Origin of the sequence: Pedobacter sp. ASV28, assembly GCF_016428855.1 — a bacterium.
Taxonomy (GTDB): domain Bacteria; phylum Bacteroidota; class Bacteroidia; order Sphingobacteriales; family Sphingobacteriaceae; genus Pedobacter.
Genome location: NZ_JAELTN010000028.1, coordinates 1 through 57671, shown reverse-complemented (window position 1 = coordinate 57671; position 57671 = coordinate 1). Strand labels below are relative to the sequence as shown.

Genomic DNA, 57671 nt, shown 5'->3' with positions numbered 1-57671 from the left:
ATTAATCAGCTTGGCCAACAAACAATAGATCTGATTTCTTCTATACAGGCCGATGCCCAAAAACGTAAGGAAGCAAAAATAATTGAAGCTCAAAATGCAGCTATAGAATCAAAGAAAAAAGCAGAAAGACAGATAAACACGCTCAAAGATCCAAAGTTTTTTGAAACCTACTGCGATTTCATTGTGGCAAATTTAGAGGCTATTGGCTTTTCATTTTCCAAAATATCAACATACAAAGAAGATGAGAATGGTAAAGCGGCTACCATTGATTTCTCTAATAATGTTCAGACAGAAATCAGGCACACCAAGCTAAGTGATGGGGATATGTTATATACATTATATTTTGGCGCGAAAAATCTGGTTCATGGTAATCATTTGGCAAATTCTCAATTAGTTGAGTTTTTGAAACAATTTCATTTTTATAACTATACTGGCTACAGTAACTATAACACCAGCAATACCAAAATAGGCGATACTACTTATTATTGGTATAGGTTTACAGACCTGTTCGGATTGGATAAGAGCCAGCTGTTTACTAACCTATACCTTCAAGGCTACAAAACCAATAACTATAAAGGTGGCGCAGGCGAAATTGAGCGCTACAAGAGAAGTACATTAGATGAGATTGCGAAACTCAACAATTCTCAAGATGCAGTAGCCAAAGCCTATCTCATTGCCAGTAAATATGAGGATTTGAAAGATTATGTTAATGCAGTTAAGTATCACATTATCAGTTACAACAGTATGCCTGAAGAAAAAAGAAGCTTTTGGCAAACTGAAAAAATAGCCGACTTGTACTACAATTCAGAAAAGTTGAACAAAAAAGATAGCGCAGCTGTTTGGCTTGCGCTCACGCTTAAGCTCATGGAAAATGATCCGAAAAACAAGCTCGATATTGGTAAGGGAGAAAGCAATTGGTTTGACAGCAAGTATACCAAGCTCTTATATAATTATGGCAATTCGATTAGAAAAACCGATGGCAAACTGGCTGTCGAGATTTATTTGAAAGCCGTTAGAAACGGCTATACTGGTGCCTACACCGCAGCAGGCGTTATGTATGAGCTGGGGGAGGGTGGCGTAGAAAAAGACTGGAAACAAGCACAAGCTTATTACGAAAAAGATGCTGAAAAGAAAGGCGCAAAAGCGATGTACTACTTAGGACAACTTTATGAAAAAGGTGGGCCTAACTTGGAAAAGGACGAAAGAAAATCACAAAAATGGTTTAAAAATGCCTGTAAGGCCGATAAAAAATATTGCAAAAATAATTGATTATTCAAATAGAAATTCTAATGTGTGTACCTTTTCTGGCCTGGTGTTTCATAAAGGCTAAGCCTAAATATAATCCTCTTCTATCAAAAGAATTTGCAATTTTGTTTAAACAAATTTTCTGTATTAAGGTTTATTAAGACGTTGAACAAAATTTTGAATACTATGGCTAAATATTCAGAAAAAGCAGGTGAAAAAGTAGAAAGGGCCATACACGAAATGAAAGAAGGTAAACTAAAGACTGGCACGGGAAAAAAAGTAACTTCTAAAAAACAAGCGATAGCTATTGGTCTGTCGGAAGCCAAGAAAGCTGGGGCGAAAGTGCCAAAAGATCAATCTTAGTTGAATAGTTTCTAAAAAATACATAAAGTGAATTAATTTCTATTGATCATAAAATATTGCTTTATGTAAAGTTTTTGACGAAAATAGCTAAATAAAGATATTGACTTATAAAGTTGGGCTACTTTCTTGATCCTGTGTATCTATTTTACGAAAAGGGACTGATCCGAAAAATCTCATTGTTGTTTATAAGTATAAACAGTTAAATTTGCTCGGAAAAGCCCACTTAACATGCTAAAACTTTTAACCTATCATACACCAATACCGTATAGAGATGACTTTAGGCATAGTAATGCTAGAGACAATTTCAGGTTGGTTAAGATGATGAGCCTATGTGGTTTTATTTTGGCATTGGTTTCCCGTATAACCGCATTTTTGTATTACAAGGATTTAAGAGCTTTTCCAAATTACGAAGAGTACTCTTTAAGCAATATGATTATTCTGGTTGGTCATTTGTGTTTTTATTTAGGTAGCCTCTTGATATCTAAATACCAATCATTGAAACATTTCTTTTCCCTATGTTTTGTGGTTTTCCTATTGTTGAGTAGCCTATATGTAAGTTATGTCAACTCTATGCACAATACCAAGAATACACTTACTATGTTATTGATTGGTATTGTACTTGCAGGTCTGTTCTTTTTGTTGGAGCTTAAGCATATTCTGGTTATTACGGTGCTGCTTATGCTATGCTATTGGTTTAGTATAGTAAGTAGCAAGATCAGTTTCTTCGATAAAGTGCTCAATATATGTGCTGGCCTTACCTTGGGGCTTATCTTGTTCTTTATTTCAAGGTATAGCTATTACCTAAAGTCAAAAAGCTTTATAAGGATAAAGCAGTTGGAAGAAAAGAATAAGGAAATAGCTATGCTCAATCGTCAAAAAAGTGAAGTGTTGGCTTATGTGGCACATGACCTGAGAAGTCCGCTCAGCTCTATTCAGATGCTGAACAGGGTCCAACCAGACGAATATCCAGAATTTGATGTGCCCAAATTAATTGAAGAAGCTACACAACAGGCCGATAACATTATTGGCGATTTGTTGGAAGCCTTAAAAGAGAATACCGATATCTTGACTACCCAGCGCCTGGAATTGGGCAGTTTTATAAAAGCTATGGTTGAAAAATGGCGAAATAACACGGGTAGGAGCATTCATTTTGTAAAAAGTACCCATTTGGTTTATGCATTTATCAATTCGTCTAAAATGGAAAGGGTCTTAGATAACCTTATCCAAAATGCCATTAAATTTTCGCCTGTAGATCAACCGATCGAAGTGGTTTTAACAAAAAGGGAGAAGCTGGAAATTGAAATAAAAGATAGGGGCATTGGTATACCATCTAATATGATCAATGAAATCTTCAAACAGTTTACTCCTGTGGGCAGAATGGGCTTAGGGGGAGAGAAGTCTATCGGAATTGGCCTTCATTTATCCAAAAAAATAATAGAACAGCATAAGGGCACCATAACGGTACACAGTACAGAAGGTCTGGGTACAACTTTTACGGTACAGTTAGAGCCAGCATATTAGAATTTGATAAATAGGGTACCTATTAAGCTATCTTTTGAAAATACCTTTCGAAAACATCGGCATTCCAACCATATTGCGCATTGCCATGTTTATCTGTAATGGTATAATCTATCTCGCTGCTATATGTTTTGCCTTTTTCAAATAAGATTTCATGATCCCTGATGAAATCTTGGATACAGATCATTTTATCGCCTTTTTTTACACCTTCGTTCATAGCAGGTTCCTTCGTTGTCAATTAATGTGGAAATAGGCCGCTTGGCCTTTACAAATATAAAATAGATTTTGAAAACCATTCCATTTATAAGGTTGTTACTGTTAAAAGAGACATAGAAAAATTAAAATGTTTGATCTTTAAAATAGATAGAAAAAAAAGATGATCTTCGGGTACTCCTGGCCTATCATCTATTCCTGAATTTTATTTTATAATAAATCACCAAACAATGAGGATAACTGTTAATAGACAACCCGTAAAAATATACCCAGATCCTAAAAGGGTAATAGCCCGTTTTTTTTATACTGGTGATGATCGGGCAAGAGAAGTTATTAGAAAAGTATTGGAATTATCCGAACAACAGGTATTTGGTATAATTTCTCCTTTGTTACAGGAATTTTCTAAGCGGCACCGTAATATAACCAAGGTATTTTCTCGAAACTGTAAACAGGTAAAACACCTCATAGAAGAAGTAGGGCACGATTATAAAAATGTAAGTGAATACAGAAAATACCTGATCGGATCTTATTTTACGCATGAATACTCTATAGAATCTGCCGCATTTTTTAACCCTTCCATAGTAGAAGACCCCGATCAGACCAATTTGGTGGAAGGAGAAAAAAGGGTGATCATTAGCTTTAGGGCAGTAGGAGAAGGACATATCTCTTCTGTAGTATTCAGAAGAGCCCTTATAGATTGCAATAATAATATTCATGTAATGCCGTCCGGTAATTACATTGATGAAGCAGACGTAGTAAAAAATGCCATTTATAATAAACGTCTATTTTTAAAAAAAGCATCTGATGCAAATATAGCTTTAAAGATAATTGCCGAGATGAATGATAAGCTCGGAGAAAAATTTGATTATGCCCAGTTGAGAAGAATTGTATTGGATTCAAAGAACTTGGAAGAAGATAATCTCGATAAATTGGAATATGATAAGATCCTTTGGCTTTCCGATACCTACCATGAAATCTGCTTTTCTAAAGATACCGATATATCTGACCGTGTTATTTTTCCCATTTCAGAATTTGAACGTAAGGGAATAGAAGATGCCAGGTTTGTACGTTTCATCAAAGAAGATGGTTCGGTAATGTATTATGCCACTTATACTGCTTTTGATGGAGCTTTCATTATTCCTAAGCTTATGCAGACTGTAGATTTCTATGACTTCAAGGTAAGCCCATTACATGGTACAGGGGCACAGAATAAAAATTTGGCCCTTTTCCCCAAAAAAATAAATGGAAAATATGCCATGATGTCCAGAATTGACGGATGGAACAACTACCTCATGTATTCAGATCGAATTACAGTTTGGGACCAGCCTATTAAATTGCAGTCGCCTTTGTACCAATGGGAATTTATACAGATTGGCAATTGTGGTTCGCCAATAGAGACCGAGGCAGGCTGGCTTATTATTACCCATGGAGTAGGGCCTATGCGCAGGTATTGCTTGGGCGCTAGCCTTCTTGACCTGAACGACCCTGCCATAGAATTAGGAAGGCTACATGAACCCTTGTTGGTTCCAAATCCAGATGAAAGAGAGGGATACGTACCCAATGTGCTGTATTCCTGTGGGTCGATCATTCACAATGGAGAACTGATCATTCCCTATGGTCTATCAGATTACTGTTCCTCTTTTGCCACCGTAAACCTGGAAAGGCTGCTTCAAAGAATTCTCGACAAGGGCGAACATACAGGTTAGGTTTTCCCATTTTAGAAGATAAACAAAGGATAACAAAAATTGAATGCCAACAACATGCACTAAATGGTATTTTCCCCATCAAAAAGGCTGAGCAAAAGGCTAAACCCTATCCCCTAAAAATAGAAAGGATATAACAGTTTAATATTGCTTTAAGTAAGGCATACAAGCCTTTTGCACAGCTCCTATAGCTTTAGTTCTCTAGAATATCCTCTTTTATTTTATTGTCATCGGCCAGATATTTATATTCTATCTCCAAAGCTTTGAACACCACCAAATGTGAAATAAGATAGGCTAATGTGCTTTCAGCCCCTTGGTTTCTGTTTACACCAAGAGCTTGTAGACCATCAGCGCAACCTTTGGTTTCATGGTCATATAAAGGTAGGTTAAGGCTGTTTTCACCTAAGAACCATTGATAACTTTGGTATAAATGATGCATGTATTTGAGTTCTTTGGTAATTTCATAGGCCTTAAAATATACCAGTACCATGGCCATGGTTTCTATAGCCTGCTGATCGTATAGTGCCATGGGCTCATTTTTCTTTAGCCAACCATTGTTCCCAACCGGATTTAGATAGCCCTTGCCCAAAGTTTTTTCCGTCAAGAAATCTAAGGTCTTCTTGGCAATCGTAAATGATTTTTCCTCTTTTGTAATCTGGTAATGACATAGCAATGCAAGAGGTAGTAGGGCATTGTCATAGGTAAGCTGCTGTTCAAACCACTGCCATTGCTTGTTACTGTTGTTTTCATATGCCTTTACTAATGGATCTACCAATTGTTGCATTTCGGTCATCATTTCAACGTGGTGGGGGTTTATGACCAGATAATGGTAAAGACCAATAATGGTATTGGTTACGCCCCTAAGATGTTGCAACTGGCTAAAATGTGGAACCGATTTAAGAAATAGCTCTGTGGCAAATTCCTTGTATGAGTTGTTGGGAGCGTGGTTAATAAGATAGCCTAATGACCAGATCGTTCTTCCGAAGGAATCTTCAGAACCAACTTCGTCCAAATAGTTGCGGTCAAAACTTAAAAAGTTTCTAAAATTACCATCTTCCCTTTGCATATATTGGATATAGCTAAGGTACACGGGCAGTAATTCCAGCGCCTCCCTGCTCTTATACTGTTTAAAGGCCATAAGAGCCATAATCAATGCCCTTGCATTATCATCTAAACAATAACCTTCCTTTAAGTTCGGAATACCATATTTGGCATGTTGAACAATACCTGTATCATCTGTCAAGCGCTTTACATGGCTAAGGTTAAAGGTAGGCATGCTATCGGCGTCAATAATGGGTTTGCCTTGAAGACTGGCCCGCTCCGTTTCCTGTATGGCCTCTTGAAGCACCGCGATGTAGTTTTTTCCAATATTGGGCCATCTTAAAGATAACCCATATCGGTAAGCATTGTATTTCAGTTGGTTCAATTTAGAGGGGTGGGCAAAAAGATCATTAACCAATGTTGCCAACTGTTGCGAATCCTGAAAATCAAACAGGAGGCCACGGTTATTGCTTAACAATTCCTGGGCATGCCAATAGGGGGTAGAAATTACGGCTGCACCAGCGCCAACGGCATAAGATAAGGTACCGCTAGTAATTTGGGCTTCATTTAGGTAGGGGGTAATATAGATATCTGCCGCCGAAAGATAATGGTGCAGTTCCTTCTCGTCAACAAATTTATTCACAAAAACCAAATGTTTCTCTACATCCAACTTTCTGGCCAAACGTTTTAAGCTGTCCCTATATTCCTCTCCAACATTTTTTACTACCCCTGGGTGGGTATTGCCCAGCACTACATAAATCGAATCCGGGTGTTGTTTGATAATTTCTGGTAAGGCACTAATGGCAGTCTCTAATCCCTTATTTCGGCTAATCAGCCCAAAAGTGAACAACACCTTTTTATCTTTGAAAGGATAGGCATTTTTAATGGGATTGGTGGTAGGAGGTTCAAGATCGGCAACACCGTGTTCAATATATTTGATTTTTGACTTGGGAATGTTGTAGATGGAGGTTAAAAATCCTATTGCTTTCTGGCTCATCACCACAATCTTGGCCGATCGTTTGGCGATTTGCTGGATAATGGTCTGTTGTACGTAACTGGGCTGCTTGAGTACGGTATGTAAAATGGTAATAATAGGCTTGTTTATCCTGGCCATTAGAGAAAGCACATATAAACCGCTCTCCCCACCATATATGCCAAACTCGTGTTCTATAATGCAGGCATCTACCTGACTGGTATTCACATAGTCAGCAGCCCTTAAGTAGTCTTTCTGATTGTTCTGCCGAATGATGTATTTAACTTCTGGCGGATAATTATAGGCCTTAAGTTCTTCCGAATCGCTTAAGGCCACTACAAAACTGTCATTGGAAACAGTTTTGTGCTGGTTTATGGCAAGAAAAAGATTGGCGTTAAAGGTGGCTATACCACATTCTGTAGGTAAGGATGTGCTAATATAGGCTATTTTCATTTTCGAATATTTTTTAATAAGTACCAGAACAGGGATATTAATTGAACAATTGATGTTCGGAAAAGGTTTTGGGTAAAGTGGCACGGCTAAAACAATACGTAGTTGCCCGCCATTGAATGACATTTTTCTGTATTTATACAGGTATGCCCAGAAAATTGGAATATTAAAGCACAATTGTAAATAACGTAGCCAATTTTTAAAAACAAGCTACCGCCATTAGTTTTTCTTGGGCAAGAAAAGCACCAACTCATCCAGCAGGAACAAATCTTCGACAGATGACTATTTTTGAGACGGAAGAGGTGGTAACTCAAATTAAGGTTGCTGTTGTTTGGCACGCAATCTTTCTTCTGCTTGTTTTACTTCATCCTTTTCGGCTAAAGGCCTATCGGTCTCCAATGTGCTTTTTTTTACCTTTTTGAGAGGTGCACTTTTATCTTTTACGGCTTTTTGGATAGTTTTCATGATTAGAATTTTCACTGATAGCTTAACAACCAATTGTAGCTTTTGTTATAAAAAAAATGGCTTTTAATATCAAGAGACGTTAATACTAGAATTAAAGGGGGAAATCCCTAAAATTCATTTTTTATGAACAATAAAAGCGTATTGACGTAAAAAATGGATAACATACATAAAATATTGTTTTGTAAGCGTATAACTTACCAATAGTAGAATTATGAAAACTGAAAATTAAAATCCAACAAATAGGTTTGCTTCACCACCTTTTTCTACGCCAGACAAAATCCTCGTGGAACAGAAGATGAGATGAGGCCAAAAGCCGACCACCGCGAAGATAGTTGCATAGGGTACAACCGTTTCGTAAATAAAAAAATAATCATAGCTGGTGGAGATTCTGGAATTGGACATGCGGTAGCTATTGTGTTTGCCAGAGAGGCGCCGATGTGCTCATTAGCTGTGGACACCGTTAATCTCGTCTACAAAACTCGATTTTGAATTTTTTTTAGATAATGCCGCTATGGGAAAACCTGGACAGCCAATTGAAGTCGCATCGGCCTTTTTATTTTTGGCCTCTAAAGCAGCCAGCTACATATCTGGGGCAACCTTACCGATAATAGGATGGCGCATTACCAAGTAATGCTCTTTATATAGTGATAAAGCGTGGGCAAGTGAATAGAGAAGAATACAATCGTTGTCATTTTGCACAAAACAGGTATTTATATGAGTATTTTAGGTATAAATCACCTTTGTAGGATAAATCTATCATTGGAAATTAGATCATGACAATAAAGTTGCACAACATTAGCAGCACATAAAGGTCAAAACTTAAATTAATTCTATAATGAAACTAAGCAATCCTCCAATAAACAGGGTTAACCAGAAAAAAGCGAATAATCAGGCACTAATTAATGCTGATTACAGTGATTATACTTTCATAGAGCACTTACAGACCATTTATAGTGCCGAAAAAAACTGGTTGGAGGCATTGCCGGTATTATTGTTGGGGGCAAATAGTGCAGAACTGCTTCAGGTAATCAACAAGCTACAGCGCAGTACCAAGGAAAATCTAAACCGTTTGGAAAAGATATTTGAAATGCTGGGCCTTGACAGCTTAGACAAGGATGATGCAGATGTTAATATCCTCATAGAAGAATGCTATGACATTATCGATATTACTCATCGTGATGGTTTTTTACGAAATGCAGGCCTCACCGTATGTATACAACAGGTAGAAGAATATCAAATGGCTATCTATCAGGCACTGTTAAAAAAAGCCAGGATGGTACAAAAAGAAGAAATGATTAACCTGCTAAAGATCATTATACATAATAAGCTCAGAATGGAAGAACGACTTTCTTTAATTGATGCCAATTACAAAACAAAGGAAACTGTTTTCGAGCACAAATAAGTAATTTTTATTGAATTTTATAAGTTGGCACTCTCTCTCTAAATAATACGCTCGCCAAATTAACGCTCTCTTTTTAACTTGAAAAATTCAATAAAAATTAGTATATTTATAGTTCGACTGAATTCTTTATCGGCATAAAATTGTTATGAAGAGCTTAAAAGATTCTATAAATTTCGAGGTCATAGCACAAACAGCAGAAAATTTTGAGATCGAATCATCAATGATTTTTAAGATCGCTGATGCAGTTCCAGACATGTTGTACCTAACCGATGTCAGGTGTATGAGAATTATCTATTCAAATACCAGGATACAGAGCTTGTTTAACATGACCCAAAAGAAAATAGCCGATATGGGCGCCTATTTTTTTGAGAAGATAGTCCATCCAGAAGATAAGGATAAATACTTTGAAAGTATTGCCAACCTAAAATATGCGGCAGATGAAGATATAGAAGAAGTGAAATACCGTATTATCGATTATCAGGGCAAGGTGCACTGGCTGGTATCCAAGCAAAAGGTATTTAAGCGTGATGAAGAGGGAATACCCGTTCAAATTATAGGAATTTCCCAAAATATAACAGATCAGGTCATCTTAGAGGAGGAAAAAAATAATCTCTTGGAAGAAAAGCTGAAGCTGAAGGCCAACCAGCAAAGGGAAATTCTAAAGGCAATTATGCACGCACAGGAAAATGAACGTAGCCATATTGCCGAAGCTCTGCATAACGAAGTAGGGCAGTTGTTATTTGCCGCACAGCTAAATTTGGGTAGTGCAGAAAAAGAAAGCAGCGAACTGCTCAATAGGGCAATCCAAAAGGTCAGGCAGATCTCTTTCGAACTCACACCAATCTTGTTGAATGACATGGGGTTGGAAATAGCACTGGCAGACATGCTGAAGAAAAAATTGAAACCCTTAAACATCGCCTTTAAGTTCAGTTTCGATTTGAAGGTAGAAAGGTTGAACCGAAACCTGGAAATCATTATTTACAGAATGATACAGGAACTGCTCAACAATTCCATTAAATATGCGGACGCAACGCTTATAAATGTGCTTGTACTGCAAAAAAATGACCAGCTTTATATTAGCCAGACCGATAATGGAAAAGGCATGGAAAGTAAAGCATGGTCAGAGGCCTTAAATGGCTTCGGGCTTAAGAACATAGCCAATAGAATAGATATTTTAAATGGTGTATTTGATGTTTTTACTGCACCAAATAAAGGAACAAAAGTTTTAATTAATATACCGCTCCATGACTTCTCCGATTAAAAAAACAAATATCATAAAGGTTTTATTGGCAGATGACCATCATTTGGTTAGAAATGGTATAAAATTATTATTGGACAAATATGAAGATATAGAGGTAGTGGGAGAAGGTGCCAACGGGCAGGATATTTTAGATGAGCTGGAAAAGTATGGAGATGGTATCGACTTGGTAATTGCAGACATTAACATGCCAGAAATAGATGGGCTGGAACTAACGGCTAGGTTAAAGAAAGATTATCCTGGTATTAAGATAATCATATTATCAATGTTGGATCACGAAAAATACCTCACTCTGGCATTTAAGGCGGGCGTAGATGCCTATCTGTTAAAAAGCATCAATAAAGAAGAATTGCTGTTCGCCATTAGACAGGTTGCAGGTGGTTCTTTTTATTTATGTACAGAACTTTCGCACCAATTATTGAAAAAATCTTTATGGTCGTGGTCCACAAGCCAGCACCATCTAAATACCGATATAGAATTTTCAGAAAGAGAAATTGAAATATTAAATCTAATAGCCGAAGGTTATACCAATGTGGAGATTGCAGAAAAACTGTTTACGAGCAAGCGTACCGTAGAAGGCCATAGGTTACAGATGATCAGTAAAACCGGGGTCAGAAATACTGCTGCCCTCATTAAATTTTGTTTAACAAACGGTATTCTCATATAAGCGATAATACCCACGCTTTAAACTTTCCATTTCAGTCTTTTCTCATTGCTCCTCAAACTTCGGTCTTCGGACATTCGACCTCGGACTCTAATCAATTTACAATATAGTTTTCCTTTGCTATCGAAAAAGGTTGTGCTCTGGCAAACAAATTGGTGTAATAGACGAATTCAATTGCATATGATGGATTTATGAAAGTAAAAGTGTCTTTATTCCTTATTCTTTGTTCCATTCTTCTTATTCTTCCAACACCCAACTTCGGACTCCAACCAACCAAAAAACGAACCAACCAAAAACCACTACGTTGGCGTTATCTTCTCCTCTATGGCATGCCCCAGGTTAGCTACAGCCTTTTCATTAAGCGCTCCCCACAGCTGTTCCCATTTCCCATAAACCTCTTTTCTCAGTTGGCTAATTTCCTTTTCGCCAATAAAACATACAAAGTAGGAGATACCATCGGTAGTTTCTAAAGGTTTTACCCTAATATGCCTTTCCTTGTCATCAATGGCAGCAATAATATAAAACTCTGGATTAAGGTAGTTCATGATTGTTTTAGGTTAATTAATAATAGAGGCTATTATATTGATTTTTTATTCCGGGCCCAAGTTAAACAGCCATGTAGCCTCCAAATATTATATAACCTAACATTGCTATAGGGCTTTTGGTTTGAAATAAAGTAGAAAAGCATAAAATGTCTACCCAATCTAACGAGGTGTTAAAATTAGGGGCAAATCTCAATTATTTGATTATTTTAGGAAGGCCTTAATGAAACATATGCGTTACCTAGCCATTCTAGCATTTTTTGTAGTGAGCTTTTTATTTGGTGCAACAGCTCAGGTTGTACATCTGGAACACCATTTCTCCAATCTTAACATTGGAAAACAGGTTACCTATTATGAAGATAAGAAGGCAGTCCTGAAACTGGCAGATGTAATACAGCTTGATGGTGAAGGTGCATTTAGGAAAAGCAATAAGGATATTCTGAATCTGAGCAATACACAATCGGCATTTTGGATAAAAATAGCTTTTACCAGCTCAACGGCCATGCAAGACTATCTTATAGTTGATATTCCCAATATAGAGAATATAGATTGCTATATTCCAGCCGACACGGGCTTTATTGCCCTACATGCCGGATCAATAAGAAAATCATTGCCAGGGGTAATTACGTCCAATAACTTTGTATTTCCGCTGCCAAATTTTAAGGAAAGAGACGCCGTGCACACCCTTTGGCTAAGGGTAAAGACCCATAACATTTTGCTTCTGCCCCTTAAAATGATGAGTTCAAGAGATGGAGACTTTAACCAGAACTCTATCAGGATCAGTCTGGAAAAGATCTATATAGGTATGCTCTTGACCTTGTTGATATTCAACCTCTTTCTCTATTTCAGCTTAAAAGATAGAACCTACCTCTACTATTGCCTATATGTATTTGCCTTTGGTGTATATGTGGGCTGCTATTTACGTGGATACGGTTACCTTTTTGGAGAAAACTTTCGCATTTACCTTAACCAATACCCACATTTTTTTGTCGGAATTGCCATTGCAAGTTCCATTCAGTTCTCCAATAATTTTTTTAACCTGAAAGCCATTTCCCCACGCATATCAAAGGTTTGTAACGTGATCATTATACTCTGTTTAATACTTATGCTTCTTAGCTTGGCTGGCTATAAGAGTATAACCACCATATTTACACAGCTCCTTTCCCTGTTTTCGCCCATATTGCTCATGCTTACTGGTATAATTGCCTATAGAAAGGGAAATAACACGGCCAAATATTATATACTGGCCTGGAGTGCCATTTCCGTTACCCTTATTATCATGGTATTGAGCATGCAGGGAATACTTGAGTTCCGCGATTATAGTTTTTGGTTTCTGCCCCTAGGGTCAACAGTAGAATTGCTATTTTTGGCCTTTGCCCTAGGTAATCGTTATACCAATATTATAAATAACGAAAAAAAGGTAAGGGAAGAAAATTACCAACTGGTTCAAACACAAAAGCAGCGTTTGGAAAAACTGGTAGAAGGGCGTACCGCCAAACTCAAAGATACCATTGCGCAGCTTGAAGAATCTAACGCAGTAAAAAATAAGCTTTTTTCTATTATAGCCCACGATCTGCGAAGCCCTTTTAACAGCCTCATTAGCATATTTACCTTAAAAGATATGGATATGCTTTCCTTTGAAGAGCTTAAGATGCTGTTGAACGAGAACAAAAAAAATATAGATACCATTCACAACACCATTAATAACCTGTTGTATTGGGCAAAGGGACAGATGGAGGGAATAGGGATGGAAGCTACCGAATTTGACCTCAAACTACTTATAGACGACCTGATATTGGTGTACTCGCCCTTGGCCCAAACCAAAGCGGTAAATATACGGTTGGATATTAATGGTGATACCTTAGTCTATGCAGATGAAAACCAGATCCAGTTGGTCATGCGGAACCTTATAGACAATGCCGTTAAATTCACAGTTGCCGGTCAGAATATAGTTATTGATGTAGAACAGATTGGAGATAAACTATGGGTGAAGGTAAGCAACGTAATAGCCAACGTAAGCGAATTTAACCTAGAAGAAGTAATGAGTGCCAAGGCATATACGGTAACCACGGGAACCGGAAATGAAAAGGGAATAGGCTTGGGCATGCACTTGTGCAAAGAATATGTGAAACTTAACGGAGGTGAGTTTAGGGGGCAGGTTGTGGGCCAGATTGTTTCCTTTTATTTCTATCTGCCCAAAAGTTTATGACGCCTATATGGGCAGTTCTACATAAAAAATGGTTCCACCTTCCGGGTTATCTTCCAGCCAGATCTTGCCCTGGTGGCTTTCAATAATCTGTTTGCTAATGGAAAGGCCAATGCCAAAGGGCTGTTCCCCTGAAGTGCCCGGGCGTTTGGCGTCTGTAAACATCTCAAAGATCTTGTGCCTATCGACCTCAGGTACACCGATTCCTTGGTCAATAATAGCAATCCTTACAGATTTCTGCAGGCGTTCTAGCACCACTTTTATGGTTGTTTTTTTTGGACTGAACTTAATGGCATTCACAATAAGGTTGTTGAAAACCCGCCATATTTTCTCTTTGCCCAGCATGATCTTAACAGGACCTCCACTGTAAAAGATAATTTTCTGTTTCTTCTCGTCAGCCTTGTATTGTAAGAGCTCAGTACATTGTCTCAGCAGGTGCTGGATATCTATTTTCTCTTTTTTGATGATTTCATTCTCTACGGCCAGACCAGAATTGAGCAACTGGTTAATCATTTCAATGGAGTTTTCGCCAGAGCTTTCTATCAGCTGCAGCATTTCCCTATCCTCGGCAGAAAACTTATCTTCCTGTAATAACAGATTGGCAATGCCAACCATGCCACCAATGGGATTTTTAAGATCGTGGGCCATTACCTTCATCATCTTTGCATAGTCCCTGTTCCGGCTTTCTAAGCGTTTTAATGCCTTTTTCAGCTCTCGGTTATGCTTTACCGTATCCCTTTCTGCTTTCCTTGCCTGTTTGGCATTCTTCAGTGCCAACATGATCAAGGGAATAAGCATTATCAAGAACAATATGGCCCCAACCAGATATATAGTTTTGCTCTGGTTGGTCTTCGTTAAAGACTTTACTTCGTCCTGGCTTTCCAGGTTGCGGAATTTCTCTGCAAGGTCAATCTTGTTAATGGTATTGTTCAATAAGTTTAGGCTATCTGAAATAGAGAGGTAGGCATTCAGGTTTTCATACCCTTCCTTATATCTCTTTTGGCGAAAATAGATGTCACTTTTGACCCGGTATAACTTTAGCTGGTTTGAAAACAGATTAGCCGTATCCAGGGGGAGTATGTTTGTAGTAGCATTTAAGATAGAGTCTGCCTTTTCTATCTTGTTGGTATGGGCATATACCTTGGCTAGTTTAATAAAGGCCGATATTTTGGAAGGATCTATGGAATAATCGTTCATGGCAATGCTCTGTTCCAGATATTTTTGGGCCAGTTCATAATTCCCCTTTTTGGCAAATAGACCACCAAGGTTATCAAAGGCAACAATTTTCGCCGCATTCATCTGATGCTCGCTGATGGTTGCCTTTCCTTCCTCACCCTGTATATATTGAATATTCTTGTTATAGAAAATAAGGGCACTATCTAATATGCCGGCCCTTTCGTAAGAAAATCCGGCATTGTTCAACGCCCCCTGGGTAAGATAAAAACGGGTTTGTGGATACACATCCTTGGCACGTTGTATATAGGTATAGGCTTCTTTTTGATAATGTGCAGCTAGGGCAAACCTGCCCTGTGCATAATAAATGTGCGCAATTTTCGAAGCAAAATCGCTATAATTGATGGGGTCTTTTTCTTTGTTTATTAAAGAACTGGTCTTGAAATAAGTACGAAGTGCATCGTCATATTGCTTATAAAATACATAGGCATCGCTTTTCAAGATCAATGCTTTTGTATATATCTTTTTATATTTTTCCTGCTCCTTTTTTTCATTGAGAAGCGCCAATAAACTATCGGCATAGCTATAGGCAATCCGCTTGTCTGAAAACCTGATCTGAGAGGAGAAAATGTAGAAATTGGATAGGTTCTGAATATCATCATTAGAAATATTTGGCCGTACAGAATCCAATATTTCCAAAGCATAATTTATATTTCCAGATTTTTGCACGCTGTCAATCCGGTTAAAGATTTTGTCAAAAACGAAGACTTCGTTGATAACGGCCTCTTTCCTTTCACAGGCACTGAAAAAAAACATAAAAGACAACAGTACAACAAAGAAACCATCATGAAGAAATCCAATTTTGTTTCTTTTCTTGTATTTGTTAATAGATCTTGCGTTAAAATTGGGTTTATTATCTTTTTTGATGGACATTGTCTTTTAAGGGAAACCAAAAATATCGAAATCTTTAGATAAAATGAAATGTTAATTATGTATCTTTTTATAAAACAATGAGTTATGTTTTTTTATGTTGTTGTGTTTTGGAGGTGTTGATAATAAAATTTGTGATTGACCACAAATAATCAAACCTTAGTACCATTAATTATAAGTAATGGAAGATCTAAAAGCATTGAGCCAAGTGGCCGAATTTCATGCTACATTTAAGCACCCTATTGTTGAACAGGCCGCCATCCCCGCTAAAGTGAGAAGCCAGTTGAGAATTGACCTGATAGCCGAAGAATTAAAAGAACTGCAGGAAGCCGTAACACAAAACGATTTGGTAGAAGTTGCCGATGCACTTTGTGACCTACAGTATGTTTTGGCTGGAGCAGTTTTGGAATTTGGTTTGGGCAGCAAATTTAAGGCCCTGTTTGATGAGGTACACCGTTCAAATATGAGCAAAGCCTGTAAAACCATAGAAGAGGCTAACCAGACCATAGCACATTATAAACAAAAAGACAATGTAGAGGCCTATTATAAGGAAATTGACGGTCTATATCTGGTGTATCGCAGTAGCGACCATAAGACCTTAAAGTCCATCAATTATTCGCCTGCCGACTTAAAAGGACTTTTGTAACAATAAATATGCATTTATAAATAAATTAAACTCATTAATTTAGGCCATTCTAAATACAATATTTATGATTAAGATTAGTAGTCACGATGAATTTGCAGCATTTTTGGGAAGAGAACTTGGAATTTCAGATTGGCACAAGATCGATCAGGAACAGATCAATAAGTTTGCCGATGCCACCTTAGACCATCAATGGATACATATTGATAAGGAAAGGGCCGCTACAGAAAGTCCTTTTAAAACTACCATTGCCCATGGCTATCTTACGCTTTCGCTCATTCCATACTTATGGAAACAGATCGCGGAAATCCATAACCTGAAAATGGAGATTAATTATGGTATAGAAAGCCTAAAGTTTGGACAGGCTGTTATCGTAGACAGCGAAGTACGCCTGAGGGCCAAATTAAAATCTATTGCCAACTTAAGGGGAACAACGAAGGTTATCATAGAAGTAGTACTCGACATTAAGGACCAAACAAAACCGGCATATATTGGTGATGTGATGTTCCTTTACCATTTTATTGACTAAGATATAGTCCTTTTCTCATTTATAGGGATTCACATTCTGTCATTCCTGGGCTAGGAGGAATCTATGTTAGATTATTACAGGTTATCTTTGGTGAGTAACTCGTCATCTCTAGGGAAGCACTTCGTCGAGAGATCGATTATTGAGTAAACCTCATTGTAAGTTGAAATAGTTGGAACGCCATTCTTTTGCCTATTCGCTTTTAGCGGTGTCCTCACCGCGTAGATGAATGGTTGATGAAAAAGACCAGTTTCTGCCAAAACTACTGGCTTTTCCATTCCGTCATCTCGAGAGAAGCGTAGCGACGAGAGATCTGACTATAGCAGGCATTTTCCTTTCAGGTAATGTATCTGGTGGATCTGGCAACAAATACCACATTCTACCTGCTTTTATCGGTGTTCACGCTACATAGATGAGTGGTTGGTACAAAAGATTGCTCCTGCCAAATCTACTGCCTTTCCATTGCTTCATCTCTAGGGAAGCACAGCGGTAAAAGATCTATTATCTAGAAAAACCATGTAAACGAAAGAAGTGGAACAAATGGGAATGCAATCGAAATGGCCACTAAAAACTCGTAGGTATTTTATTTTTTGTTATATATTTAACAGCACCAAACTAAACCGTATCATTTTTCTAGCCCCTGATGTTAAAATGTTATTAAGAAAGCTTATCGCTGCTATTCTTTTATTTGCCTTTTTTAAGGCAGATGCGCAAAAAACGGTTGTTCTAAATAAGACCACTGCAGAATATATTTTTAAATCTGGCGAAATTTTGTGCCTGGAAGACAGCACCAACAATCTGCCTTTTGAATTGGTTTCCAGTAAGGCCTATCAGCATAAGTTCAAGCCCAATATCGATTATTATCCCAAGAACTATAACAGAAGCTCTTCATATTGGTATAGGGTAAAGGTACGTTTGGATGAAGACCTGGAGAAATCAAGCCTCATAGAATTTTTTGACCAGATTACCGACCATATTGAAGCTTACATGCCTAATGAAAATGGCATTTACGTGAAGGATAAGACTGGGGCCGATCTTGTATTTAAAGAAAGGTTATATCGGCATAAAAACTTTGAGTTCCTCATCAAGAATATAAAAAAAGGCGAATATTACTACTACTTCCGGGTCAAATCTAAAGATCGGGTCAATGTGATCATTGTTTTCAGGACCGTAGAACGCTTTATACAGTACGGCCTTACCGAATACCTTACCTACGGCCTCTTTTATGGGATGATATTCATTTTTAGCTTCCATAATTTACTGATGTATTTAGCCGTGCGCAGAAGACAGTATCTTTATTATATTCTATATATCCTCAGCGTAGGTGTATATGAAATGTCCATAGATGGAATTGCCTATCAATATTTATGGCCACAGCAACCGGTATGGAACGAATATGCCTATGGTATAGCGCTTTTTTGCTTAAGCTCGTTCGGACTGATCTTTACCAAAGAACTTTTGCATGTAAAATTAAAGGCACCCGCTCTTTTTAGATTGATCAATGTAATACTTGTTCTGCGATTGATATTCTTTATGGTCTGCCTGTTGTACAACCCAGATTGGTTTAAGTACAAGTTTATAGAATTTATTCCTTTATCTGTAGGCTTTCTAACGGGCATATACATTTGGTGGAAGAAAAAATACCGGCCAGCTCGGTTCTTTGTACTGGGCTATTCCTTTCTTTTTTTGGGATTTGTCATAAAAGTGGTCCATATACTGGGCTGGGCAAGGCATATTCCAGGTGCACTGGGTTTCTATAGCTTGAGTTTTGGCTTTTTACTGGAAATGGTTTTTCTTTCCTTTGCCATTGGCGATCAGGTACGTATCCTGAAAAAGAAAAAAGAAAACGCCCAAAAGCAGATCATTAAACAAATGCAGTTAAACGCCGATCTAAAAGATAGCCTGAATAGAAAATTAGAAGCAAAAGTTGAAGAGAGGACCAGGGAGGTAAAGCAGCAGTCCATTGCGCTATTGGAGCAGAATGAGACCATCGAAAAGCAAAATGAGGAACTTTTACTGAAAAATAACCTGCTGTCGAGGCAGGCAGAAGAAATTTCAAGAATGAACGTGCTTTTGGAAAAAGATAACATCACCCTAAAAACCAACATTGAAAAAGTTACAGATGCACGTATCAATGCCACGGAGCTAGATTTTGATGAATTTAGCCAAAAGTATCCCGATAAGGAATCCTGCTATAAATTTCTCTCAGAGCTGAAGTGGGAGAAAGGCTATGCCTGTATTAAATGTAACCATACAAATTATTGTAGTGGCAAAGTACAGTATAATAGACGTTGTACCAAGTGTGCCTATGAAGAATCGGTTCTTCAGCATACCATTTTTGAGAATAATCGTATTCCTATTAATAAAGCCTTTTATTTAGTGTACCTAATGTACAATTCAAAGGGTACCATATCTTCCCATAAACTTTCCGAAAAACTTGGAATTAGGCAAAGTACCTGCTGGGCCTACTCTGCTAAGATCAAAAAAGTGATGGATGAACGACGAAAAGACTTAAGAGGTATTGGAAAATTGGGCTGGAGCAAGCTCATATTAGATAAATAAACGAAAAAATAGCCTGTTTTTCGTTTTACGCAAACGTTTCCGCATTTTTTTTGAAAATATTTTCGTTGCGTTCCAAACGTATCAATGGCCAAATTATGTGCACAATCATATGGCAATTAATCAGCTACTTATCTTTTTTATTGTATGAGATTAAAGCGTATCAAAATATTTGTAAATATCTAATTATCAGAAGTTTAATTGTTTTTTAAACTTGTAAATCTGCAAGTTGTCACACTATATTTACCTCACCAAATATTTTGGAAGATTAACCCAACCAAATTTAACTGTATGAGTAAAATTCTATTAAAAAGGATTTTGCAGAAGATGGTGTTCACCCTATTCTGGTGCCTTGTTCTGCAAACAAACATTTTAGCCTTTGAAAAAGGCGATCTGAAATTACTTGCTGTAAATACAGCACCCCAAAAAAATGTAGACATTTCTGGTGTGGTAAGAGATGAGAAAGGGGCGCCTTTGCCTGGCGTGGTAGTAAAGGTAAAAGGAACAAAGCAAGCAGTAAGTACCGATAATGATGGCAAATTCTGGCTAAGGAATATAGGGGCAAATGCCATTATTGTATTTTCCAGTATTGGATATAAGGAAAAAGAGGTAGGCGTGGCTAATACCACTTCGTTCAATATTGTTTTGGAAGAAGATACCAAAGGCCTTAACGAGGTGGTGGTGGTAGGATACGGCACCCAAAAGAAAGTAAACCTAACGGGCGCTGTTACTGCAATTAGTGGTGATGATCTAAGAAATAGACCGGTACCAAATGCTACAGCGGCACTACAGGGGCAGGTACCCGGAGTAATTATTACGCGTAGCAGTGGCCAGCCGGGCAAAGAAAATTACGGCATAAGAATACGTGGTACAAATTCCATTAACGGAACAGGTGCTCTAGTCTTGGTTGATGGAATCCAAATGGACTTGAACCTCATCAATCCAGATGATATAGAAAGTATATCGTTTCTGAAAGATGCAGCGGCATCTGCCATTTATGGCGCTAGGGCAGCAGGAGGTGTGGTATTGGTTACCACCAAGTCGAGCACCAGTGGAAAAACCAGAATAAACTTCAATTCGTTCTACAGCTTCAATGTTACGGCAAGGCAACCAGAACGCTTAAATTCTTGGGACGAGCAGACCTTGATTGATGAAGCACGTTTTAACGCTACGGGAGCTAGGGAATTTACACCAGAGCAGATCGAATGGTTAAAGAATCCCAATTTTAATTATCGCCCAAATCTAACGGCCAACCGTTGGGAATATTTTGATAATACCGACTGGATCAAGGCGGGGATGAGTAAGATTAACCATGCACAGAACCATTCGCTATCTGTAGGTGGAGGCACTAAGGAAATGAATTACCTGTTGTCTACAGGTTATCAGGGCAGTGATGGGGTATTGCGCTACGGACCCGATGATAATTCCAGATATAACATTAAGTTCAACTTAAATACAGAGCTCAACAAGTTTATGGATTTGAGCTTTGTAGCAGGTTATATTGGTCAGATTACCAACTCAAATTCGTTTTCTACCGGAAATATTGTAAGCGCACTGTACAGGGTCAGAACACGGCAATCGTTATACACCCCTCCAGAAGATACAACGGGACAGCCCTATAATGGAGATCTACAGATCAATGCTGTAGACATTGAGAAGAATGGAGGATTTACCCGGGAGATGTACGAAAGTTTTACTGGAAAAATAGACCTTAAGATCAAAAATTTGGCCAAGGGACTATTGATTAATGCAGTGGCCTGGAGAAATCAGGATAACTATAACTATGAGCAGGACAGGAGAAGTTTGTTCTGGTACGGTAGAAGTAACCTGGAAGCGCCACGTTTTACGGCGAATGTGCCCAATGGCATTAGCTTGGTGAAAAACAGGGGCTATTATGACAACCTACAGACTACGGCAGACTATAACGTGCAATTGGCAGAGAAACACAACTTTAAAGTAATGGCAGGTGCTTCTTTCGAGCAATATAGGAAAGATGAATCGAGCTCTGGAGCCACTAACCTCTATAGTAATGATATCTTCAGTGTTAATTTCGCAGATCCGATTAATAAAACAGCAGGCGACAATGTAGAAACCTATGCCTTTGGCTCTTTATTTGGTAGGCTTAATTACAATTACGCCGAAAAATATCTTTTTGAAACCACTTTTCGTTATGATGGCAGTTCAAGATTGGCACCATCCGTTCGCTGGACATTTTTTCCGTCATTTTCTGCAGGTTGGAGGATAAGCGAGGAAAGCTTTGTTAAAAATAACATCAAATCCATATCAAACCTGAAAATCAGGGCATCATGGGGGCGTGTAGGTAATGCGGTAAGTAACGGTGGTATTGGTAACTATGATTACATCCCGGTTTTAAACCCTGGTTCTAATTTGGTGCTGAATGGGGCAAGAGCCAATTACTTCTATCAACCTCAGCTTCCTTCTACCAACAAGACTTGGGAAACTGTTCAATCGGCAAATCTGGGTGTAGATGTAGGCATGTTTAAAGAGCGCCTAACAGGTACGGTTGAGTTTTATCAAAACCGCAACATCAACATGTATGTAGACGTGAATGTGCCTGCTATTTTGGGGATCCAGCCTTCACAGGTAAACGGAGGTACATTAAAAAGCTGGGGTTGGGAAACTAATGTAAGGTGGCGCGATAAAGTGGGGGCATTTGGGTATAGTGTGGGATTGAATTTTTCCGATAACCAGAACAAGCTCATAGAATTTAACAGCAAGAAGTTAATTGGAACAGGTGGTGTGGTAAATGCCATTGAAGGTTATCCCTTAAATACAGTTTGGGGATATAGAACTGGAGGTATTTTCCAAACCGATGCAGAAGCTACCGCCTATGCCGCAACGGTAAAATATCCTTTCTTTGCCGCACCCAAGGCAGGTGATATCAAGTACTTGGATTTAGATGGCAATGGGATAATTGATGCTGGCAAAGGTACACCGGAAGAACCTGGAGATTTGGTTTACTTAGGGAATACAAGTGCCAGATATTCCTATGGTTTCGATTTTGGGCTGAATTGGAAAGGATTTGATTTTTCAATAGCTTTTCAAGGTACCCTAAAAAGATCCTTCCTTATTGCTACAGAAACATTGGCACCATTAAATGGAACGGCGAATATGCCATGGACCATACATATGGACCGTTGGACACCAGATAATCCCAATGCTTTCTTTCCACGTATGTACCAGACCAGCGACCATAACTATAAACCATCTGATAGGTGGACACAAAATGGAAGCTATATCCGCTTAAAAAATCTTCAATTGGGCTATAATATCAAAATTAAAAAGAAGTATGTACAAAACCTGAGGGTCTACTTCTCCGGTCAGGATTTATGGGAAAGTACCAAGGTAATGAGCGTATTTGATCCAGAAGTGCCAAACGGCGTGAATTCACAGGCCTATCCATTCTATAGAGCCTATGCATTGGGTTTAAATGTTACTTTTTAAGTTAAATAATCATGAAGAAAACTAATATATTAATTCTTGCGATAACGATAATCATGCTGACTGGTTGTGCCAAATTAGATAGGGCACCAGAAACCACCTTTGCCGATACTGGATACTGGAATACCGAAACCGATCTTCAAAACGCGGCAAATAGGCTTTATCAGCAGATGGCCGGACATGTCATAGATAATAGGGCCGATGACAATACAGGCCAGAATATAGATGCGATAAGCACCGGAAACAGGGGCATTCCCGCAACCGATGCAAATTGGAGCGATCCTTATCAAATGATTTTTACGGCTAACAATATTCTTGAAAAAGGAGGAAGGGCAGCGGTAAGCGATGCCATTAGGAACAGGTACTTTGCAGAAGCGCGTTTTTTTAGGGCCTATGCCTATGCTATGCTCATCGAAAAATACGGCGATGTGCCTTTGGTGTTGAGAACCCTGACCATTAATGACCCAGATCTGTTGATGCCAAAAACACCTAGGGGTACGGTAGCCAAGGCTATTTATGACGATTTGGATTTTGCCGCTAATTGGTTGCCAACCAGAGCTACCCTACTGGCAGCACAATATGGCCGCATTACAAAAAGTACAGCTTGGGCATTAAAGGCCCGCGTAGGTTTAAGGGAAGGTACAACGGCCAAGTTTAACAATGTTAGCGGGTGGCAGGACCATTTGAACATTGCTGTAGCAGCGGCAACTTTGGTAATGGGACAAGGCCATGTACTTTTCAATAATTATCTGGGAGAATTTACCCATTTGGGAGATGGGGCAAGTAATACCGAGAATATACTGATGAAACAATATGCGCTGACCATTTTAACGCACAACACCTCTAGAGATCTGGAGAATGGTAGGATAGCACCAACGCGTAACCTTATTCGCCAGTATCTGTACAGTGATGGTCTTCCCGCTTGGAATTCTGACCAAAGCCCTACAGCTACCCGTTCGACATTTTTTGTGCCAGAGGCAAATGAAACCAGCTACAATACCATTCTCGATAATAGAGATAACCGTTTGGCCACTTTGGTTTATCGCGCTGGAGAGCAATCTTATCAAAGACCATGGGTACCACAAACCTCTTTGGGCTCTAGAACAGCCTATGCTGGGAAAAAACTATTCGATGCCGCCGACTGGGCCAGTAATGGAAATGCAACGGTACAAAAAAATCTGATCCGTTATGCAGAAGTACTATTGATCTATGCCGAAGCAAAATATGAGCTGACTGAAACCATTTCAGATGCAGACCTTAACCTTACCATAAATGCCCTTAGAACCAGGGCTGGCTTTGCACCAAGATTGACCAATGCATTTGTTACGGCCAATAACCTTAGCATGCGCGAAGAAATCAGGAGGGAGCGAACAGTAGAATTGGCCCTGGAGAATTTTAGATACGGAGACCTCATCAGATGGAAAACAGCTGGTAACGTCATGGCCAAACCTATTTTGGGCGGAAAATATATAGCTAGCGAATGGGTAGGTACCAACGCTTCGGCACTTACCTTAAATGCTGATGGTATTTTGGTAGTAGAAGATGCAACCAAACGAAAATGGAATCCAGATAGAGATTACCTGTATCCCGTACCATTAAATGAAATTGCCCTCAGTGGTGGAAATGTAAAACAAAATGATGGTTGGAAATAACAAAGTTTAATCATATTTCAAGACAAAAAAGATAGAAAGTCACGGACATGCCTGCTTGCTATAGAGGCAACAAATGGATAGTGTGTCCCTGATCGTTTCATCATTCAAAAATAAAATGATATGCTAACGAAAAAAATAAATAGAGTGGTATTGTTATTGGCACTTTTTGCAGTGGGCTTTACTGCCTGTGAAAAAGATGATCCAGAAGGTCCGGTAGGTTATCCAGGATATGAAAACTTTTATTACGCGGGCTTTTTGCCTTGGAATAATACGGGCACAGAATCTGTATTAAGAACACAAACTACATTGGTGAAATTCCCAGTGCAGTTTCACTCAGCCTTTGTTCGCGACTATGATGCCGTGGCCCAATTTACTTTGGTAACTACTGGCATTGCTAATCCAGCGGTGTTGGGACAGGATTTCAACGTAGTAGACAAGAATGGAAGTGTGCTATCGGCAGCTAATGGAATTTTTAACTTAAACTTTCCTCAGGCAAAAGCTAAGATTGATACCATTTATTTTAAGGTGCTGAATAGCGCAATTGTCGGTACCCGAAGAATTGAGATCAACCTGGTACAAAATACCAATAGCCAATATACCGTTGGTACTTTTTCTCAAGCCTATAAACGATTTTTAGAAGTCAGATAATTTATCCGACGATGTTTTTGGGTAGACATGGTAACCCTATGCCAACCTTGTCATTCTGGCTAAAATGAACAATCTATGGTAAAACAAAAATAGATTCTCTACAAGTCGGAATGACATGGTTGTGGCATGGAAAACTATTCTAATACCGATCATTCGTCATCATCAAACCTTATTTCCGCAATGTCCCATTTTTTTTCACTTCGTATCCTAATAGGCTTGCTCATATTAGGTCAAGTCAACAACACTTTTGCCCAAAACAATGGAGAAGTACGTACAAGCATTCCTCTTAACCAAAATTGGCAGTTTGCCAAAGATCCCAAGAAAGTAGGTGCAAAATACCTAAAATTTACGTCTGTAGATATTCCACATACCTGGAATGCAGTTGATGTAATGGATGATGAGCCAGGCTATTATAGGGGATTGGGCTACTATAAGAAAAAGTTAGTTTTAAGGCCGAATTGGAAACATAAAAAAATACAACTCTATTTTAATGGAGTAAATCAGGAGGCCGAAGTTTACCTAAACGGTAAGAAAATAGGAAACCACATAGGTGGATATACAGGTTTTAGTATACCATTAGAAAATCTACAGTTTAATGGGACAGATGAAATAATGGTCAAGGTAGATAATAGTTTTAATGAAAGTATAGCTCCTTTAACTGCTGATTTTACATTTTTCGGGGGAATTTACCGAAGTGTTTCACTGTTAGTTCTAGATCAGGTACACTTTAGCGATACCAAATATGGCAGTACAGGTGTATTTGTGCAGGCCAAAAATGTAAGCGAACAAGGAGCCGAAATATTGGTAAGCGGTAGTTTGGCCAATACTACTGCAATAACCAAACAGATCAAGGTCAAAACAGAGGTGTTAGATGCTACGGGTAAAAGTATGGGTAATGCCGAAAGCCGTTTTGTAATAGGATCTGGTAACACGCTTAACTTTCAATTGCCCATAGCCAAGGTACCATTTCCTAAGTTGTGGTCGCCAGAAAATCCTTATTTATATAAGGCCATTACCAGTTTGTTGGATGCAAAAACAGGAAAAATTTTAGATCAGATTAAAACACCTGTTGGGCTAAGATTTTTTAAGTTCGATGTACAAAAAGGGTTTTTCCTAAATGGAAAGCCATATAAGCTCATGGGAGCTAGCCGTCATCAAGATTTTGCTGGAATGGGCAATGCGGTGCCGGCTGCTCTACAGGTTAAGGATATAGAACTGTTAAAGAAAATGGGCGGTAACTTTTTAAGGGTGGCCCATTACCCGCAAGATCAGGCGATAATGGATGCATGTGACCAATTGGGTATTATTACCACGGTAGAAATACCAGTTGTGAATGAGATTACCGAAACGGAAGTATTTTATCGCCATTGCGAACACATGCAGTTGGAAATGATCAAACAGAATTTTAACCATCCTAGTGTAGTGGCTTGGGCCTATATGAACGAGGTACTGTTAAAAATGAAGTTCAATAAGGAGCCCGAACGTAAACAGCAGTATATAGCCAATATTACCAAACTTGCACAAAGGTTGGAAAACCTCACCCGTAAAACAGATTCTACACGTTACACCATGATGGCCAATCACGGTGATGTGAATGGATATAATGCTGCAGGACTCACTAAAATACCTATGTTGGTAGGATGGAACCTCTATCAGGGTTGGTATGGTGGCAAAGCGGAAGATTTTGGCCCTGCCTTGGATAGGATACACCAAACCATACCAGATAAACCTATGCTTGTAACCGAATTTGGGGCTGATGTAGATCCCAGAATCCATTCATTTAATCCGATCAGGTTTGATAAGAGCCTTGAATATGGGATGTTATATCATCAGATCTACATCAAGGACATGCTAAAGCGTCCGTTTGTAGCTGGAGCAGCTGTATGGAACTTGGCCGATTTTAGTTCGGAAACCAGAAGCGAAACGATGCCAGGTATAAATAACAAGGGCCTGCTTACCATAGATAGGAAGCCAAAGAATACCTATTTTCTTTACCAAGCTTATTTAAGTGCAAATCCCTTTGTGAAAATTGGCGATGGCAATTGGACTTGGAGAGGAGGAACTGAGATTTCCCAAAACCTAACGGTTATCAGTAATTTGGATACCGTAGCGCTAACCGTTAATGGAAAATACCTAGGTAAAAAACGGGTGGTAGATCATTTGGCCAATTGGACCATTGATTTTAATAATGGAAAAAATAAGATAGAAGCTTTGGGCAGGGCCGAAGGAAAAATATGGCAGGACACAAGCACCATAAACTTTGTGCTACAGCCGCAGTCCATGCAAAATGCAAAAGCTTCTTTTAATATTCTTATGGGCAGCCAAAGGCAATTTATTGATGATGAAAATCAGCTGTGGCTGCCTAGTAAGGCATATGTGACCAACACCTGGGGACATATTGGAGGCGAGCCTTTCAAAATCAAAGACAGCGGCCGTCAAAGTTATGGTAGCGATAAGAACATAGTGGGCACCACAAATGACCCTATTTACCAAACCCAATTGGTAGGTGTAGAAGGATACCGGGTAAGTGTGCCAAAGGGAAAATATATAGTGACCTTTCATTTTGCCGAACTGATGGGCAATGGCATACAGACTACTTTGCCCTATAACTTGGATAGCATGATAAGCGTTAGGAGGGAAATACCCGAACAACGTATTTTTGAGGTGTACCTGAACGGAAAGCCCATCATCAAAAAATTGAACTTGGCGGCATGTTATGGCGTGGCAAAAAATGTGAAAAAGCAGTTCGAATGCTTGGTGACCGATGATGAAGGGATTAAAATCTTATTCAAAAATATAGAAGGAAAAGCGGTATTGAATGCCTTGCAGATTAGAAAAATCGACTAGCATTACTTTTTATGAAAGAATTCATATCTTATGACCATGAATCGGCTGTATGCTACCTACTGTGAATGGGCCAGGCAGACGATGGAAAGATTAAAACCAAATAATTTAAACCTTTGAATAATGTCGAAGAAAGTTAGTGTATTTATTTTGCTATTGCTGGGTTTTGTGGCACAGGCACAAATGGCCACCCGTTTAACGAAGAATTGGGAATATGTTAAGGGCGATTTGGGAGGAGTTTGGGAAGCTTTGAGGCCTGTAAAGACTGGAAATCCGGAAGAACTTCCTTTTTGGCAAAAAGTAAATCTGCCACATTGCTTTAACGCTACCGATGCTGTAAACCCAGAGGTGAATTATTATCAGGGACCAGGTTGGTACCGCACAAACCTTTCGATCGAAAATCCATACCAAAATGGTAGAACACTGTTGCATTTTGAAGGTGCCGGACAGAAAACGGCCGTATATATATACAACACAAAGGTAGCTGAACATGTGGGCGGGTATGACGAATGGACAGCAGATATTACCGAAGCTGTGGCTGCATTTAAGAAAACAGCGGTCTTTAAAAGCCAGTTCAATGGTAAAATTCCTATTGTGATTCGCTGTGATAACTCCCGAGACTTGGAAATGATCCCTTCCAACCTTTCGGATTTTAACGTTTACGGAGGGATTTATAGATACCTTAACTTGGTTTATCAACCAGCATTGGCCGTACAGAAATTATTTGCCCATGCTACCGTAGACGCTCAGGGAAAGACTGGAGGCCTAAAGATCAAAGCCTTGCTGACCAATTTGGAGGGCATTAAAAATGCTTCAATTAAAATAAGCCTGATAGATCCCTATGGAAAAAACGTAGCCAATTATAGCAGCGAATTACAGTCCTTAAATGGTGATAGTGTTATTTGGCAGACAAACATCAAATCTCCAAAATTTTGGTCTACCGATTTGCCACAGCTTTATGAAGTACAGCTTAGCCTCAAGGTGAATAATCAAACCACTTTGGCCAGTGAAAAAATTGGGTTCAGAAATTTTGAATTTGTAAAAAAAGGACCATTCCTATTAAATGGTAAGCGCTTGTTGTTACGTGGTACACATAGGCACGAAGACCATGCAGGAGTAGCTGCGGCCATGACAGAGGAAATGATGCGCACCGAAATGAAGATGATGAAAGAAATGGGCGTTAATTTTATCCGTTTGGGCCATTACCAGCAATCAAAGATTATCCTTAACCTGTGCGATAGCCTGGGCATTTTGGTTTGGGAGGAAATTCCATGGTGTAGGGGTGGTTTGGGCGGTACTGTTTATCAGGCACAGGCCAAGCGAATGCTCACCAATATGATCGAGCAGCATTATAACCATCCGTCTATTATTATTTGGGGATTGGGCAATGAAAACGATTGGCCAGGCGATTTCGAGGAGTTTGACAAAGAAAAGATCAGGACTTTTATGAAAGAGTTGAACAATTTATCGCATAAACTTGATCCTTCACGTCGTACGGCCATCAGGCGCTGTGATTTTTGTAGGGATATTGTCGATGTCTACTCGCCATCTATATGGGCTGGTTGGTACCGTGGAGATTATACCGAATACAAGGAGGTGTCTTTGGCAGAGTTTAACAAGTCTGATCGTTTTCTACATGTAGAATGGGGTGGAGATAGTCATGCCCGTAGGCATTCCGAAAGCCCAGATAATGCTTTGAGTAAGATCAAAAGAGGCGGAGGTGCCGACGAAAGGGCAGGCGATGCCTCTCTGTATGGTGGCGCAGCCCGGGTAAGCAAAGATGGTGATTGGAGTGAAAGCTATATAGCCAACCTCATAGATTGGCATTTAAAAGAACAGGAGACCATGCCATGGCTAAGTGGTACCGCCTATTGGCCATTTAAAGATTTTTCTACGCCCATACGCCCTGAAAATCCAGTGCCATATGTGAACCAAAAAGGGGTAATTGAAAGAGACTTCACCAAAAAAGAAGCTTTTTATATTTTTCAATCCTATTGGACCGATAAGCCTATGGTGCACCTATATGGGCATAGTTGGCCAGTACGTTGGGGTGAGGAGGGAGAAGAAAAAATGGTCAAGGTATTTTCAAATTGCGATGAGGCCGAGTTGTTTGTGAATGGCAAAAGCTGGGGAGTTAAAAAAAGAAACGCACAAGATTTTCCCGCTGCGGGCCTACGTTGGCTCATTCCCATGAATCAAGGAAAGTATGTATTTAAAGTAGTGGCCAAGAAGGGAAAGATTACGGTAACCGATGAAATTACCCAAGAATACCAAACGCAAAAGTGGGCCAAACCAAATTTTATGACCCTAACCAAAATAGAAGAGAACGATGGAGTGGCTACACTTGAGGTAAAGATGTTCGATGCCAATAAGGTGTTGTGTTTAGATGCTGCCAACCAAGTTGAATTCAGTTTGATTGGTAATGGTGAACTGATCGTAGACCAAGGCACTTCTACAGGATCATCGAAAGTGCAATTGTACAATGGAAGAGCCATTGTTAAACTGAAAAAGAATAAAGGTAAAAGTGTAGTGGCCGTGGCATCAAAAGCTATAGCCACCGCCTTTCTAAATATCGAATAGGTTAAATGGAATAAGAGGGCGATATGGCTACCTAAAAGCCGGTTGTCCCAATCTTTAAAATAGAATAGTATATGAAAAGAATCAGTTATATAGCCTTACTATTGACCCTAAACATATTTACGGCCCATGCACAAAATGCGTTTAAAAGGCAGGCTGCAGATGTGCTTAGGGCACAGGTTTTAAAAGAGGCCGATTGGGCCATGAAACAACAGCCCGTTACCGTTACGGCAGAAAGTTCGCCCAAAAGTGCGGGAGGTAAACACGATTTTTTTTCAGAGGCAGATTACTTCTGGCCAGATTCTAAAAATCCAGATGGACCTTATATCAATAGGGATGGGATGTCCAATCCTGATAATTTTGTAGCACACCGACATGCCATGATCCGTTTTAGTCAAATTATCGGTGCATTGGCATCGGCCTATCAGTTAACCGGTGATGAAAAATATGTAAAACAGGCGGTGGTACATTTAAAATCCTGGTTTGTAGATAAGGAAACCCTAATCAATCCTAATTTAGCCTATGCACAAGCCATTAAAGGTCTGTTTACCGGCAGAAGCTGGGGCATTATAGATTCCATTCACCTAATGGAAGTAGCACAAGGCATTATGGTAATGGAAAAGGCAAAGTCATTGGATAAGAATACATTGGCTGTCGTGAAGAAATGGTTTGCAGATTACATTTTATGGCTCAATACGAATAAAAATGGCATTGCAGAAAAGAATGCCAAAAATAACCATGGTACCTGTTGGGCCATGCAGGTAGCCGCTTTCGCAAAATTGGTAAACGATCAGCCTATGCTCGATTCGTTAAGAACCAGTTATAAGCAGGTATTCCTGCCCAACCAGATGGAAACTGATGGTAGTTTTCCTTTGGAACTTAAACGCACCAAACCTTATGGGTATTCTATTTTTAATCTAGATGCCATGACCATGCTCTGCCAAATTTTGTCTACGCCAAAAGATAACCTCTGGACCTATGAAACAACAGATGGAAAATCTATTAAAAAAGGACTGGAATACCTTTACCCTTATATTGAGCACAAAGATAAATGGACCCTAAAACCAGATGTGATGTATTGGAACAATTGGCCGGTAGCACAACCTTTCCTTATTTTTGGAGCCAATCAGTTTAACCAACAAAATTGGTTCAATACTTGGAAGAAATTAGATTTAAAACCTACCAACGAAGAAGTTATTAGAAACTTGCCGATAAGGCATCCGTTAATCTGGTTATAATATGAATAAGATCTATAAGAATATACTGCTTATCCTATTTGTACCTAGTGTATGTCAGGTGAGTGCCCAACAGCAATGGCAATCAAAATATGTTAACATACAAAAGAATGGCAAGCTAAGGTATATTCCAGATCAAAAAGGTAATGTTATTCCCGATTTTAGCAGGGTAGGTTATCATCAGGGAAATAAAGCTATACCAGAAGTAAAGGTAGTGGCTACACTTTATGCTACAGGTGATAACGATCAGCAGAAGATCCAGGCCGCAATTGATGAGTTGACCAAAAGAACGGAAGATGGGAATGGCATACGTGGGGCCATTTTGTTGAAAAAAGGAATTTATAAAATTCCCGAAAGCTTAAAGATAGGAGCAAGCGGAATAGTGCTGCGTGGCGAAGGAGAGGAAACCAAACTCGTTGCTACAGGAAAAGGACAGAAAAAAACAATTGTAGCTTCTGGTATGGGTAAGCCAACAGAAATAGCTGGATCAAGAATAAAAATTACCGATAAATATGTACCTGTTGGAGCCACGAGCTTTTCCATAGCTTCTGCTAAGGACCTAAAACCTGGCGATCAGGTTATGATATATAGGCCTGGAACACCAAACTGGATCCATGATTTGAAAATGGATGAAATAGAGGCTAGGGAGGGAACTGTACAGTGGAAAGCAGCAGCCTATGGCTTGGAATTTGAAAGAAAGATCGTTGCCATTAATGGCAATAGGATAGAAATTGATAATCCTATTGTTATGGCACTTGATGACCAATATGGAGGTGGTGAAATTTACAAGTATGACTTTAGAGGAAGAATTGCAGAAGTAGGTATTGAGAACCTTCTGTTGGAATCGGAATATGAAAATGACACTGATGAAGACCATGGCTGGGATGCCATTTCTTTCAATAAGATTGAAAATGCCTGGGTAAAAGGAGTGGTCAGTAAATACTTTGGTTTTTCTTGTGTAAACTTAGGCAACCTGAGCAAACAGGTTACCGTAACAGCATGTAGGTCATTATCGCCGAAATCGCAGATTACGGGGGGACGGAGGTACTCGTTTAATAATGATGGACAATTAAATCTCTTTACAAATTGCTATGCATCTGAAGGTAGGCATGACTATGTAACCGGAGCAAAAACTGCTGGACCAAATGTATTTTATAACTGTACCTCCGAAAATGTAAAGGCAGATATTGGTCCACACCAACGGTGGGCAGTGGGAACACTGTATGATAATATCATAACAGACGGAGAAATTAATGTACAAGATCGTGGAAACTGGGGCACAGGCCATGGTTGGGCAGGCGTAAATCAGATACTTTGGAACTGTAGGGCCAGTAAGGTGGTGGTGCAAAGTCCGTATGTGAGTGGTGTAAATTATGCCATTGGCGTAATGGCCACTAAATATGATGGTAGGTTAGGGGGCAGACCAGATGGTGAGTGGGAAGGAAACAACCAAAAGGGCTTAAATCCACCTTCTTTGTACCTAAAACAATGGCAGGATAGGAAAAAATAGCTTGTCTTTTCCCATCGTCATCTCGAGGGGAGTATAACGACGAGAGATCTATTATTCAGAAATGGAGATATGATCTTTTAGAGCAAGAATGAGAAGTAAAAACATATATGGTAATGTTCTATAAATGAACATTTAAAAACAGATAAGGTTAAATAAAAATAAAATTATAAGATGAAACTAAAGATCACAGCTGCATTATTATTTGCGATACTCGGAGCCAATGCACAAAAAGTAGACGTGAACAAGGCATTCAAATCTGCTGCTTTACAAACCGATATACTGGTAAAGAATGTAGATTCTGCAAGGCTAATAAAACCAAGCCTGGTATCTCCAAGAACGGTAGAGAACGGACAACTGAAAATGGTGGTTTCCAGAGATTGGACCAGTGGTTTTTTCCCTGCCGAACTTTGGTATTTTTATGAATACAGCAAAGATCAAAAATGGCTGAATTTGGCCAAAAAATATACAGAAGACATCAAGAAGGAGCAATACAATCGCAGTACGCACGATCTGGGGTTTATGATCTATTGTCCTTTTGGCAATGGCTACCGTATCACCAGAGATACGGCCTACCGTTCGGTCATAATACAAGCGGCCAAATCACTTTCTACACGTTTCAACACTACAGCTGGCGTCATCAGATCTTGGGATCATAATGCCGATAAATGGAAGTATCCAGTTATTATAGACAACATGATGAATTTAGAGCTACTGTTTGAAGCTACCAAGTTTACAGGTGATTCGTCATTCTATAAAATAGCGGTTACCCATGCCAATAATACCCTTAAAAATCACTTTAGGCCAGATTTTAGCTCATGGCATGTGGTAGATTATGATGTAGAAACCGGACAGGTTATTAAAAAAACAACTGCACAAGGCTATAGCAATGAATCTGCTTGGGCCAGGGGGCAGGCTTGGGGCTTATATGGTTATACCTTATGTTTCCGCTATACCAAAAACAAGGCCTATCTGGCGCATGCAGATGCTATTGCCAATTTCATCTTGAATAATAAATCTACCCCAGCCGACGGTATTCCTTATTGGGACTATAATGATCCACAAATTCCAAAGGTGTCGAGAGATGCCTCTGCTGCTGCCATTACTGCTTCGGCATTATATGAATTAGCCAAGTATAGTAAAAATGCCAAACTGTATAAAGCAGCAGCCGACAAGATATTACATTCGTTGAGTACGGCTTATGCAAGTCCGGCAGGTGCCGATTATGGTTTTATCTTGGAGCACAGCACCGGACATAGGCCCGCTAAATCTGAAATAGATGTACCCATCAACTATGCCGACTATTATTATTTGGAAGCACTATTGAGGTACAAGGGAAAGTTCAACTTCTAAGAAGTTGTTTAATCGTTGAATGGTTTAACTGGTTAATTCCTGAGGGTTGGCTTTGAGATGATATTGTTTGGATATTATCTTGGCTATGCTTTGCAAATTATACCCATTGGCATATAAAACTTCCAAGGCTGAAAATTTAGAATTACCTTTGCGGCCATAAATGAGGCAGCAAATCCAACCGTATTTTAAAGCAATTATCAGCGTATTTAAAAGTGAGCATACGGTAGATGCCCTGCGCAATACCATTGCAGTAGTATTGCCCATTGTGGTATTCTTTTATAAGGGATGGCCTACCACGGCCGTCGGTGTGGGCATTGGTGCTTTAATGATCTGCATGACCGACTTGCCAGGCAATAGGAGCGATAAATTTCGTACCGCATGGATTAGTGTACTAATCTTTACATTTGTAGCCATCTTAACGGCATGGAGCACCAGTATTCCCATACTAATGATTGCCGTTGTAGTACTACTTGCCTTTTTTTTGACCATGTTGGGTATATTAGGCCATCGGATGGCCGCCATAGGATTGATGGGCATTATATTGGCTACCTTCACCATTGGCCTAAAGCCAAAGGATGCGCTGCTTTATGGGAACTATATTTTTCTGGGCGGTATTTGGTATTACACGATCAGTCTTTTGCAGATTTATCTTTTTCCATATCGCTCTTTACGTAGGGCAATTAAGCAGACCGAAAGGGATACTGCCGCATTGTTAAGATTGAGGGCACAAGGTTATAATCCTGGGGTCAATCTTTTGGGATTTAATGAAAAAAACATGCGTCTGCACCTTAAATTGGCCAATCAGCATGAACTGATTAGGCAGTTGCTATTGAGCGACCGTAGGGCTATGGGACAGTTGAATAAAAAAGGGCGGGTATTCCTTGAAAAATCAATTAACCTTATTGATCTGTACGAGCAGGCAAGTGCGGTACATTATGATTATCCCTACCTGCGTAAACAGTTTGCCACGGCAGGAGTGTTGCCATGGTTAGAACAGGCTATAGAGCTGTTGGCCAAACAATTGACAAAGCCCAATGATGGGGTATATGCTGAGCGTTTTAAACAGATTCGATCGGCATTGGCGAAAAGTGCTGAAGAGGTAAATAAGGATCAATCGGTTTTGTTGAAGCAGATCTTGGGGAATATAGACGAGATCTATGGTCTTATTTTGGCTATACATCAGCCTATCCTGAACCAACGGTTAGATGAGCATACGGTACGCTATCGCGATTTTCTGACCTTTGCACCAGTACAAGCTAAGGCCATCAAGAAACATTTCTCTATGCGTTCGCCCATATTCCGGTTCTCGCTACGCTTATCGGCCCTATGTTTGGTGGCATTGATATTGATTACCTGGTTTTCGCATGAGCATTATAGTTACTGGCTTTTATTGACCATGGTTATTGTAAGCAGGCCAAGTTACGGGCAGACCATGAAACGAAATGGGGAAAGGCTGGGAGGTACCATAATAGGATTAGCGATGGGCTGGGGGATAGTTACAACAGTTGATGTACCTTGGCAACTTTTTATCAGTGTAATTTCCTTGTTCTGTTTTTTTGCCTTTAATAGGGTAGCTTATAGCATGAGTGTGATCGGTATCACAGTGGCGGTAATCCTGTGCTTAAATGTTTATGAAGGTGACTTATGGCAATTGCTTTCCGATCGTATACTCTTTACCATTGCAGGTGTGCTCTTATGCTTGGGGGCTACTTTTCTTTTTCCCATTTGGAATGCCCCGCGTCTAAATAAGTTAATGGCGGAAGTGATGAAAGCCAATGCGAGTTATTTTCAATCGGTAATGTACTTGGTACCTCACCAGGTAGAAACCATTCATCAGACGCGTTTGGCAAGAAAACTTAGCCATCAAAAATTGTCGGCACTTAGCGAAGCTATACAGGCTAGCCAAAAAGAGCCTTTCCGAAAAAAGCTCAATTGGCCATTGATCAAACGCATACAGTTATTAAACTATCAATTTAATGTATTAACGGCAACCTACGCAGGGATGCAGAAACAGGGAAGTGCATATTTATCGGCAATAGAGTTAGATAAAATTGGTGTTTACCTGCAACGATGTGCAGTTGCCATGGAAGATTTTGACCTTCATGCTCCATTGATATTGCCTGCTTGGAGCGAACAGCCCATGAATTTACTTGAAGTATCGGGACATTTGGCCAATATAGTTACTGCCGCCAAATAATTAATCTCTAGTTTGGCTGGGAATCTTAGCTTGGTTGATAGAGCATTATCATTGCTGGTTGTTTTATCCTCAACTTGATTCAAAGGGTTATCTTAAAAACACTAAAAAAGCGGTTGAGCAGTTAACCAGTTCAATGGCTAAACTACTTCAAACCGCGTTATTCGGTAAATATTGCCCTTCTTTATTTTTCTATTTCTTTCAAATTGTCCATTTTCTTATAGGCCAAGAATCCTTTAATGTCCTCGAAATGTTCACGAACTCTTTTGTTCCCAAATTCAAATACCTTTTCTGCCAAGCCATCTAAGAAATCCCTGTCATGTGATACCAGGATCAATGTGCCATCGAAATCTCGTAAGGCATCTTTGATGATATCTTTCGTTTTCATGTCCAAGTGGTTGGTTGGCTCATCGAGAATTAAAACATTTACTGGTTCCAATAAGAGCTTGATCATGGCTAGACGTGTCTTTTCTCCACCCGATAAAACTTTTACTTTTTTGGTCGTGTCGTCACCACTAAACATAAATGCCCCAAGTAGATCTTTAATCTTCACGCGTACATCGCCTACGGCAATTTGGTCAATGGTGTCAAATACGGTCAGTTCTCCATCTAACAATGCGGCTTGGTTTTGGGCAAAGTAACCAATCTTAACGTTGTGCCCAACTTTCAGCTCCCCTTCATAATCAATTTCACCCATAATGGCTTTGATCATAGTCGATTTACCTTCGCCATTTTTACCCACAAAAGCGACTTTTTGTCCACGTTCAATTACCATAGAAGCCTTTTCGAACACCACATGCTGGCCGTAGGCCTTGGTGAGTTCTTCTACAATAACAGGGTAATTGCCCGAACGTGGCGAAGGGGGGAATTTTAAGCGTAGGGCAGAATTGTCGACCTCATCCACCTCTATCACTTCCAACTTTTCCAACATCTTTACCCGCGATTGTACCTGTAGGGTTTTGGAGTAGGTGCCCTTAAAGCGATCGATGAATTCTTGGTTGTCGGCAATGAAACGTTGCTGCTCTTCGTAAGCTTTTAACTGGTGCTCGCGGCGTTCTTTGCGTAATTGAAGGTAGTGACTGTATTTGGCCTTATAATCGTAAATACGGCCCATGGTTACCTCAATGGTGCGGTTGGTAATATTGTCCACAAAGGCACGGTCGTGAGAAATGACGATTACGGCTTTAGCAGCATTGATCAGAAAGTCTTCCAACCATTGGATACTTTCAATATCCATGTGGTTGGTTGGCTCATCAAGTAGAATGAGGTCAGGTTTTTTCAATAGGATTTTGGCCAACTCTATTCGCATGCGCCATCCACCGGAAAATTCTGAGGTCTGACGGGTAAAGTCGGTACGCAAGAAACCAAGCCCTTTGAGTACTTTCTCTACTTCCGCGTCGTAGTTTACCTCTTCAATAGAATAAAACTTTTCGCTCAGTTCGGATACCCGTTCAATCAGCTTCATATAGTCGTCCGTGTCGTAATCTGTACGGATGTTCAACTGTTCGTTTAAGCTTTCCAACTCATCACGCATGTGATAAACCTCACTAAATGCTTTAGAGGTTTCCTCGAAAACGGTAACGTTATCTTGGGTAAGCAGGTGTTGTGGTAAATAGGCAATCACGGCATCTTTAGGTCCAGAGATATGGCCGGAGGTTGCTTTGCCAGCACCTGCAATAATTTTTAACAAAGTGGATTTGCCCGCACCGTTTTTGCCCATTAGGGCTATTTTGTCGTTTTCGTTGATGGAAAAGGATACATCGCTAAAAAGCGTGGTACCGCCAAATGATACGGAGATGTTATTTACGTCGATCAATGTTCTACTCTTTTTTAATTGAGCCGCAAAGATAATTGAAGAACTTATAGTTTAAGAAAAATTTATTGTTTGCCGATTGGTTGGTTGGTTGGTTGGTTGGTTGGTTGGTTGGTTGGTTGGCGCTGATCAATTAACATTTCGGTAGTTAATCAATTTTCGTCTCTTACTCTTTCAGCTTTCAACTTTGGATCTCGGACCCCGGACTTCTGACTTCTGACTTCCGACTTTCAGCAATTAACCAACCTTCGTTTCTTGCTCTTCCAACCTCGGACTGTCAACAGTTAAACAATTCGATCTTCCAACGTAAAATATTACGTGATTATCAAAGGAATAAATATCTTTACGGCACTAACCAACATTCCTTTTGAAAATTACGAGATCGACATATGCCCTGATGGCCTTAGCGCTAGTACTAAGCATGTTTTGCCCATTGGCGAATGGCCAGCAGCAGCCGATCAAGTTCAAACACCTTTCCTTTAGGGAGGGCCTGGCCCAAAGTCCCATTGCCGCCATTGTGAAAGATCATAAGGGTTTTATCTGGTTAGGGAGCTGGAAAGGGCTGACCCGCTACGACGGATATACCTTTAGGACGTTTAACCACGAAAACCATAACCCCAAGAGCATTAGCAACAATAGGGTGAATGCCATTATAGAAGACCGATACCACAAATTATGGATAGGTACTTCTAATGGTTTAAACATATACGACCCCACTACGGAAATCTTTAAACGGGTTGACATTAGGGATATTAAAGGTGGCAGGAATTATATTTCTTCGGTGTTAAACGACAGCTATGGTAATGTTTGGACAGCAACCTTTGCGGGCGTTAAACTGGTAGATACCAATAAATGGCAGTTGAAAGAGCAGGCGGGCCTTAGCGATACCTCCATTACCAGCTTGGCCAATGCGGTGACCTTTACTTTATTTGAAGATAAGGAGAAAAGAATATGGGTAGGCTCTAAAAACGGACCAAAGTGTTTTGATCCCAGAACTAAAAAATTGTTGAAACTGCCTACTGCCCTGAGCAATTCGGCCGAGCTGATGGCGGCAAAGATCATTGTAATTAGACAGGACAAACTGGGTAACCTTTGGTTTGGATCTGAAACTGCAGGACTGTTCAGGTACGATATCAGATCGAATACGTTAAAGCTGTTTAAGCACTCTGAAACAGATACAAAAAGCTTGCTGTCTGATTGGATAAGGGATATTTATGTATACGATGAACAACATATTTGGATAGGCACCAGAAATGGATTGAGTATTTTTAATACCATTGATCAGGGCTTTACCAACTATGCCCATAATCCCTTGGATCCTGATGGACTAAACGACAGTACCATTTGGAGCTTTATGCAGGACGAAGCATCGGGCATATGGATTGGTACCTTTGCGGGTGGATTGAACGTATACTACCCATCTAACGCCAATTTTGCTAATATTGGAGAAAGAATAGGTAATAAGATGGGGCTATCACACCTCGTGGTGAATGCCATTTTTGAAGATAAGGATGGTGGACTTTGGATTGGTACCTATGGTGGGGGCATTAACTACCTAAATCGGCAGACAGGAGCGTACAAATATTATGACATCAGAAACGATCAGCGGCAAACCCGAAACGGGGTAAAGTCTTTGGCCGAAGATGCCAATGGCAACCTGTGGGTGGGCACGCTTGATGGGCTTTGTTCTTTTAACAAGATCACCAAGAAAATTGATTTCTATAAGTTTGCTATTACGCAGGGAAAGTTTAGCGAAAATTTGATCAACTCCATTGTGCCAGAGCAGGATGGAGTTTGGGTAGGAACCAATGGGGGAGGATTAAGACACCTCAGGGCAGATCGTTCTTATACTACCTTTGTACATTCGCCCCAGGATAAGACCAGCATTAGTGACAACTTTGTGGTGGCCCTAATCAAAGATGCGCAGGATAATTTGTGGGTAGGTACCCAGAACGGCTTAAATTACTACGATACCAAAAAAAATAAGTTTAAGCGTTTTGTGAAAAGGGCAGCACCCAACAGCTTGAGCAATAACAGTATCATTACCCTCTTTAAGGATTCTAAAGATCGTTTATGGATTGGTACCGAAGGTGGAGGGCTAAATTACTATAACCCGATTACCAATAAGTTTTATCCGCTTAACGAGTTTGGCAAGTTGACCGATGAAGTGATACATGCCATTTTGGAAGATGATGAAGGGCATATTTGGTTGAGTACGGACAATGGCCTCTATAAGCTGGCCTTTAAGAACTTTAACCTGCCATTTAAGGCCGAAAATATTGATGTTACACATTATAATGCCGATGATGGTTTGGCCAGCAACCAGTTTTTGACCAATGCGGGCCTGAAACTTAGAAGTGGAGAGCTGTTGTTTGGCGGCATTAATGGCCTGACTTCTTTTTTCCCAAATCGGATCATCAAAAATGCTATAAAACCTAAGGCTGTATTTACCGATTTCCTAATCAGGAATAAGGTGGTAGCCATAGATTCTGCAGGATCTCCCTTAAAACAGTCCATTACCTTTGCAAGGCAGATTAAACTGAAGCATAACGAAGGCTATATTACCATTAAGTTTGCTGCGTTGAACTTCATCAATCCGGAAAAGAACCAATACCGCTATAAAATGGAGGGTATAAGGGGAGATGACTGGCATTATTCGGGAACACAGCGTGAAGCTAATTATACCAATTTAAGTCCGGGTAATTATACCTTTAAGGTAATGGCAGCTAATAATGATGGACTTTGGAATGAGGAGCCCATTAGCGTGCAGATTACTGTATGGCCACCTTGGTGGCAAACCTGGTGGGCATTTTTGATCTATGCTGCCATTCTCTATGTAATCGTAAATACCATTTATGGCTTTTTGAGGAATAGGGCCAAGCTAAAACGGGAACTCTACCTAGAGCAGATACAGAATGAAAGGCAGGAAGAACTGCACCAAATGAAAATAGACTTCTTTACTAATATTTCGCATGAGATAAGGACTCCATTAACCCTTATTTTGGGACCTTTGGAAAAGATGTTGCACAACTCTGGGACCAATACTGCCATATATAGGCAGTTATTACAGGTGCAGAATAATGCCACGCGACTGATGCGCTTGGTCACCGAACTCATGGACTTTAGGAAGGCGGAAAGCGGGCATATGAAATTGGCCTTTTCTTCCTGTAACATCATCAAGTTTGCCGAAGAAATTTACCTTTCGTTCCAGAATTTGGCCGAAGATAAACAGATAGCCTATCATTTTGTGGCTGAAGAAACCGAGTTATACGTTTATTTTGATAAGGATCACTTTGAAAAAGTACTCTTTAACCTGCTGTCTAACGCTTTTAAATTTACACCCGAAGGAGGGGAAATCAGCCTAAAGATTAGGCATAATGAAACTTGGGTAACTATTGAAGTGACAGATAATGGTAAAGGCATTGCACCCAAAAATATCGAAAAGCTATTTACCAAATTCTTTCAGGTGTATAATGAGGAGGTGTCTAACGGTGGTTATGGCATTGGTCTAGCCCTATCGAAAAATATTGTGGAGCTACATAAAGGTACCATAAAGGTAGTGAGCCAAGTAGAAGATTTGGAAAGGAGATTTACTACTTTTACTGTAGAGCTGCCATTGGGTTCGGCTCATTTAGATCCTAATTTGATATTGCCAGAATATATGAATAGCGATAATCCGGTGCATTATTACTTGCAGTCGCAGGCCAATCATATTCTGGTACCTTATGAGGAAGCCGCAATAGAGGTGAAGCATACCCTGCTTATTATAGAAGATAACCTCGAATTAAGGAATTTTATCAGGGAATCATTTCAGCAACAATATCGTATTTTACAGGCTACGCATGGTGTGGAAGGCTTGGACATCGCCTTAAAGCATATGCCAGATCTGATTATAAGTGACGTGATGATGCCCGAAATGGATGGACTCGAATTATGCAGAAGGGTGAAATCTGATGAACGTATCAACCATATTCCTGTGGTATTGCTTACGGCAAGGGCGGCTTATATACATCAGATAAACGGACTGGAGAAAGGGGCTGATGCCTATATCACCAAGCCTTTTAGCATACAGGTATTGGCACTGAACGTGAAGAACATTCTGGCCACCAAGGAAGCCAACAGACAAAAGTTTGTAAGGGAGATATTGCTCAATCCATTGCCCGTAGAAATGGAAACGCCTGATGAAAAATTCTTGGCTAAACTGATGCAGATTATAGACGATCATTTGGAAGATCCCGAATTTGATGTAACGGCCATGGTACAAAAGATAGGCATGAGCAAAACCATCTTGTATAAAAAGGTACAATCGCTCACCAATTTGTCGGTAGCCGACCTGATCAAGACCGTGAGGTTGAAAAAAGCGGCCTTATTATTGGCCCAGAACCAAATGGCAGTAGCCGAAGTGGCTTTTGCAGTAGGCTTTAATGATAGGAAGTATTTCAGTAAGGAATTTAAAAAACAATATGAAATGAGCCCTTCGGAATATATGTCCTCTAAGCAGGAGAGTTAGTGAATTGAAAAGCGATAATGTTGGTTGGTTGGTTGGTTGGTTGGTTGGTTGGTTGGCGCTGATCAATTAAGACAACTTCCCACCTCGGACCCCGGACTTCCGACTTTCAACAATTAAACGATTAAACAGTTAACCAATTTAAACAGTTTAAACAGTTTAAACAATTAACCAATCTTCGTTTCTTGCCCTTTCAACTTCGGACCCCGGACTTCTGACTTTCAACAGTTAAACAATTAACCAATTGGGCGATTCACCCACCCTGGTCTCTCGACAATTCTATCCCTAAGCAATTCAGCATTGGGTGCCTTCGATGCGCTCTGCAAGATAGTGTAGTCTAATATAATGTTAAACAATTAACCAGTTTAACAACTAACCAGTTGACCTATTCCGCAATTGAACGATTAACCCATTTGCAACCTATATACCTTATCTTTGGTCGCAAAAAACCGGTCTAAAAAGCATTTTTGTAGTATTTTGAACAATTTTACCCCTAATTAAGGAAGAATTTACCCCTAGGTTATAAGTCGATGTATACATATTTGCTTAACCAAATATTGTATGATGAAACCACAACCAAATGACTTCGGGTATTTAAAGCTAGACTTTTTACAGCGCCAACTTAAACTTCAGTTGAATACCATTGTCTTTTCTTTCTTAATATATGTGTGATCATCGCAAGATTTTTCTTTGCTGACCACTTAACTATTTTTAAAATTCAACTAATTATAATCAAATATTTAACCCTAATTGAATGATACTATTTTACAAAGAAATTAGTTTTTGTTCGCAACGTAAGCCTAAAGAAGCAGCCCTGTACTTTCGGAAAATAGCCCTTTTGCTATTGTTGTGCTGCACATTTGGTATTTCATCTTTTGCGCAAAACAGAACCATTTCTGGTACGGTAAAAGATAAGGCCCAAGGATTGCCCATACCTGGAGCTTCGGTAAAATTAAAGAGTGCTGCCACAACGGTAGCCACCAACGAAGAGGGTAGATATAGCATTTCTGTACCTGCAGGTCCGGCAGTTCTGGTATTCAGCTATGTTGGTTTTGCCGTACAAGAAATTAACATTCCAGCGGCAACCAACGTACAGAATGTATTGTTGGCCGAAGATAATACCAACCTGAGCGAGGTAGTGGTAGTAGGTTATGGCACGCAAAAAAAATCGACCTTAACTGGGGCCATTAGCACCATAAGTAGTAAAGAAATCTTACAATCGCCAACTTCTAACGTAACCAATAGTTTAATTGGAAGAACGCCAGGTCTGGGTGCCGTACAACGTAGTGGTCAGCCGGGTTCAAATAGTGCAGTCATTAATATCAGGGGCTTGGCCACCTATAATGGTTCTGGTGCTATTGTTATTGTAGATGGAATTGAACGACCTGATTTTGGAGATATAGATCCCAATGAAATTGAAAACATCAACGTACTTAAAGATGCTTCCTCAACCGCTATTTTTGGCATCAGGGGAGCCAATGGCGTAATTATAGTAACCACCAAATCGGGCAAGGAAGGTAAGCCAAAAGTTAGTTACAGTGGGAATGTCAGCTTGCAAAGCTACACAGGTATTCCCAAAGCTTTAGATGCCTATACCAATGCCTATCTGATTAACGAAGCCAATAGAAACGATAAATTCGAGGTGCTCACTTGGAGCGATAATGCCCTACAAAAATTTAAGGATGGTTCCGATCCCATAGGCTATCCCAATATCAACTGGTTTGATTATGTAACCCGTAAATTTTATCCACAGACACAGCATAACGTAAATGTGAGTGGAGGTACAAAAGTGATCAAATACTTTGCATCGGTGGGCTATCTGTTTGAAGATGGCATATTTAAGCAGTTTGATTCGCCTTATCAAATAAAATCTACCCCCGATTATAACCGATACAATTTCAGATCTAACTTGGATATTAAGCTTACGCAAGATTTAGAGGTAGGGGTGAAATTGGGTGGTCGTTTGCAAAAACGTTATCAGCCCAGCGGTTTGCGTTCTGGCTCGGGTTCTTTCTCTTATGACAATGTGGAGGCCATGATTTCGCGTATTCTTCAAGTACCCGCTTTTGCCTATCCCGTTACCCTGCCCGATGGGCGTTTGGCGCAAAACCCGAATGTAGGAACCAATATCTGGAACCCCTTGGGCGTACTTACCCGTTGGGGAACCAGATATGACGATTTTAATAACGTACAAAGCACCTTCAATATCAATTACGATATGAAAAAGCTGGTAAAAGGACTTTCCTTTAAGGCTAATTTGGGCTACGATTCGTATTTTGAGAATACTACTAGAAGAAATGCAAGCTGGGCGGCCTATGTAATAGATAGAGATAGTAAGGAGATTACCATTGCGGGCGACAGGCCAAGAGATGAACCATTGAGTGGTCTGATCAGCGAATATGGAGGAACCATCCACACTAATTTACAGGCTGGTTTTAACTATAACCGCAGTTTTGGCAAACATAACTTGTCGGGTGTGGCTTTAGGTACCCGCCAGTTGATCAATGTACAAGGTTCAACGGCAACTACCGCACCACCTAGGGCTTCACAGGGTCTGGTAACACGTGTAACTTATAACTACGCCGATAAATATTATGCCGAATTCAATGCGGCCTATAACGGTTCAGAAAATTTCCCGGTAGGACTGAAGTATGGTTTTTTTCCAGCAGTATCGGCTGGGTGGACGGTGAGTAGCGAAGATTTTATGAAAGGGGTAGATTGGATAAGTTATTTAAAGCTACGCGGTAGTTATGGTTTGGTAGGTAGCGATGAAATTGGGCAACGTTTTCTATACCTGACCAGTTATTTACGTAACGCCACGGGTTTCACCGCATCTACGCCAGCTTATAGCCGTCCAGGTATGCCGGTACACTTTGGCGATCCTACAAGTGTTGTCACCTATCCGGTGGTCTACCTGCCAAGTTCCTCTATCGGTAACCCCGAAATTACCTGGGAAACAGGTTTGAAAAGAAATATAGGAATAGAAAGTAAGTTCTTTAAAAACAGCCTATCCTTAAATGTCGATGTATTTGATGAAACCCGTAAGGATATTCTTACCACTAGGGCGTCGGGACTTCAGATCTTAGGACAGGGCTATCCGGCCTTGAATATAGGTGAGGTGTACAATAAAGGCTATGAAGTAGAATTAGACTACAACAAACAAAAAGGCGAAGTAAGCTATGGCATCAATGCGCAGGTTTCATTTGCCCGTAATAAAATTATCAGTAGGGATGAACCTATTGGCGCACCTGGGTACCAAAAACAAGAAGGCAAACGTGTAGGACAATTTTTTGGCTATGTGACCAATGGTTTTTATACATCGCAACAAGATATTGATAGTTATGCACGTAACGAGTTGGGGACCCCTATACCCGGAGATCTGAAATATGTAGATATCAATGGCGATGGGCGCATCAATAGCGACGATAGGACCGCCATAGGTTATTCAAGGGTACCAGAGTATATCTTCAGTATTTCACCTAGGGTTTCCTATAAGGGGTTTTCGGTATCGCTCATGTTCCAAGGCGTAACCAATGTAAGTTCCGATGTGATTTTAACAGAACAGAACAATGGTCAACAGATGTATGAATTTATGTTGAACCGCTGGACACCACAAACAGCAGCTACAGCAACTTGGCCGGCGTTGCACTCGAGGGGAAATACTTTTATTAGCTATCAGTTGAATGATTTCATTCTACAGGATGCCTCCTATATTAAATTACGTAATGCCGAAATTTCGTATACCCTACCCGCAAGATGGTTGCAGCCTTTAAAAATATCCTCGTTAAGGATATTTCTAACGGGGCAAAATTTGGCCACATGGACCAGATTTAAAATGTACCTGGATCCGGAAAACGTCAATGTAACCAACAGCGATTTTTCTAAACAATCTATTTATCCAACTTCAAGAATATACAACTTGGGCGTAAACATTCAATTATAGCATGAACATGAGAAACATATATTACTCCATCGTTTTCCTTTTTGTTGCTCTTGTACTAATAACGTCATGCAAAAAGGATTTTCTTGACCGCACGCCTTCGGCCGATCTGGATGAAGAAAAAGTATTCAAGGACCCAGCGTTAGCGGCAAGTTATGCAGACAATGCCTATAACCACCTAGTAGACGAATATGCCAGGTTTAATGCCCATCGTGGCACTACGGCACAAGCTTCTGATGAGGCTGTTTCTGGTAATGCCGATGTGTCTGTACGTACTTTAAACCAAGGCTTGTTCCACGATCATTACGAGCGTGGGGGAGCTTCTCTAAATGATATTGGCGATATTTGGGAAAGAGCCTATGCTGGTATCAGGTTAGCCAATGTAACGCTTTCGAGAATGAGTACGGTTCCTTGGACCAACGCACAATCACCATCAAGAATAGAAGGAGAAATGCACTTCATTAGGGCTTTTCTTTATTTCGAGCTTATCAAAAGATTTGGTGGCGTACCTATTGTAGATAAGCCTGCAAGTATTTTTGATAATATCGATATCCCACGTAACACCTATCAGGAATGTTTGAACTTTATTTTGGCCGACTTAGATAAGGCAGAGGCGCTTTTGTTGCCAGATTACGATGCTTCTAACTACGGACGTGCAACCAAAGGGGCAGCAGCAGCATTAAAAGCTAGGGCATTATTATATGCAGCAAGCCCTATTAATAACCCAACTGGAGATCTGACTAAATGGGCCAGTGCCGCTGCAGCGGCCAAAGTAGTAATAGATATGAATAAATATTCGTTGCAGACTACCTATGCAGATATCATGAATGTACCACAATCTTCAGAGTATATCATGATTAAAATACGTCCCCCACGTATCATCGATGGTTTCTTGCTAGACTTTGTAATGTCGCCAGGCTCTGGTGGTGCCCAAGGTTCTATGAATCCTACGCAAAACCATGTGGACATGTATGAAGCAGTAAAGAAAAATGGAAATACCATTATCAGCAGTGCACCAATTACCGATCCCAATTCGGGCTACGATGCCCAGAAGCCCTATGATAATCGTGATCCGCGTTTTTATGCCAATATTTTATATAATAACGTTTTATGGCAGGGACGCAATATGGGTATGTGGTCGCAAACCAATGGAACTACCACTACTTATGGTGCCGATTTCAGGCCTAATAATATCATTTATTCTGCTACACGCTATTACTGCCGTAAAATGTGGCCAGAAGTATATGTAAGAAATACCACGCAAAGGGCATTGTTCAATTTTATCTTTTTTAGGTATGCGGAAGTGTTATTGAATTATGCGGAAGCATTAAATGAAAGTACCGATTCTCAAATAGAAAGACAATTGGCCATAGCCCGGGTGAATGAAGTGAGAAATAGGGTAGGCATGCCTGCGCTTTCCAATACTTTAACACAGGTGCAATTAAGAGAGGCTATTGTAAGGGAGAGGGCTGTAGAATTAGCTTTTGAAGATTTCAGGTGGTACGACCTCATCCGTTGGAAAAAAGCCAAAGATGTACTTACGCAACCAGTTAAGGGAATGGATGTGGTGAGAAATGCCAATGGAAGCTTTACCTATAATGTAGTGACCTTGCCCATATTATATCAAAAACGATTTGAAGATTACATGTACCTGTATCCAATTCCAAGAAGGGAAATATTTAAGAGCGACGGAATTTTAAAACAAAACCCAAATTGGTAATACACGAAAACTTGAACAAGACAAACAGTTTACAACAGCAAAAGATGGTGAATTGCCCAATATTGAATAATGATTTAATCAAGGTAAGTTCCATCTGGACACTAAAAAACAATCATATAAGCAGATGAATTTTCTAACCAAATACCTATTACTTTCGTTACTGAGCATCGGCTTTTCACAGCGGGTACTGGCTCAAACTGAGCAGATCACGGTGAAAGGTAAAATTGTGGACGAAGTTGGTGCTCCACTTGCTGGTGTAGCCATTTTTGTACAGGAACGAACCAGTGGGGTATCTAGCAATGCCGATGGAAAGTTTACCATCGAGGCCAGTACAAACGATCGCTTCGTTTTGAAAATGGCCGGATACAATACCCTGTATGTGGCGGCATACGAGATTAACGAAAATGAGCCTATAAAACTTATAAAATCGCAAATCGAAGCTGGAGATGATGATAATGTTTATATCCCTTTTGGGCTAAGAAAAAAACGTGAAGTCACGGCCACGATTACAACCGTAGCAGAAAAAGATTTGCCTCAACTGCCCTTATCTACCCTAAACAATGTCTTAACAGGTCGTTTATCAGGTTTACATATCCAGCAAACGGGTAACCGACCAGGTACAGACGATGCTAATTTTCTAATTAGAGGAAGATCATCATATAACAGCGGCCAATCTCCATTGGTATTGGTAGATGGCGTAGCCCGCGATTTTGTAGATATGGACCTGAATGAGGTAGAAAGCATTAGTGTATTAAAAGATGCCGCTTCCCTATCATGGTACGGAATGAACGGTGCCAACGGCGTCATCTATGTGGTGACTAAAAGAGGCAGCGCCAGTGCCACGAAGGTTACCTTCGATGCCCAGGGAGGTGTGCAAACACCGATTACCTTGACCAATCCTCTACACTCGTATGCCTATGCCTACCTATATAATGAAGCCCGTCAAAACGATGGCCAATCGCCCCAATATACCCAACAAGATTTGATAGGTTATTATAGTAAATCAGATCCTTATCGCTATCCCGACAATGATTTTCCTTCAGAATTTCTGAAAAAAGCATCGCCAGTACAACGTTATGTCGCTACGGTAAGTGGAGGTAATGCTTTTGCCAGGTATTTTACTTCGGTAAGCTTTTACGATCAGGATGGCTTGTACAAAGGTGGAGAAACACCTGCCTATAATTCTAACACCAACTTTAGAAGGTATAATTTCCGTACCAATTTGGATCTACATATCAATAAAAACTTAGATGTAACCCTAGATGTTGGTGGGCGGGTAGCTAACCTGCGCTATCCAAGAGATGGTAATGCTAATTTTTTAACGGCTATACTTACTACACCAGCTAATGCATTTGCCATATTGAATGAAAATGGCACCTATGGAGGCAGTTCATTGTTTAGAAGTAATCCTTTGGCCATGTTACAGGCCAGGGGCAATATTACCGATGTATACCGCACTCTATTGGCTACGGCAACTGTTCGCCAAAAGCTCGATGTCTTATTGAAAGGCTTGTCGCTAAACCTCGCCTATACTTATGACATGACTGGACTTTATACGCAAGGTTTTAACCAGAACTATGAAGTGTATGAATTGATCAGCACCAACAACTATCAGCGTTATGGTACACAAACTCCACTAAACTATGCAGCAAGCAGCTTTAGTGGTAACCTTCGCAATAACGAATTTTGGGGCGGTTTCGATTATGACCGCACATTTGGCCAACATGGCATTAAGTTCTCTACCCGCTTTCAAAGAGCAGTTTCGGCTTCGGCAAGTCGTTTAGATGATAAAAGGGAAGGACTATCGAACCGTGCATCCTATAATTATAAACAACGTTACTTTGCCGATGTGATTGCCACTTATTCTGGTTCACAGAATTTTATGCCGGGCAAACGATTTGGTTGGTTTCCTGCGATGTCGGCTGGGTGGATAGTTACCGAGGAAAGTTTTCTGAAAGGCACAAAGGCCATTGATTATCTGAAAATTCGCGGCTCTTATGGATGGGTAGGTAACGATGCAATAGGTGCTTCGAGACGTTTTGCCTTTAATAACTATTTTACCAGGGGCGGTTCACAATATTTCTTTGGTACAGGATACAGCAGTGTGCCAAATACCGATCAGTTAGATTTGGCCAATCCAGACTTAACTTGGGAGCGGGCTTTAAAATCCAGTATAGGTTTCGATGCGCAGTTCTTAAAACAGTCTCTGACCCTAACGGCTGATTATTTTCATGAAAACAGAAAGAAACTATTAACTGCAGACTTGGCTCCATCTATTATTGGACAACCTTTGGTAAACATCAATGCAGGGGAGGCTCAATATCAAGGAATAGAAGCCAACCTTAATTATATCAAGACCATTAACAAATTTACCTTCGGTCTTTATGGAAATTATACCTATGCTAAAAGTAAGATTCTTCAACTTAACGAAGAGGGAGGCTTACCAGCCTATCAGACACAAATAGGTTTTCCTATAGGAGGGGTAATAAATGGTAGTGGTACCGTAAGAAGATTTCTGATCTCAGAAGGCCTGTTCCAAAGCGAAGAAGAGATAGCAGCAGCGCCGGTACAACGTTTTTCGGGTGCGGTTAAACCTGGAGATATCCGTTATAAAGACGTTAACAATGATGGGGTAATCGACAATCTTGATTTTGTAAGTACCAACTATTCTGATATTCCAACGGCCTATTTTGGCTTTGGCGGATCAGCAAAATATAAAGGTTTCGATGTTAACTTTTTGTTCCAAGGCGTAACGGGCAGAACCATACAGATTAATACCTTGGTCAATGCTGGTACATCAAGCACAGGCTACATTAACCAGTTTAGTGCCTATAGATGGACACAGGCCACAGCAGATGAAGCATTATATCCGCGATTAACAATCAACGACAGGAGCAATAATACACAGAATTCTGATTTCTGGTTACGCAATGGCGATTTTTTAAGACTAAAGCACGTAGAATTAGGTTATTCCCTTTCTGCAAATGCACTTAAAAAATTAAAGATAGCTCAATGTAGGTTTTATGTGAGTGGCTTTAACTTGCTCACTTTCGATAAGTTGAATGGCCTGCCGATAGATCCGGAAATGCCCGAAGCAGGTTTTAATTCTTCATACCCTTCGCTTGCCACTTTTGCACTGGGCCTGAACCTTAAATTTTAATGAAATGGATATGAACTTTATACATACGATAAGATTAAATAAATCAATAAAGTTAACCGTAAAAACTTTACTGATTGGTGTTTTGGTACTTGCTCACATTTCTTGTAAAAAAGATTTCCTGCAAGATGGCAGTATTACCGATGGCGCTATAAAAGGCGAAGAGGTGTGGGCTAATGATGCCTATGCGAGGGGCGTATTGAATAGTGCTTATTTTAATGTGTCAGAAGGCTTTAGTATAGATGGTAATGGAGGCATGTTGGCTTCTGGTACCGATGAGGCGGTAAATTCTGGGGTAAATACCACCATGAGTATATTCAATAACGGCACTTGGGGTCCAGTGCGCACGGTAGACGATGACTATAGCAACTTGTACGAAGGTTTGAGAAAAGTAAATCTGTTTATAGAAAATTTACCCGCTAGCCAAATTATTCCAACCGATGGTTTGACGACGGAGGAAGACAAAAGCAGATTGGAAGGACAGGCTTATTTTTTAAGGGCATTATTTCATTTTGAGCTGGTAAAACGCTACGGCGCAATCACCTTGGCTACCCGCGTGTTCAGTCGTGATGAAAACCTTAATCTACCCAAGAATACCTATAAACAATGTATGGACCAGATTATTGCCGATTGTGAGAAGGCCATAGCCTCTAAGATACCTGTTTTTACTAGGGAAGCCTCTGATGTTAACAAATACGCATGGCGTACTGGCGATTATGGTCGTGCCACCAAAACAGCGGCAATGGGCTTAAAATCCAGGATGTTGTTGTATGCCGCCAGTCCTCAATTTGCTGCCCAAAGTGGTGTAAGTTGGCAGCAGGCAGCCGATGCCGCCAAAGTTATCATAGACTTAAACGTACATAGTTTGCAGAGCACATATACCAATGTGTTTAATTATGGAGCAGCTGCCTATAATAATGAGGTATTGTTTGCTACCAGGGCACAGAATCGTAATGATATAGAACAGCAGCAAGCTCCAATCAGTTATGATGGGGCTACGGGAAGGACCAATCCAACACAGGAAATGGTAGACGCCTTTGAAACCACTAATGGTAAATTAATAACCGATCCAACTAATACCCTATATAGCGAAGCTAATCCTTATGCAAATAGGGACACCCGGTTTGGCTTAACTATTAATCATAATGGTAGGTCTTTTAAGAGCAAGGCGGTACAAACTTTTGTGGGTGGGGCCGATGGCTTGAACCGTAATATCAATGCCACCAAAACGGGATATTATATGCGTAAGTTCTTAAGCGAGGCCGCTACCTGGAACCAAGCTTCAAATACATTAGCCCGTAGGCCTTGGGTGGTACTACGATATTCGGAAATATTACTCAACTATGCCGAAGCTTTAAATGAAGCACAGGGAATTGTCGCTGTAAACGAAGTGCTGCAACGTGTAAACTCCGTAAGGGCAAGGGGTGGAATAGCCGCATTGCAAACCACCAATCCTAATGCAAATGGTTATGTGGTACCCACAAAAGAAGCCATTCGGGAACGTATACATAACGAGAGACGTGTTGAACTTTGTTTTGAGGGACACCGTTTCTATGATGTGAGGCGATGGAAACAAGGGGAGCTTTTCCTGAACAAGCCTGTAACCGGAATGCGAATTACCTTCGATGCCAACTCAAACTTGGTATATACGCGTTTTGAAGTAGAAAAGCGCTATTTCCAAGAGAAGAATTATCTATATCCATTTTCACAGAATACCATTAATCGTCAACCCGCACTTATACAAAATACAGGCTACTAAAATTTGATTATGATGAAGTTAAATAAATACTTATTACTCAGTTTCCTTATCCTTTCAGTTTATACTGCACAAGCACAATTAGTACAAAATATCTTTGGCCGTAAACACCAAAGCCTGAACGGCCGCTGGAATTACATTATAGATCCTTATGAAATGGGGTATTACGACTATAGGCACGAACCTTTTGATCAGACAAAATCGGGCAAGGGAGGTTTTTATGATGATCGTGAACAGGTCAACAAATCAGAGCTGATCGAATACAGTTTTGAGCTGTCACCAACATTGAAAATACCGGGCGATTGGAATTCGCAGGTAGAGAAATTGTCTTTTTATGAAGGAACCATCTGGTTGAGAAAGAAATTTAATGCACAGCCTGCACAGGGTAAAAAATACATCCTTTATTTTGGTGCTGTCAACTATGAAGCACATGTTTACCTAAATGGAAAGAAATTAGGAGTCCATAAGGGAGGTTTTACCCCTTTTCAGTTTGACGTGACCGGAAAGTTAAAAGACGGAGAGAATTTTGTAGTGGTAAAAGCTGACAATACCCGTAAACAAGATGAAATTCCGACAGTGAATACAGATTGGTGGAATTATGGCGGCATTACCCGAGATGTACTTTTGGCAGAGTTGCCAGCAAATTATATTGCCGATTATAAAGTGCAGTTGGCACGTTCAAACGCCAAACAAATAGAAGGTTATGTGAAATTAAGTTCGGCTAGTGCAGGACAGGACATTACCATAAATATTCCAGAGGCAGGTTTGAAAACGACTATTAAAACAGATGCTTCTGGTGTAGCAAAATTGAGCATTCCTGTTAAGAAATTGAGTTTGTGGACACCAGAAAGTCCTAAACTCTATCAGGTGACCATTACCTCGGCCAACGACACAGTGAATGATAAAATTGGTTTCAGGACTATTGAAACACGTGGTCAAGATATTTTATTGAACGGTAAATCTATTTTCTTAAGGGGAATTTCCATGCATGATGAAAACCCTTTGATACAGGGTCGTTTACGCGGACAGGGTGATATGCGCATGATGCTACAATGGGCCAAGGAACTAAACTGTAATTATGTGAGATTGGCGCATTATACCCACAATGAGGAAATGAACCGTTTGGCCGACGAAATGGGCCTATTGGTTTGGGCAGAGGTGCCGGTTTATTGGACCATATCTTGGGAAAAACAGGAAACCTACCAAAATGCAGAAAAACAGTTGAGCGATATGATCGAACGTGATAAGAATCGGGCAGCAGTTATTATATGGTCAATTGGAAATGAAACCCCGCTAGGCGAACCTCGTTTCAAGTTTATGAGCAAATTGGCCGATAAGGTAAGAGAGCTGGACCAAACCCGTTTGGTAGGGGCCGCACTGGAAGTGCACCGTAAGGGCTATGATGTAATTGTAGATGATCCACTAGGCGAAAAACTAGACTTGGTAAGCTTTAACCAATATGGTGGTTGGTATTGGGAGTTGCCTAAAGAATTACCTAAATATCAGTTTAAGATTAAGTATAATAAACCTGTAATCATTACAGAAGTAGGCGGTGATGCCCTAGCTGGTTTTCATGCCGATGAAGATACCCGTTGGTCGGAAGAATTTCAGGAATCATTGTATAAATACCAATTGCCATTTATGAGCACAATGAGCGGTTTAAGAGGAATGACACCTTGGATATTGACCGACTTTCGCTCTCCACGTAGGCAGCATCCTTTCTATCAGGATTTTTGGAATAGAAAAGGACTGATATCAGAAACAGGAAAGAAAAAGAAAGCTTTTTATGTACTTAAAGATTTCTATGATAAAACCGAAGCTAAATACAAGTAAAAGAATTAAATATCCCTATTAAAAAGGAGTAGCATATGAAAAAGCATTGCATATTAATAATGTCCCTAGGATTGATCTTCGGGGGATGTCTCAAAGGTCAGAATGAGCCTGTATTTCCTTCGCCAGATCTTACCATTCCGGTAGACGAGAGCGTAACCTTAAAAAGTGCCTTGCCATTTAGGTTTGGAGCAGCGGTAAATAATAGTCTGATCAGATCAAAAGCCGCCTATAGAGATCTGATCATTAAAGAGTTTAATAGCCTTACCTCAGAGAATTCAATGAAATTCACGCAGCTTCATCCTTCAGAAAATGTTTATACATGGACGGAAGCTGACTATCTGGTCGACTTTGCTCAACAGAACAATAAAAGGGTACATGGTCATACGCTAATTTGGTATAAGAACCCTCCGAATTGGGTACTGAACTATCAGGGAGATGCTGCCGCATGGGACAGGCTGTTGAAAGACCATATACAGACCGTTGTAACCCGATATAAAGGTAAAGTTGCCTCTTGGGATGTGGTAAATGAAGCAGTGGCCGAAAACGGACAGCTCAGAGATTGTATCTGGCTGCAAAAGTTGGGGCCAGAATACATTGCCAAAAGTTTTATCTATGCTCATCAGGCAGATCCAGATGCTATTTTATTCTATAATGACTATGGTCATGAATATGGTCCGACCAAAAGAACGGCCATTATCAATCTGGTCAATGGTCTTATTCAACAAGGGGTACCCATTCATGGTATAGGTTTGCAAATGCATACCCGCTATACACAGTCTAACACTAATCTTGCGGCAGCTATTAATACGGCAGCAGCTACAGGACTGAAAGTTCATATTGCCGAACTGGATATAGCCATGAACCCAGATAATATTCCAGATCTGATGTATTCAGCAGGTTTGGCAGAACAGCAAAAGGCCAAATATGAATTTATTGTAAAAACCTATAATGCCATTCCCAAAAACCAGCAGTTTGGTATTACCACATGGAATGTAGGCGATGCCGACAGTTGGATAAGGGGAGAGTACAACAGACCAGATTGGCCGTTACCTTTTGATGATAATTACAAACGAAAAGCTGCCTATCAGGGCATTTTAGATGGAGTGAAGTAACTGCATCGATGCTGATAACAAAATTAAACCAAATGAAAAAAACGATATGCTTAATCATAGGTGCTTTGGCAACGGTAAGTACCGTCTTTGCACAGTTTACTTCCGATAATATAGTGATTTACCGTTTTGGTGATGGTAGCCCTTTGGTAAATGGGGCTAAGGTTCCGGTTTTTATAGATGAATACAATCCCAAAACTGGAGAAAAAGTACGTACAATCATTGTTTCCCGAACAGCTAATGGAAGCAATTATGGTATAGAAGGTTTGGGATTGACTGCAGCAGGAGCTTATGAAACAGAGGGTTTTCCAACACTTTCTAGGGATGGAGAAACACTGGCCATTATTGGACGTAATCCTTTGCAGTCCACACAGTTCGTTATTGGTACCATCAATTCGACGGGAAATGTCAGTGCAAATACTTTGGTTGTAGACGACATCGGTGGACCACGTTCTGCAGTAGTAGAAGGAACTTCTGTTTATTTTAATGG

General features: G+C 40.1%; 36 protein-coding genes (1 of these 36 running past the window's edge). 29 read left to right on the top strand and 7 right to left on the bottom strand.

All coding sequences use genetic code 11. The features are described from left to right. From JHD79_RS11990 to JHD79_RS11980, 3 genes are all read left to right on the top strand, one after another. Window positions 1-1269, top strand: partial view of a tetratricopeptide repeat protein gene (locus tag JHD79_RS11990; RefSeq protein WP_199119475.1) — the 3' portion only. The gene continues 642 nt to the left of window position 1, outside the view; the window shows 1269 of its 1911 coding nt (coding positions 643-1911); its start codon lies off the left edge, out of view; its stop codon occupies window positions 1267-1269. A 162-nt stretch (window positions 1270-1431) separates the two neighbouring features. Next, window positions 1432-1608 carry a DUF6496 domain-containing protein gene (locus tag JHD79_RS11985; RefSeq protein WP_199119474.1) on the top strand — a complete coding sequence of 59 codons (177 nt, stop codon included), beginning with the start codon at window positions 1432-1434 and terminating at the stop codon, window positions 1606-1608. 228 nt (window positions 1609-1836) lie between these two features. Further along, a complete protein-coding gene (locus JHD79_RS11980; protein WP_199119473.1) occupies window positions 1837-3129 on the top strand; it encodes a sensor histidine kinase KdpD in 1293 nt (430 codons plus the stop codon). 22 nt (window positions 3130-3151) lie between these two features. Here JHD79_RS11980 and JHD79_RS11975 read toward each other — a convergent pair whose 3' ends face one another. After that, on the bottom strand, window positions 3152-3364 hold the full coding sequence (locus JHD79_RS11975) for a hypothetical protein (RefSeq protein ID WP_199119472.1): 213 nt from the start codon (window positions 3362-3364) through the stop codon (window positions 3152-3154). A 205-nt stretch (window positions 3365-3569) separates the two neighbouring features. Between JHD79_RS11975 and JHD79_RS11970 the strand changes: the two genes are divergently transcribed. Next, window positions 3570-5045, top strand: coding sequence for a glycoside hydrolase family 130 protein (locus JHD79_RS11970; protein WP_199119471.1), 1476 nt, complete (start codon window positions 3570-3572; stop codon window positions 5043-5045). A gap of 190 nt (window positions 5046-5235) precedes the next feature. Here the strand turns inward: JHD79_RS11970 and JHD79_RS11965 are convergent, their stop codons facing one another. Both JHD79_RS11965 and JHD79_RS11960 read right to left on the bottom strand, forming a co-directional pair. After that, window positions 5236-7509: a glycosyltransferase family 4 protein gene (locus JHD79_RS11965; RefSeq protein ID WP_199119470.1), complete on the bottom strand. Its 2274-nt coding sequence runs from the start codon at window positions 7507-7509 to the stop codon at window positions 5236-5238. Between the two features lie 312 nt (window positions 7510-7821). Next, window positions 7822-7971: a hypothetical protein gene (locus JHD79_RS11960; protein ID WP_199119469.1), complete on the bottom strand. Its 150-nt coding sequence runs from the start codon at window positions 7969-7971 to the stop codon at window positions 7822-7824. 448 nt (window positions 7972-8419) lie between these two features. Between JHD79_RS11960 and JHD79_RS22970 the strand changes: the two genes are divergently transcribed. The 4 genes from JHD79_RS22970 (at window position 8420) to JHD79_RS11940 (ending at window position 11298) form a co-directional block, all read left to right on the top strand. Continuing rightward, window positions 8420-8602: an SDR family oxidoreductase gene (locus JHD79_RS22970; protein ID WP_199119488.1), complete on the top strand. Its 183-nt coding sequence runs from the start codon at window positions 8420-8422 to the stop codon at window positions 8600-8602. A 204-nt stretch (window positions 8603-8806) separates the two neighbouring features. Beyond that, window positions 8807-9373 carry a DUF892 family protein gene (locus JHD79_RS11950; protein WP_199119468.1) on the top strand — a complete coding sequence of 189 codons (567 nt, stop codon included), beginning with the start codon at window positions 8807-8809 and terminating at the stop codon, window positions 9371-9373. Between the two features lie 145 nt (window positions 9374-9518). Further along, window positions 9519-10634: a PAS domain-containing protein gene (locus tag JHD79_RS11945; protein ID WP_199119467.1), complete on the top strand. Its 1116-nt coding sequence runs from the start codon at window positions 9519-9521 to the stop codon at window positions 10632-10634. Then, window positions 10618-11298 (top strand): response regulator transcription factor, encoded by a 681-nt coding sequence (locus tag JHD79_RS11940; protein ID WP_233164664.1) that lies wholly within the window; start codon window positions 10618-10620, stop codon window positions 11296-11298. The genes JHD79_RS11945 and JHD79_RS11940 overlap by 17 nt, the downstream gene beginning before the upstream one ends. 296 nt (window positions 11299-11594) lie before the next feature. Here the strand turns inward: JHD79_RS11940 and JHD79_RS11935 are convergent, their stop codons facing one another. Beyond that, window positions 11595-11840: a hypothetical protein gene (locus tag JHD79_RS11935; protein WP_199119466.1), complete on the bottom strand. Its 246-nt coding sequence runs from the start codon at window positions 11838-11840 to the stop codon at window positions 11595-11597. A 220-nt stretch (window positions 11841-12060) separates the two neighbouring features. Between JHD79_RS11935 and JHD79_RS11930 the strand changes: the two genes are divergently transcribed. Then, on the top strand, window positions 12061-14046 hold the full coding sequence (locus JHD79_RS11930; protein ID WP_233164663.1) for a sensor histidine kinase: 1986 nt from the start codon (window positions 12061-12063) through the stop codon (window positions 14044-14046). 3 nt (window positions 14047-14049) lie between these two features. Here JHD79_RS11930 and JHD79_RS11925 read toward each other — a convergent pair whose 3' ends face one another. After that, window positions 14050-16149 carry an ATP-binding protein gene (locus JHD79_RS11925; protein ID WP_199119465.1) on the bottom strand — a complete coding sequence of 700 codons (2100 nt, stop codon included), beginning with the start codon at window positions 16147-16149 and terminating at the stop codon, window positions 14050-14052. Window positions 16150-16327: 178 nt separating this feature from the next. On the opposite strand from JHD79_RS11925, the gene JHD79_RS11920 reads away from it, so the two are divergent. From JHD79_RS11920 to JHD79_RS11865, 12 genes are all read left to right on the top strand, one after another. Next, window positions 16328-16792 carry a nucleoside triphosphate pyrophosphohydrolase family protein gene (locus JHD79_RS11920; protein ID WP_199119464.1) on the top strand — a complete coding sequence of 155 codons (465 nt, stop codon included), beginning with the start codon at window positions 16328-16330 and terminating at the stop codon, window positions 16790-16792. Window positions 16793-16856: 64 nt separating this feature from the next. Next, window positions 16857-17318, top strand: coding sequence for a MaoC family dehydratase (locus tag JHD79_RS11915; protein ID WP_199119463.1), 462 nt, complete (start codon window positions 16857-16859; stop codon window positions 17316-17318). Between the two features lie 648 nt (window positions 17319-17966). After that, a complete protein-coding gene (locus JHD79_RS11910; protein WP_199119462.1) occupies window positions 17967-19877 on the top strand; it encodes a 7TM diverse intracellular signaling domain-containing protein in 1911 nt (636 codons plus the stop codon). A 288-nt stretch (window positions 19878-20165) separates the two neighbouring features. Beyond that, entirely contained in the window at window positions 20166-23339 is a 3174-nt protein-coding gene (locus tag JHD79_RS11905) for a TonB-dependent receptor (RefSeq protein WP_199119461.1), read from the top strand. An 11-nt stretch (window positions 23340-23350) separates the two neighbouring features. Beyond that, window positions 23351-24988, top strand: coding sequence for a RagB/SusD family nutrient uptake outer membrane protein (locus JHD79_RS11900; RefSeq protein ID WP_199119460.1), 1638 nt, complete (start codon window positions 23351-23353; stop codon window positions 24986-24988). A gap of 120 nt (window positions 24989-25108) precedes the next feature. Continuing rightward, on the top strand, window positions 25109-25636 hold the full coding sequence (locus JHD79_RS11895) for a hypothetical protein (RefSeq protein ID WP_199119459.1): 528 nt from the start codon (window positions 25109-25111) through the stop codon (window positions 25634-25636). 180 nt (window positions 25637-25816) lie between these two features. Then, a complete protein-coding gene (locus tag JHD79_RS11890) occupies window positions 25817-28483 on the top strand; it encodes a glycoside hydrolase family 2 TIM barrel-domain containing protein (RefSeq protein WP_199119458.1) in 2667 nt (888 codons plus the stop codon). A gap of 120 nt (window positions 28484-28603) precedes the next feature. Then, window positions 28604-31060 carry a glycoside hydrolase family 2 TIM barrel-domain containing protein gene (locus tag JHD79_RS11885; RefSeq protein WP_199119457.1) on the top strand — a complete coding sequence of 819 codons (2457 nt, stop codon included), beginning with the start codon at window positions 28604-28606 and terminating at the stop codon, window positions 31058-31060. A gap of 71 nt (window positions 31061-31131) precedes the next feature. Then, window positions 31132-32295, top strand: coding sequence for an alginate lyase family protein (locus tag JHD79_RS11880; RefSeq protein WP_199119456.1), 1164 nt, complete (start codon window positions 31132-31134; stop codon window positions 32293-32295). A gap of 1 nt (window position 32296) precedes the next feature. After that, window positions 32297-33802, top strand: a complete 1506-nt coding sequence (locus JHD79_RS11875; RefSeq protein ID WP_199119455.1) for a hypothetical protein — start codon at window positions 32297-32299, stop codon at window positions 33800-33802. 171 nt (window positions 33803-33973) lie between these two features. Further along, the gene (locus JHD79_RS11870) at window positions 33974-35152 is read left to right on the top strand and encodes a glycoside hydrolase family 88 protein (RefSeq protein WP_199119454.1); all 1179 of its coding nucleotides are present in this window, start codon (window positions 33974-33976) and stop codon (window positions 35150-35152) included. A 160-nt stretch (window positions 35153-35312) separates the two neighbouring features. Further along, window positions 35313-37349, top strand: a complete 2037-nt coding sequence (locus JHD79_RS11865) for an FUSC family membrane protein (protein ID WP_199119453.1) — start codon at window positions 35313-35315, stop codon at window positions 37347-37349. Window positions 37350-37530: 181 nt separating this feature from the next. Here the strand turns inward: JHD79_RS11865 and JHD79_RS11860 are convergent, their stop codons facing one another. Together JHD79_RS11860 and JHD79_RS23165 are read right to left on the bottom strand one after the other, a co-directional pair. Beyond that, entirely contained in the window at window positions 37531-39162 is a 1632-nt protein-coding gene (locus JHD79_RS11860; RefSeq protein ID WP_199119452.1) for an ABC-F family ATP-binding cassette domain-containing protein, read from the bottom strand. Window positions 39163-39224: 62 nt separating this feature from the next. Further along, window positions 39225-39299, bottom strand: coding sequence for a PT domain-containing protein (locus JHD79_RS23165; RefSeq protein WP_370583329.1), 75 nt, complete (start codon window positions 39297-39299; stop codon window positions 39225-39227). A 227-nt stretch (window positions 39300-39526) separates the two neighbouring features. Here JHD79_RS23165 and JHD79_RS11850 point away from each other — a divergent pair, with 227 nt between their 5' ends. The 8 genes from JHD79_RS11850 to JHD79_RS11815 all read left to right on the top strand — a co-directional run. Beyond that, on the top strand, window positions 39527-43669 hold the full coding sequence (locus JHD79_RS11850) for a hybrid sensor histidine kinase/response regulator transcription factor (RefSeq protein WP_199119451.1): 4143 nt from the start codon (window positions 39527-39529) through the stop codon (window positions 43667-43669). A 751-nt stretch (window positions 43670-44420) separates the two neighbouring features. Further along, a complete protein-coding gene (locus JHD79_RS11845) occupies window positions 44421-47609 on the top strand; it encodes a TonB-dependent receptor (protein ID WP_199119450.1) in 3189 nt (1062 codons plus the stop codon). Between the two features lie 7 nt (window positions 47610-47616). After that, window positions 47617-49326, top strand: coding sequence for a RagB/SusD family nutrient uptake outer membrane protein (locus JHD79_RS11840; protein ID WP_199119449.1), 1710 nt, complete (start codon window positions 47617-47619; stop codon window positions 49324-49326). Between the two features lie 124 nt (window positions 49327-49450). Beyond that, complete coding sequence (locus JHD79_RS11835) at window positions 49451-52486, top strand: TonB-dependent receptor (protein WP_199119448.1); 3036 nt, start codon at window positions 49451-49453, stop codon at window positions 52484-52486. A 10-nt stretch (window positions 52487-52496) separates the two neighbouring features. Continuing rightward, the gene (locus tag JHD79_RS11830) at window positions 52497-54242 is read left to right on the top strand and encodes a RagB/SusD family nutrient uptake outer membrane protein (protein WP_199119447.1); all 1746 of its coding nucleotides are present in this window, start codon (window positions 52497-52499) and stop codon (window positions 54240-54242) included. A gap of 9 nt (window positions 54243-54251) precedes the next feature. Beyond that, window positions 54252-56072 carry a glycoside hydrolase family 2 protein gene (locus tag JHD79_RS11825; RefSeq protein WP_233164662.1) on the top strand — a complete coding sequence of 607 codons (1821 nt, stop codon included), beginning with the start codon at window positions 54252-54254 and terminating at the stop codon, window positions 56070-56072. Window positions 56073-56107: 35 nt separating this feature from the next. Further along, a complete protein-coding gene (locus JHD79_RS11820) occupies window positions 56108-57184 on the top strand; it encodes an endo-1,4-beta-xylanase (protein ID WP_199119446.1) in 1077 nt (358 codons plus the stop codon). 32 nt (window positions 57185-57216) lie between these two features. Beyond that, on the top strand, window positions 57217-57671 hold a 455-nt coding region (locus JHD79_RS11815; RefSeq protein ID WP_199119445.1), incomplete at its 3' end, for a hypothetical protein.

What these genes read in the sequence shown, in the direction of transcription:
- JHD79_RS11985 (WP_199119474.1), top strand. Translation starts at nt 1,432, where the DNA reads ATGGCTAAATATTCAGAAAAAGCAGGTGAAAAAGTAGAAAGGGCCATA.
- JHD79_RS11980 (WP_199119473.1), top strand. Translation starts at nt 1,837, where the DNA reads ATGCTAAAACTTTTAACCTATCATACACCAATACCGTATAGAGATGAC.
- JHD79_RS11970 (WP_199119471.1), top strand. Translation starts at nt 3,570, where the DNA reads ATGAGGATAACTGTTAATAGACAACCCGTAAAAATATACCCAGATCCT.
- JHD79_RS11965 (WP_199119470.1), bottom strand. Translation starts at nt 7,509, where the DNA reads ATGAAAATAGCCTATATTAGCACATCCTTACCTACAGAATGTGGTATA.
- JHD79_RS11960 (WP_199119469.1), bottom strand. Translation starts at nt 7,971, where the DNA reads ATGAAAACTATCCAAAAAGCCGTAAAAGATAAAAGTGCACCTCTCAAA.
- JHD79_RS11950 (WP_199119468.1), top strand. Translation starts at nt 8,807, where the DNA reads ATGAAACTAAGCAATCCTCCAATAAACAGGGTTAACCAGAAAAAAGCG.
- JHD79_RS11945 (WP_199119467.1), top strand. Translation starts at nt 9,519, where the DNA reads ATGAAGAGCTTAAAAGATTCTATAAATTTCGAGGTCATAGCACAAACA.
- JHD79_RS11940 (WP_233164664.1), top strand. Translation starts at nt 10,618, where the DNA reads ATGACTTCTCCGATTAAAAAAACAAATATCATAAAGGTTTTATTGGCA.
- JHD79_RS11935 (WP_199119466.1), bottom strand. Translation starts at nt 11,840, where the DNA reads ATGAACTACCTTAATCCAGAGTTTTATATTATTGCTGCCATTGATGAC.
- JHD79_RS11930 (WP_233164663.1), top strand. Translation starts at nt 12,061, where the DNA reads ATGAAACATATGCGTTACCTAGCCATTCTAGCATTTTTTGTAGTGAGC.
- JHD79_RS11925 (WP_199119465.1), bottom strand. Translation starts at nt 16,149, where the DNA reads ATGTCCATCAAAAAAGATAATAAACCCAATTTTAACGCAAGATCTATT.
- JHD79_RS11920 (WP_199119464.1), top strand. Translation starts at nt 16,328, where the DNA reads ATGGAAGATCTAAAAGCATTGAGCCAAGTGGCCGAATTTCATGCTACA.
- JHD79_RS11915 (WP_199119463.1), top strand. Translation starts at nt 16,857, where the DNA reads ATGATTAAGATTAGTAGTCACGATGAATTTGCAGCATTTTTGGGAAGA.
- JHD79_RS11910 (WP_199119462.1), top strand. Translation starts at nt 17,967, where the DNA reads ATGTTATTAAGAAAGCTTATCGCTGCTATTCTTTTATTTGCCTTTTTT.
- JHD79_RS11905 (WP_199119461.1), top strand. Translation starts at nt 20,166, where the DNA reads ATGAGTAAAATTCTATTAAAAAGGATTTTGCAGAAGATGGTGTTCACC.
- JHD79_RS11900 (WP_199119460.1), top strand. Translation starts at nt 23,351, where the DNA reads ATGAAGAAAACTAATATATTAATTCTTGCGATAACGATAATCATGCTG.
- JHD79_RS11895 (WP_199119459.1), top strand. Translation starts at nt 25,109, where the DNA reads ATGCTAACGAAAAAAATAAATAGAGTGGTATTGTTATTGGCACTTTTT.
- JHD79_RS11890 (WP_199119458.1), top strand. Translation starts at nt 25,817, where the DNA reads ATGTCCCATTTTTTTTCACTTCGTATCCTAATAGGCTTGCTCATATTA.
- JHD79_RS11885 (WP_199119457.1), top strand. Translation starts at nt 28,604, where the DNA reads ATGTCGAAGAAAGTTAGTGTATTTATTTTGCTATTGCTGGGTTTTGTG.
- JHD79_RS11880 (WP_199119456.1), top strand. Translation starts at nt 31,132, where the DNA reads ATGAAAAGAATCAGTTATATAGCCTTACTATTGACCCTAAACATATTT.
- JHD79_RS11875 (WP_199119455.1), top strand. Translation starts at nt 32,297, where the DNA reads ATGAATAAGATCTATAAGAATATACTGCTTATCCTATTTGTACCTAGT.
- JHD79_RS11870 (WP_199119454.1), top strand. Translation starts at nt 33,974, where the DNA reads ATGAAACTAAAGATCACAGCTGCATTATTATTTGCGATACTCGGAGCC.
- JHD79_RS11865 (WP_199119453.1), top strand. Translation starts at nt 35,313, where the DNA reads ATGAGGCAGCAAATCCAACCGTATTTTAAAGCAATTATCAGCGTATTT.
- JHD79_RS11845 (WP_199119450.1), top strand. Translation starts at nt 44,421, where the DNA reads ATGATACTATTTTACAAAGAAATTAGTTTTTGTTCGCAACGTAAGCCT.
- JHD79_RS11840 (WP_199119449.1), top strand. Translation starts at nt 47,617, where the DNA reads ATGAGAAACATATATTACTCCATCGTTTTCCTTTTTGTTGCTCTTGTA.
- JHD79_RS11835 (WP_199119448.1), top strand. Translation starts at nt 49,451, where the DNA reads ATGAATTTTCTAACCAAATACCTATTACTTTCGTTACTGAGCATCGGC.
- JHD79_RS11830 (WP_199119447.1), top strand. Translation starts at nt 52,497, where the DNA reads ATGAACTTTATACATACGATAAGATTAAATAAATCAATAAAGTTAACC.
- JHD79_RS11825 (WP_233164662.1), top strand. Translation starts at nt 54,252, where the DNA reads ATGATGAAGTTAAATAAATACTTATTACTCAGTTTCCTTATCCTTTCA.
- JHD79_RS11820 (WP_199119446.1), top strand. Translation starts at nt 56,108, where the DNA reads ATGAAAAAGCATTGCATATTAATAATGTCCCTAGGATTGATCTTCGGG.